Genomic DNA, 57,671 nt, shown 5'->3' with positions numbered 1-57,671 from the left:
GCTGTACTGGCGGAGCTCGGCGTGCAGTCGATAGTTCTCGGCTTCACTGCGGGCTTTACGGGCATAGCTATCGAGCGCGGGGTCTGCTCTATGGGCATTGAGGCGGACTTTGTAAGGCTCAAAAGCGGCAATTCCCGCATCAATGTCAAGATAAAGACGGACTCCGAGACCGAACTGAACGGGCAGGGTCCCGAGATAGACGAGCACGCCATTGACGAGCTCTTCGCGAAAACTGACCGATTCAAGGACGGCGACACGCTCATCCTCGCGGGCAGTATCCCGAGCAGCCTGCCCTCCGATATCTACGAGCGCATCCTCGGACGCATTGCGGACAGGGATATCCGCACCGTGGTCGACGCGACAGGCGAGCTGCTGATGAATGTGCTGAAATACCGCCCATTCCTCATCAAGCCCAACAATTTCGAGCTTGAAGAGATGTTCGGAGCTGAGCTCAAAAATGAGGATGACATCGCCGCTTATGCGAGAAAATTGCAGGATATGGGGGCTCGCAACGTTCTCGTGTCCATGGCTGAGAAAGGTGCGCTGCTCCTCGACGAGAACGGTGAGCTCCATAAACAGGGCGTATGCCGCGGCGAGGTCAGGAACTCCGTGGGAGCGGGAGATTCCATGCTCGCAGGTTTCGTGGCAGGACTTCCGCAGGGAAGCGAGTATGCTCTAAAGCTCGGTACTGCCTGCGGCGGAGCTACTGCCTTCTCCGACTGGCTCGCAAGAAAGCCGCTCATCGACGAGCTGATGGACCAACTGATGTCTGCCCGATAACTGCATACTATACGCAAAAAAGAGCTCCCGAAGGAGCTCTTTTGTTATACCTCAGCAAGGTAATTCTCGATAGGGTCGTCATAGGCAGGCATTCCGCGCTCGCCTATCATGAACGATACCGCACGCTGACAGTTGCAGATAACGTTTTCGACAGCGTTCCCGCCGTACTCGCCGTCGCGGGTCCACGTTATCTCCTCATCGCTGAGCGAGGTGAAGGTTATCTTGTTCGTGCGGAAGAACTTGATGTAGTCCTTGTCTATCTCCACGGAGATATTGAGCAGCGAGCGTACTATCTGCTGGAGCTGTATGAGATTCGCGGGCTTCTTTATCAGCGTGACCTCGAAAACACCGTCGTCAAGGTAGAAGTCGTTCATCGAGAGCAATCCCGCTACCGAAGCGGAATTCGTGACCATTCCAAAGATATAGTCGCCCTCCACAACGTTGCCGTCGTACTCGATACGCATTCTCTTTGAGCGCAGGGTCGAGAGCTGCATCATGCCATTCAGGACGTAGGATACGTGGCCGAGCACGTTCTTGACCTGCTGCGAGGTCTCATACGCGACGCTCGTAAATGCTCCGAAAGCGACGATGTACGAGAAGTAGTTGTCGTTGAAGCTGCCGATGTCGCACGGTGTTGCTGTTCCGCTCGTTATCCATTTCACGGCGTCCATGGTGTTCTTGGGTATACCGAGACTGCGCGCAAAATCGTTGGTCGAGCCCGCGGGCAGGTAGCCTATCGGGACGCGGCTGCGGCTCTTCATCATGCCCTGCAAACACTGGCTGAGCGTGCCGTCTCCGCCCGCACATACTATGAGGTCGAAGCCGTTCTCGCAGGCGTAATTCGCCGAATCTGCGGCATCGGTACCGCTCTGGGTGATATGCACCGTGACCTCGAAGTGCGCTTTGTTGAATTCGTCTATTATCTCGCCGAGCTTATCGCCGATCGTGGCTCTGCCCGCGAGCAAATTAACTATAAAATATAATTTCTGCATAATTCTGCTGCTCCAAAGATGATATTGAATCTATTATACCACATTTGTTTCAAAAATGCAATAAAAAATCCTAATATCTGCGCGATGTCATTCGGCTAAATATGTTCATTTGCGGCAGTTTTCGCCTCATGCTCACGGTATCGGGGCGTATTATGATCATAATATCATATTTCTTTCATTTTCTCTTGCGATATGTGTTTCCAAGTCAGCCAGACGTGTCGGGAGCGGGATATGGCTCTCCTTATCGGTCAGCTTCAATGCAAGAGCGCAGGCGGTGTCGAGCGATACGAAGTTCCCGATAGATATGAATATCGGCTTCACATCTTTGTGAGTCCTCAGCGCTCTGCCGTAGACCTCGCCGTCTATGACTATATCCGTGAAGCTGCCTGCTGCGTTTTCGGGTTCGGTATAATCCGTCTTTCTATCGACACGGAAATATGTCTTTGCGATGCCGATAGTAGGCTTGTTCAGATAAAAGCTCGCATGAGTTGCAATACCCATGTGCCTCGGGTGCAGATAACCATTGCCGTCAAATATGTAAATATCGGGGCTTGCTTCGAGCAGCTCCACTGTTTTCAGTATCAGCGGCAGCTCTCTGAACGCAAGGAATCCCGGCATATACGGAACTTCTATCTTGCCGCTGTAATGCTGCTTCTCAACGACTTCATGCGTATCCGAATCAATAACAACGATACAGCAGACCGCATACTCTTCGTCGTCCTTATTCCAGTACGCAAGGTCAACGCCTGCGATCAGCTTCACGCTGTCCATATCAAATTTGTCAACTGGCTCTATCTTGTCGCACAGCTCGTTCTGCTGCCGCAGGAATTCTTCCTGCATTGCTTTGGTATCCAATGTCATTCACGTCCTTTTGATTTGTCTCATAGTTATTTATTACTTCCGCTCAGCCTTCCTATACATATATCCTTCTTCATCAAATCGGATGAGCTGCTTACCGTTATTATAGCATTTTATCATTCCGTTTTCGTACCACTCATAATATATCTCAATGGTTTTTCTTTTATGATATATACTATAGCTTTTCAATTCGCCCGAAGGATAGAAATCAACTTCTACTCCCTCTTCTAATCCGTCTTGAATATACGCATAATACATCAGGCTACAGTCCTTATATAATTCATACATCAGACCGGTATAATTCATATCTTTCTCATTATCGTATATAAACCATCCGTCACAAGGATCCCACCAGAGCTCATATCCAAACTCTTTTCCGTGTTCAGTCACATATTTCCATGATAAGAATTCCAACTTTTTATGCTTGATCACATAGTCACGGGATAATTGATCCAGCCCGCTCTGAGCCATTTGCTTGGTTCTCACATATTCCGGATACTCCGGGTGAGGTTTGGTCATATTCTGCTTTGAGTGTTTCGGTTTAGGTTTTGATTGTTCTTTTTTGGGTTTTATAAAAATTTCTGCTCACCTCCAAAGGATTCTGAATCACACTTTGCCTTGCTTTACGATATTCCCTTGCTCATCAAACTCGATACGCTTATTATGGATACGATCAATAAACTTTTTAATCTTTCCATTTTCGTACCACTCATATAATTTACCTGTCAATCTTCCTTTATCATAGACACCGTATCCTTTTATCTTACCTGAAAGATAGAAGTTAACTGATACTCCGTCCAGCAAACCGTCTTTATAAAAATCATAATATCTCAGGCTAAGATTGCCATATCTTTCATATACCACGCCGCTGAACAGTCCGCTAAAACCACGTAGGTCATCTGGATATTCCATATCAGGATAGCACATATAATCTATACCTCTGGTGACCTGTTCGACTTCATCAAGGCCATAATTTTTTCCGTGTTCGATTACATAATCCCATGACAGGATCGTCAGATCTTCATGTTCGAGCACATAGTCCCGACATAATCTCTTCATCGCATCCGGGTTCAGGAATACTCTCAGTTTCTCATGCTTCATAGTTTCTCAAACCTCCTCCGAATTGTCATGAAATGCACTTGCGCACTTTGTGGTTCTTTTGTCCATCACTCATGAGATATGATCTATCCATACTGCCCCAAAATGACTTGTTTTGATGTTTCAATTATACATCAATGCGGCGGAAAATGCAAGACTGCACAGGTCCAACGATATAACAAAAAACCGTCTGTGAACCATTGCGTTCATAAACGGGCTTTTCTTAATTGACATATTAAAAAGCTCACGCAATTGCGTGAGCTTTAAATCTTGAATATGGAACGGTTTAGACCCGCTATGGAACGCGGAAAAGACTAACGCTCCACTATAAAGTGGAGCGCAAATCGGGAGCGGCAACACGCCGCATGTGTATGTGGAATGATTTAGATCCGCTATGGAACGCGGAAAAAAATTCGCGGCTCAGTAAAACTAAGCCGCGAAACTGCGTGCGCCCGCTCGGCGCTGTAAGGGTGGAGCAATCTGAACCCCATTTTATTCGCCTAAAAATAGGCAGTTTCAAAGCCGTATAATTATTCGTTATTTGATTTTGCTATGTACTTTTCAAGTACCGCTTCAAGTTTTTTGAAATTGCAGCAGCGGCGAACAAGGTCACGAGATTTATCAGGATACTTTGTAACAATATCATATGTACGATTGGCGTGAGAAAGAAGTTTATCTTCGTTTTTTTGACACCAGTCCAATTGTTTAACAAGAAGTTCCTTATATGCTTTGTTCTTTCCGTTATCACTTGTTTTTTTCTTAAATCAATGTGATAGATGACTTCCTTGTTTACAGGAAGCATATTGTTAAAATTTAATGCGCCGATTATTTTGCCCATTCCTTTTTCGTCAATAACAGTATTATCAATAATTCGCATGAAGTCAATAGTGTTTTTCTTTTTAACAAACTTAGGCTTAGGTGAGCTTAGAGGAACACAATATTCTTTACCATTTATTAATACTAAAATACCAACAAAAGGTCGCATATCTTTATTAATCTGAGGAGAAACTGACATTACATTGTCATCGACCTGAGCTAAATCTCTAACATATTTCATGTCAATTTCATATAGTTTAAGATGCTGTTTCATAAAAATAACCTCTCTATAAATAAAGGCTGTGACAAGCACAGCCTTTATCGTTCAAATAGTTCCCACTTCTACGGTAGGGTTCACCTCTTGTAAAGTTCCCACTTCTACGGTAGGGTTCACCTCTTGTAAAGTTCCCACTTACAGTAGGGTTCACTGCTTTTTACAGGAGCAAGCTCCCATATGATAAGCCGAAACTTATCTTCATATATATTATATCCTGCAAATCAGGATTTGTCAATAGCAATTTTTGAAATTGGTTCAAGTTCAGCTTTTACTTCATAACCGCCCTTAAAAGTGACGGATATTTCCTCTTTGCTGAGTATTTTAACACATTCAACGACCTTTCGCACCAAAACATCATCGTATTCTTCAAGTTCAAAAGAAGCGTTATTTATATCCGTTTCTATACTATCAACAAGCTCATTCTGCTCGGCTTCTCCCTGAGCTTTGAGTGAAAGGAGCTTCTGGCTCAACTTTTCTTCTTCGCTGTATAGACTTGCAAACTCATCGTCAAGGGAATCGGGAGCCGTAGCTCCTGTAGCTATAAGGTTTACGAAGTCATTGCGAGCTTGGTCTATGTCCTTGAGCCGCTGTTTGATCTGAGATATCTCATTGCCGATTGTTCCCGAAAGGACAGTTTCTGCTGCTGATTTCAATACCTTAGCCACATCATCGCCGCAGTTATAGAACTCATTTACAGCTCTTACAATAGCGTTATGTAGCGGCTGTTCGTCTATTGTGGGCGATTTACAGTATTTCGGACCATGTTCCAATCTTTTGATACAACGCCACACCGTCCTGTTCCTGTTATGAGAAGTCCAGCGGCAACGTCTACAAGCTGTACCGCACTCGCCGCAAATGAGAAGTTCGGTCAGGGCGTATTTACTGCTGTACTTGCTCTGTTCGGTAGGATTCTTTGTGCTTGCTGAACGCTTGGAATTACGCCGCGCGATTTCCTGCTGAACTCGGTTGAACGTGTCGCGGTCTATTATTGGAGGGTGGCAGTCGCTGACATAGTACATAGGTCTTTCGCCTTTATTCTTAGCTGTTTTATGAGTGATACAGTCAACCGTGTATGTCTTTTGGAGGAGACAATCGCCTATATACTTCTCGTTTTCAAGTATACGCTTGACCATTGAATTTACCCATAAGCCCGTTGAGCTTCTGTTAGGATAATTATGCTCATTCATATAATTGGCGATTGCCTTATGAGATTTCCCCTCAAGGAACAGTCTGAAAACTGTTTTGACCGCTTCAACTTCTTCGGAAACAATTTCGGGCTTGCCGTCCGCGCCTTTTCTGTATCCGAGCCAATGTGAGTATTGGTATCTAACCTTACCGTCCTTGAACGCCATTTGATTTCCGAGTGTTATATTTTTGCTTATGGATTCGCTCTCGGCTTGGGCGAAGCTACTGTACAAGGCGAGTATGAACTCGCTCTGTGCTGTCAGCGTATTTATATTCTCTTTCTCGAATATAACGCCTATACCGAGGCTTTTCAGAAGCCTTACATTGTCGAGGCAGTCAACAGTATTTCTTGAAAAGCGGCTTGTGGATTTACATAGGATAAGGTCTATCTTCTTCTTTTTGCACATTCTTATCATGCGGTTGAATTCCGTCCTGTTCTTGGTCTGAGTGCCGCTTATGCCCTCGTCAGCGAATATGCCTGCAAACGACCATTCAGGATTGGAGCTGATGTAGCTTGTGTAATACTCGATTTGGACCTGATAGCTGTTCTGCTGTTCCTCTTGCTCGGTACTGACGCGGCAGTACGCAGCAACATTCAGCCGCTTACACTGATTATTACTGTCAACAGCCTGCGGCTTCGCAGGGATTATCCTTACATTAGCTGCCTTTCTGAGCTATATCCGCTTTCGTGACCTTTATAACGTTTACAGCGTTCTCTTCACTTGAATTCGTAGAATTCACCGTGAACGGTACAGGAGTGCTGTCGAGTACATATCCCACGGGAGCCTGCACTTCAACAAGCGTATATTCGCCGTATCTGAGGCTGTCGGGTGTTATGAGGAAGCCTTCGCTGTTGGTGTAATATGTGTCCGTGCCGAGATTTACGAGCTCGCCCTTGCTGTCATATATCTGGAATCCTGCGCCCTCATAGGGTATTACCTTGCTCGTTTCGGCATCGATCTTTGTAACATGGATATAAGATTTGAAGGGCTTGTCGTTGAGCACGTATTCGTAGGTCTTGCCGTTTTCAGCTATATTTACGTCAAAATCTGCTACAGGCTCGGAATCGTCGACGCTCCTGAGCTGATGAACGGTATATATGCCGTAAGGCATATCTTTGGTCTGAGCGAAGCCGTTTTCATCAGTAGTGAGATAGTCACGCTCCGTTTCCTTTGCCTTGTCGTAGCTCCCTGCTGATTTGAGATATACCTCAAACTCAGCTCCTGCCTCAAGGTTTTCGACTGTATTATCCTCATCGTCGCTGTGCTTGATCATAGATGCCGTCAGAAACGGCTCACAAATCGCTGATAGGTTTTCTATCACTTGGTTTTCGAGGAAACAAAAAAGGACTCGATTCCAGTGTTTTCACATTTCGTGAAAACCACTAAAACCGAGTCCGAAACTTTGTATACTATTTTGGGGCAACAAAATCGAGATTTGCCTGTATTTCGACCTTTGGAGAGGGCTGAATTCTCACTTTTGAGAGTTCAAATCCTTACACATGGCTAAAACAGCTCAATGTCATCTATGAAAATCAAAGTAAATTTTTCGAGATTTGGGTAGCAAAAAAGCCCGATATTTCGGGCTTTTTTGACTATGTCATCAATTTAGTCATGACGATATGGTTGGGGTGGAAGGATTTGAACCCTCGAAATAACGGAGTCAGAGTCCGCTGCCTTACCACTTGGCGACACCCCAATGTACTGATTGATTCAGCTTTATTATTATACCACTCCGCTATTAAAAAGTCAAGCTTTTCTATTAATTTTTATATTTTAACTTGTGGTGGTATGGAGTGGTCTTCCGCAAATCCGCAAATAAAAGCCCGACATAAGCGCCTTACCCGTGCTGTCTACCTTAGCGGAAAGGCAGGCTGCCGAGCCATGAACTTACGTTCAAATTCGGTAACCTGCGAATCCGTCGGGGAAGCGCCCCTTATGCCGAGCCTTTCCTTATCCGTTCATTTTGCGGTAGCGTGCCATGAGTGACATCAGGTCATATTTGCACATTTCAGGTTTTGTCTCCATAAGCTTCTGCTGAGTCACTATGCAGGGATTGCGGCGGAATTTATCGCTGCGCTCGCCTGCCCGCCAGCCTATCGAAGCCATATAGCAGCACCAGCGCCTATGCTCGAGAGCCGCAAGCTCATACGCGAAACTATCTTGTTTAAGCGTGTCGAGCAGCTCCTCCTCAGAGCCGCGCATCTGCCACGCAGAGCCCGTATACCGCATGAGCGAGCCGTCTCTGCCGAGGAGTTCCTCGAGCTTGTCGGCAAGCTGTGTTCCGCTCTCCTCCGCGAGCTTGGGGATTATATCGTCCTTGACCTCGTCATGGTATGCAGCCGCTTTGCTCGACGAGCGTCGGAACAGCCGCAGACGGTTCCACTCCTGCTCGGGGTCGGCGTCGGAGTTGGTCTCCGCGCCCGCTTCATCGGCGGTCACGAGGGCGATATTGTTGTAGAAGTGGTTGTACTCCTTGGCGCTGCGGTCTATCGCGCGGTTGATTATCATATCAAGTGTGATGACAACGCTTCTGTCGTCGATGAGGCTTACGTCCGCGAGAGCACTGTTTTCCGCGGAGATATAGCCTGCAAGACGACGGTCGGTGTCCATTCTCATCAGTATCGGAGCCTTCAGGCTGCTCTCGGAAAAGAGCTCCTCGAGCTGCATCGCGCAGTTGACTGCAAGGTCGATATTCTCAAGTGCAATGACTGCATATGTATACGGGTCTGAGCCGAGTTTTCCGCGTATCATATCGTAGAAGGTGTTATGAGCGACGTTCAGCTCGTTGAAGTTTATCTCCAGCAAGCCGTCGGCTGCCTCACTTTTCAGCCTTGCCCTGTTGTCACTGATATCGAAGGTCTCGGGGCTGAACTGATTGAGGAACACCGCCTTCTTCGCACGTACATTGGTGTCGAAAACGTCGATTACTATGCTGTTGCTCTCGTGGACGATACCGAGGTTCATCGCCTGCAATACTGCCTGCTGTCCGAGCTGACCGAAGCCCGCAACGAGCAGGTGGACATTCCACTCGCCGAGGGGCTTGTCCGTGCCCTTGTACACCATGTGGAGCGGGTGGTCGGAGTACATCTTGTGTATCTGCATTTCGGGCAGTCCCACAAGCTCGAGGTCGAAGCAGGCGTCGGTCCCCGCGGCGCTGTTGTAATACTCCGCGATAAGGCGCCCTATGCCCTCCTCCTCGCATCTGCATGACACTTTTGCTCCCACCGCGAGACGTATCCTGTCAGGGTCATCATCCTCATTGAGGCGGAAGAGCTGGAGCAGCGAGAAATTGCGTATCGACGAGCTCTCGAAGAGTATGATGTTCGACGCTTCCTCGATGTGTGTCTTGGCAAGCAGCGCAGGAAGCTCCGTCTCCTTTGCCTTGAGCACGTCCGCATTGTGTATCACATAGCCCGACTTGTTCAGACGGTAGACCTCCTCGCTGTCTATGCTGTCGGCAGTCACGACGTGTACGCATACCTTCTTCGGGTCTGAGCTGTTGTTTTTGAGCATGGAGCGAACGTCTTCGTTATATCCGAAAACGACGATATGCTTGCATTTCCTGCTCCTGCGGAAGAAGATGATGAACCGCAGTATTCGCTCGAGGAACTTGTATATGAAGGATATCGTGCAGTACGGAGCTGTGAACACAGCTACACAGTAGGCGTAGCCTATACCCTTTTTGAGCGGGGCGGGGTCATTCCTGATGAAGGCGACCGTATCCTTTATCGTCACCGACGCCTTGAAGCCGAAAGCGTTGATACTGTTCTGGAGCACGAGCAGATACTTGAAGAACGGCTCATAATCATTGTAGTATATGAGCCCCTGCGCGGTCGCTATCAGGAACGACAGCACCGCAAGCAGGAATATCAGCCGCGTTGTTCTCTTGCGGCTCTTGTTATTGTTCATTTGTCCGTCCTTTCACCGAGTGCCGTGAGATATTCATTCGCGGCGTCAAGGAGCTGCTGAGTGGAGTATATGGGGAAACTGCCTATCTTGTTGCGGTCGCCGTCCGCGATGAAGACGATGTTTTTTTCGGCGGGAGCTCCCGCGAAGCCGTCTACTCTGTAGCGGACCGTGAATCTGCTCTTGTCGAGCAGCCAAGCCTCTGAGCCGTCCCATACGACGAATGCGCTCATATTGTCCGCTGAAGGCTTTATCTCGAGCTTTGCTGCCGCAGAGCTGTCGGACTCGCGAATATCGTTATCAAAGTCGTCAGCGAAATCGAGGCGGCAGCTCCTGCCTGTAAAGCCGTCAGCCGTCATCTCGTAAATGCTCGAATCACGGCAGAGCACCGCAAAACTGCCGTCGCCGAGCGGCACTGCGGAGACAGGCTCCTGACTTGTGCCGACAAGTGATATCGTGTTCAGTTCCTTGCCCGTACCGATATCAAACAGCGATACAGTGCGGTTGTTGAAGAATACGCCGACTGTGTTCTCGTCCTGCCAGAAGATACGCTGAACCTCGAGCCTCTCGTCTGCGGAGAAGTCGAAGTCGAGCAGCTTCTCGCTCCCGCTGTCAAAATCGAATACGACAAGCGCTTTCTTGTCCTCTTCCTTGAGCTGTGCATATATCACTGCCTTAGTGCCCATAGGCGCAAACGTGCTGTTTATAACTTCCCTGCCTGTTCCGACCGAATCTGCCTCGGTATTCCCCCATTCGACATACTTGCCATCAGCGGTCATATACACGAGGTTGCGCTCAGAGTCGGCGAGGTAGTACACTCCGTCATCCGATTCCGTAAACTTCATATTCGTGCGGTTAGACTTGGGTGCTTCGGGAACAGTTTGTGCCTGAAGACTGACTGCGTCTACGATGAGAGTCTCCTCGCCGTTGTAATTGCCGTCCTTATTGGCGTTGACGACGAGGGTGTCCTTGCCGATGAAGGCGGCGCTGTTGATATCGTAGCCTGACATTGCCGTTACTTCGCTGAGTTTGCCGCCCGATGTCTCGTAGATGAACAGGTGATTGGTGATACTGTCGGTGTTTCCGTCGTATGTGCCGTTCGGGAAGTAAGAAGCCGATACCGCTGCATATTCACCCGAGTCGGACACGGCAAGCACCTTGCGGTTGTACATATACTCGCCCGCGTCGATATCGGTGAAATGGCGGTTCTGCTTCACGTACTGGATATATGCAGTGTTGGAGTAGTTGTCCGCGGTGACATATCTGTCGCGGCTGTAGCTGCAAAGCGAGAGCGCCGTGTTCATGGTCTGGACCCTGTACGCAGCGTTGTCGGAGGGATTGCCCGTAGTGTAGTGACCGAGAGCTACCACGTACTCTGCGCCCTCCCTGACAGTGAACATGACCAGTCCGCTGCGGGTGAACGACACGTCGATGACCTCGCCGTCGAGGGGGATGTTGCTGATGATATCGCCGTTCTCATAGTCGATGAAGGAGAGCGTGCGCTTGGTCATCACGGCGAGGACGTCGTGCTTATAGCCCGAATCTTCGGCAGGCATGAGGAAAGATACTCCGCCGTTGTGGTAGTTTATCGGGAGCTCGGAGGTCCACTTCGCCTTTAAGTCCTTGTCACAGCGCGAAAATACGGTCGAGGTGTCGAACGCAAGGATACTGCACGAAGTCACGAGCGCGTCGCCGTCCACGAACTGCAAGTCCACATTCTGGATGCCGCCGTTGTACTGGTTGGCTATCTCGAGCTCCTCGCTGAGCTCTATATCGCTGCCGTCTATCTTGTACGCCCTCAACACGCTGTCGGTATCGCTGTATACGTAGACAACTCCGTCGCGCACGGTATATATCTGGGGTTTCATTAAAATACCAACGGTCGGATCCAGAGCTTCGTTCATCTTCACTTCATTGGTTATTGTGCCCGTTTCACGGTCTATCAGCTCAAGATATATATTGTTGCCTGGGAAGGACACGCCGCTCGGCATAACGTTCTTGTCCTGATACAGACGGAGAACGTACTTCTCGTCGTAGATGACATCGTAGTAGGTGTTCGCCTTCTCTGAGGCCGCCGCCTTCCACTTTATCTCGCCCGTTGCTCCATCTAAGCGCCATACGGTGTTGTCGGAGTTGCAGACGTAGACATCGCCGCCTGTACCCGGCTCGTCTTCATCTACACTGTGAACGTAGTCCGGATATATCCTGCCGAAAACAGAGCTGTTCTCGTAGCTTATACTGCTCGGAGAGGACGTTGAATCAAAATAAGTGCCTGTCTTGTCGCGGCTGACGTCGAAATATGCCGTGAGCTTGTTCGAGCTTCCGCCCGACTCGGAGGCAAATTCATTGTCGGAAGCCGATATCTTCTTTATCAGCGAGCCGTTTTCGGGGTCCCAGAAGTAAATGCCTGTAGCGTCCTGTGTGACTATTGACTTGCCGCCGCCCATGAAGGAGAGCTGCTCGACTGCGCTGTCGTGTCTGAGGGCGAGCTGCGGCACAAGACGGCTGTGCGTGAACATTCCGAGCTCGCGCGAAAGAGCGTACTCCGCCTCGGGAAGAATGGGCTTGTTCTCGCTGTCTGCGGGCAGGGCTTCGACTGCCTTCTTTATCGCGGGGATAAGTTCATTCTCCTTGAAGAGGTTCTCGGACTCGACTGCAAGGTGCCCCGCATTTTCGACAAGGAGCTCGCTGTTTTTGAGCTCTATCTGCTCGTTCTGCTCCTTGATGCGGCTGTTCTGCTTCTTTATCTGCACATTCTTGCCGCTTATCGTCACCGCTGAGGCAACGCTGATTATCGTGATGAGCGAGAGTATGCCCGATACTCCGCCGAATATGCGCCTCCTGCGGGCTGCCTCGCGGCGCTTCTCGCGCTGGAACAGGTCGTTGAAGTCGCAGCCGAGAAGCGGAGCGGCTATGCGGAGATACTCGGTGTTAAGCTTCTTCATCGACTCCTTTAGCGTGTCAGCCTTGATATTCGCCGCGAGAGGCTCTACCTCGACCTTTACCTTGACCTCCTCGCCCTTTTCGTTGGTGGTGGTCATCTCGGTGTAGGTGAGCTCCTCGGGGAAGGATTCCTGAGGCTCGCCGCTGACAAGCAGTGTGATGATGTTCTGATTCGTGTTGCCGTGAAGCTCGCGGAATCGAGTCAGCTCCTGCATACACCACTTGGATTCGGTGTATTTCGGCGAGCATATCACGATGAGATACTCAGAGGTCTCTATCGCGTTCTTGATGTCCTCGCTGAGGTCGCTGCTGGACTGGAGCTCCGACACATCTCGGAAAATGCGCCAGTTTTCCTTGGTCTTGCCGAGGTTTTTCGGCGGCTTATAGCCCTCGAGGAGCTTCTGTAGACGCTCCGCCGCCTGCATATCGGGTTCGAGGTGGCGGTAGCTGATAAAGGCTTTGTATTTGTATTCCATATCCTATCTCCTTGCATAATAAACATACACAGATATTTTACCATATTTCGCGTTGGAATGCAAGGGCTTGGGTCAGCGAAAAACTTCATAAAAAAAAAGGAACGCCGAAGCGTTCCTTTTAATTTGTATCAATTAGCCCTGAAGAGCATCGATCTTAGCCGATGTTGTCGGGAAGTCAGCCTGCTTGATGAGGCTTGCATCCATCATCTGGATAGCAAGAGCATCCTTAGCTGTTACGCCTTCGCCGTTGTCAACAACGTCTGCGTTGATCTTACCCTGCGGCTTGAGAGCGTACTTGTCGCCGTTAGCGATAGACTGGAGGATAGCTGTTGCGTCAGCAACTGTTACCTTACCGTCAACGTTAGCATCGCCCCAGAGTGTATCTGTTGTGCCTGTTGTTGTGCCTGTAGTTGTTGTGCTCGAAGAAACGGGCTCGTCACCGTTGATGGGTGTTACATCAGGATAGAGGAGAGCCATTGTACCTGTTGTCATAAGAGCATCGCCTGCGTGCCAGAATCTGTGGAGGGTGTAGTTATAGCCGTCCATCAGGTCTTCCTTGGTCTTGCCGGCAGCCTTGTTCTTATCGTAAACAGCCTTAGCATCCTTATACATATCAACGTTAGCGTAGGTCTCACGGATATCGGAGAATGTTACGCCGGGCTTGAGGGGTGAACCATCAGGCATCTTGCCGTCGAATCCGTCAGGAATGAATACTTCCTGCTCGAATACACGGTAGAGTGAACCGTTGTGCTCCTCATAAGCGATACCGATATCGTCACGAGCTGTGTTCCACTGAGCGCTCATGAGCTTGTTAGCAAGACGGAGACCCTGAGCAGCGAGCTCGGAGTTGTCGTCTGTCTGAGCAGCAGAAGCGGGAACCTTATTAGCAGCAGCGAAGTAGATGAGTGTATTACAGAGTGAGGATACGCATCCAACGTCGCTCTGGCCGTAGGATGTGATCGTACATGTAAGACCGTCGTTAGCCTTGGGATCGTATGTCTTGTTCCATGTAGCGGGCTTACCGTTCCAGTCGAGGTTGGAAGGAATAGCGTATGCCATGATGTTTCCGTCCTCGTCAGCCTTATCGAACTCTGTATGCTCAACGAACCAGCCAACCCATCTTGTGAGGAGAGTCTCGAGAGCCTCTTCAAGTGAGAGACCGCCGAACTTCTCGCCGCCTGTGAGGTCGCCGTTTGTCTTTACATAGTAGTAAAGCTCTGCGAGACGCTGAGTAGACCATACCTGGTTACCGATCCAGTGGTTTGAACCAGGGTCAGCATAAACAGGATGCTCAACGTAGCACATATCGTAGAAGAGCGGGTCGCTTGAATCGTACTTCTTGTACTGACCGCCCTTAGAGTTTGTACAACCGCCTGCGAAGGGGCCGTCCTTGGACTGGAGCCAGAGGTAGAATTCGATCTGTCTCTTGAAGGACTCCTTGTAGTCTTCAACAGCATAGTCAGCCTTCATTGCCTTGCTCATTACGGGATCGTAAGCGAGAGCGTAAGCAGCGAGAGGATTCTGATAGAACTGATGTGAGTGCGAGCAGCCGATCTGGAATGCCCAGTCGTAGTTTCCGCTCGGATTGTTCTCAGCATACCAGGGGAATGTTGATCCGCCCCAAGCTGTATACCAAGCCATGAGGAAGTGCTGAGACTTGATAGCTTCGTGTGAAGCTGTAGCCTCATCAGACTTAGCGTCGATGCTCTGGCAGCCGATAGCCTTATAGTACTTATCAAACATATCGTTACGGCACTGGTCACCCATCTTAGCTGCGAGGCCTGAGATCTCACCGCAGTCAAGGCCGTTCATGCTTGCGAAGTAGATAGCCTGGATAGCACGATCCTCGGCATCAGGAGCGTTTGTGAAGCTGTACTGAGGAGCGATAGCGCCTTCCTTCTGCCAGCCGTTAATAACTGCCTTGATACCTGTCATCTTGTAGTGGGGATCGCTTACGGACATACCGTACTTGAGCTCTTCGATACAGCCCTGAGGAACTGTCTCGAAGCAGGACTCCTGCTCACCACGCTGGAATGTATTGATGAATGTGAACTTACCGCTGCCGCCGCCGAAGCCATACCAGTCTTCAACGTCTGCGAGCCAGTGCATGAGGTAGTAACCTTCATCGCTGCCGTAAGCGGACTTGAAGTCCTTGAAGATCGGGTTGTATGCGTCAACGCCGTTCTGCTTTGCAGGATATCCCGAAGGCTCGGGCTCTTCTGTTGTTGTATCAGCCTTAACCTTCTCGAGCTTCCAGAGTGAGCCGTAGTCGATCTCGCCCTTTTCGCCCTGATATGCATTTTCGGACCAGCCGGGGATGAGAGCCTCGAGAGTCTTCCAGCCCTTCTGGAGGTCGCCGGTCGAGCCGTCTATGTAGCCCTTCTTAGCGAGTACATCGTGCATTGCTGTTACCCATGCCATGTAGGACATAGCCTCAGATGTTGTCTCGTGGCCGTAGTCAGGAGCCTCAACACAGAGCTTCTCTACAGCGTGGTAAGGAATGCCGAAGGAACCCGAACCGTTGTTGTTCTTGCTGAGATAGCCGTTCTTCTCACCGTTGGTGATAACGTCGTCATACATAGACTTGAACATCTTAGCATAGGACTCGTTAGCGCCGCCCTCAGATGCATACTCATTAGCAGCTGAAGAGATAGCAGGCACGATAGCTGAAGCGGACATTGCAGCAGCAAGTACGCCGGCACAGAGTGCCTTGTTCTTTTTGCTTATCATTGTTTTTTAACCCCTCTCATAAAATATTGGTTTAAAAATGGATAAAAGCCTTCCCTTTCCTCTCAGGAAGGGAACGTATACGAAAATACTTCGTACACTGTGTGCTGCTTCACGAAGCGTACACACAATTCTCAAACTATTTTCATAATAATTATATTCCACTTTTGGGGGCGTGTCAACAGTTTGAATTGTTTTCACATTTTGCCCTTCGCTTTTTTGTTGCAATGCACACATCGGCAAAGTCTTTTTTGTACATTTTGCCTACCCGTCCAAAACATCAAAAACCGCGTATATTAATCAATAATTAATAAAACAATTATTTTTATAATAAGCCGTATTTACTGGATTCTACGCCGAATCCCCCGTCCGCAGATGTGCCCGATTTAACGATTTGTTCATAAATTATTCACGTGCTTTACACACTATTCTGCAATAATAAGCAGGTATGATGTGACAGTGTGCCTTGCCACCTGCCGTGCCAAGGCGGGACGTCAGCCAAAAGCCTATCTTCCAAGGCTGACGGCTTATACTATATTATAGAAAGGAGCACCTCATGATAACTATCGAAAAACTTACAAAGTATTACGGTACCAACCGTGCCGTGAACAATATCAGCTTTACGATAAACGACAATGAGATACTCGGCTTCCTCGGCCCCAACGGCGCGGGAAAGTCCACGACCATGAATATGATAGCGGGATATCTGCCCATGTCTGCGGGCAGAGTCACCATTTACGGCAGCGATATCTCCAAGGAGCCCGTCGCCGCTAAGAAGAATATTGGCTACCTCCCCGAGATCCCGCCCGTATACCCCGATATGCGTGTCAGGGAATACCTCTCCTTCTGCGCGGGACTGAAGCGCATTCGCTCAGCCGAGCGCAAGGACGAGATAGCCCGCGTTATGAAACTGCTGAAGATAGAGGATGTACAGGACAAGCTCATCAAGAACCTGTCCAAGGGCTATAAGCAGCGTGTCGGCTTCGCGCAGGCTCTCCTCGGCGATCCCAAGTTCCTCATTTTCGACGAGCCTACCGTCGGTCTCGACCCGAATCAGGTCATCGAGGTCAGAAATATCATCAAGGGCCTCAAAAAAGACCACTCAGTCATATTCAGCTCGCATATACTCTCGGAGGTGAGCGCTGTCTGCGACAGGGTCGTCATCATCAACAAGGGCGACATCAAGGCTGTCGACACTATCGAGAACCTCGAAAAGAAGCTCGGCGGAAGCCTGACGCTCCGCATAAAGATAAAGGGCGACCGCACAAAGACTTCCAATATCATCGAGCTCACCGACGGCGTGCAGGAGATAGCCTCCATCGACGCCGAGGGCAATGACTTCTACGCCTTCGCTGTCAAGCTCAAAGAGGGCGCGGGCGACGATGTCAAAAACAACATCATGGCAGAGCTCATTAAGCACGGCATACAGATATCCGAGATATACACCGAAAAACCCGACCTCGAGGCTGTATTCGTCGATATGATAAACCGCTCGGCGAAGAACAACGGTCTGCTCGACCTGCTCGACGAGATAGAGCCCGTCGAAGCCCCCGAGACCGAAGACGATGAAGAGTCCGCCGCGGACGAGGAAAAGGAGGACAAGGAATAATGTTTTCTGTTTATAAAAAGGAGCTCCAGTCCTTCTTCTATACGCCGTTCGCCTACGTCATCACAGCGCTGTTCATATTCCTTTTCACCTATATGTTCAACGCGGCGCTCGGTGACCTCGGACAGCCCGTTCTCCAGTTCACTTTTCCCGACATCTTCTACAATGTCATCTTCTTCTTCATCTTCCTAATACCGATACTCACCATGAGAACATTCGCGGACGAGCGCAAGTTCGGCACAGAGGTGCTGCTCATGACCTCTCCCGTCAGCGTAATACAGATAATCCTCGGAAAGTACCTCGCCAACCTCACTGTCTTCCTCTTCATGATAGCGGGCTCGGCTCTCTTCCCGATATTCACCTACTTCCACGGCACACTCATAATGAATCAGCTCATATGCGCGTATATCGGCTTCTTTGCATGGGGCGCGATGTTCATCGCCATCGGTATGCTCATCTCGAGCTTTACCGAGAACTCCATTATCGCTGCCGTTATCGGTGAGATAATCATGTTCGCATTCATGTTCATCGACGACTTCTCGCGCACAGATTTCATCATGCAGTTCCCGAAGCTCCAGTCCGTGCTCTACGCATTTGCCGCCCAGCCGAGATTCGCTTACTTCTCGCAGGGCTTCATCAGGCTCTCGGATCTCGTATTCTTCGCCTCGGCAATAATCGTATGCCTCTCATGGAACTACATCGCCATTGAGAGAAGACGCTGGAAAAGGGGGTAAGCTGAAATGGAAAAGAAAAGATCCGACTTCTCGGGCGCGTTCGCTGTTGTGCTCGCGCTGCTCATTCTGCTCATATTCGTGCCCGTGAATATGATATTCTCATTCAAGGACAAGGTCTTCGATATGACACCTACGGGAAAGTATACGCTCAATCCGATAACAAGGCAGCTCCTTGACGATACTGCCGACAAGCAGATAGACGTTTACTTCCTCTCACAGCTCAACGACTTACAGGAAGTGCCTAAGTACCTCCCCCTGTACCACACGCTCACCGAGCTTGAAAAGCGCGACAACATCACGCTCACCTGCTTCGACCCCGACAAGGACGTCGAAATGGCAGAGAGTCTCGACCCGACAGGTACTCTCAGCGTCAATCCCGCCGATATCTTCATCAAGTGCGGCGACGTCACCAAGAAGGTCTCGTTCATACGCTGCTTCCCGACCGACTCCAACAACATACTGATGTATGAGGGAGAGGAGCTCATCGCGGGCGCTATCGCGCTCTGCACGAGCGGAAGCCTCCCGACCGTTTACTTCCTCAAGGGCTACAGCAGCAAGACCCTCGATGACTATTCCAACTACGCGGACGCTATAAAAACAGATAACTACAACGTGGACGAGCTCGACCTCGCCGCCGTTGACGCCGTTCCCGACAACACGGCTATACTCTACCTCGTTGCTCCCGAGAAAGACCTCACGGACGCAGACTACAAAAAGCTCAAAGCCTATGTTGACAACGGCGGTGCTATTTCCATGATACTCCCGCCCTGCGAGACAAGCGGCAGATTCAGGAACATCGAGCAGCTGCTCGCGGTATTCCAGCTCGGTATGCACTACAACACCGTCACAGAGAAGAGCACCGCTCTTCAGGCGAACGTTGCGCTCGTAAGCAATATCCTCCCCGACGAGATGCTCTACGCTACCACCGACCAGCCCAATATCATCGCAGAGCGCGAGAAGATACTCGAACACTACATCAAGGTATCCTACCCCTACCCCAGCTCCGAAGCTACAGAAGACCTCACCACCGACCTCAACACCAAGCTTCAGGACACGGATGCGGGTATCTATGACTACGTTTCAAATACAAGAAGCTTCTTCGAGCTGACCATGTCGGGCGAGCAGATAGAGAAGTTCTCGATAATCGAGAACCGCTCGCTCTCCTCCGACCAGAGCTCATTCACCACCGTCAGCACTCCAATGGGCGGCGATAACGACACAAAGGAGGTAGCGGAAGGCCTCACAGGTGAGCCGCTCGTATTCGGCTACTACTCCTACAACAAGCAGACGGGCGCGAAGCTCTACCTCATCGGCTCCGACGACGCTATCAGCAACGACCGCATGACCTATGCGACAACAGGTACGAGAATGCTCACGCTCTTCTCGAATACATGGCTCTACAACAGTGATATCGACATGGGTATCGGTGCTAAGTCCAACTCGTACGATACTCTCGAATTCGAGGACGCCAAGGACGCCTCGCGCGCGATAAAGCTGTTCTTCATCCTCCCTGCGGTATTCCTTGCCGCGGGTCTCGCAGTATGGCTGAAAAGGAGATATGCTTAATGAAAAAAGGTATCATCGCAGTCATAAGCCTCGCAGCAGCGGCGGCTGTCTCGGCAGGCGCGTTCTTCTACGTGCAGAACTCCGATAAAAAGAACAAGGAGAACAAGGCAAAAGAACTCGCCGAGAACCAGCTCTTCGATATCGACCCCGATGCTATCGGCACGATAGAGATACAGAGCGCCGAGGGCAGCTATAAGCTCAGGCTCGATGGCGGAAAATGGGTGAATGCTCCCGATTCGGACAACACCTTCGGCGTCGAGCAGTCAAAGGCAAAGCTGATCTGTACGACTATCTGCGACCTCGAAGCCGATACCAACTACGGTGACGCAGACAAGGAGAGCAAGGAGAAATACGGTCTCGACGAGCCGTATGTGCTCACTGTCAGCGACGGCGACCGCAATTACACCCTGAACATCGGCGACGCAAGCCCCACAGGCAGCTACTACTACGCTATGGTCGAGGGCAGGGACAAGATTTACGCGGTACAGTCCGCAGAGATAAACTCCCTCATCACGACCCGCTTTGACCTCATCGACAGTAAGCTGATCCCCTACTCTGCCGAGGAAATGTCGGGCATAAGCGTCAAGCGCGACGGCAAGACCGTCTATGAGCTCACGCTCGACCCTGCAACGGGACTGTGGACTCTGCCCGAAAAATACAAGCTCCTTACGGTGAACCAGACCCGTCCCTCGACTATGGTAACGGTGCTCACACGTCTCTCGGCAGAGCAGATCCTCGAGGAGAACTGCACCGATCTCGCAAAATACGGTCTTGACAAGCCGTATGCGGAACTCACGGTAAGCGGCACCGACGGCAAGTCCCATACACTCGTTATGAGCCGCTACGGCAGGGACGCCTCCAAGATGACGCATATCCTCATCAAGGATACGGGGCTGCTCGCTCTCTACTACACGAGCGACCTCGACTTCATCGACTATGACATCTTCGATATCATCATGCAGAATGTCGAGAGCGCCAATATGTTCAACATCAGCGAATTCAGCTTCGACTGCGCCGAAGCCTCCGATACCTTCACGGTCAGCGAAGGCGCTGTCGGGGCTGAGTGCCGCGGCACTGCCATCGACCTCTCAAAGGCGGAGATAAAGAACGTCTTCACCAGCTTCTACAACAGCTTCTCCTACATCAGCATAAACGCTGCCGACATCGAAGCGGCTCCTGTGCTCGCCGACCCCGTCCTCACTGCGAGGTACGTGCTGAACAGCGGCGAGGAATCTAAGGTCGACCTCGTTTCAACGGGCGAAGGTTCGGACTGCTACGTCTTCGTAAACGGCAAGTACACGGGTACGAAAACAAGCTCGGATTTCATCTCGGGCAATGATTCGATGATGTCCGCGTATAAGACGCTGTGCGAGCTCTCGGGGCTCGAACCGAATCTGAAATAACATATCTGCCGCAGTCCCTTTTATTTCGGGACTGCGGTATTTTTTTCAGCCGAAAGCTTAAAAATTAGTTTTTCTTCTTGATTTTTGACGCCTTTTGTTTTATAATAATAGATGTATTGTTTTTTATGGAGGGTAACACTATGTCCGATGTGAAAATTGGCTTCGACAACGAAAAATATCTGAAAATGCAGTCCGAGCATATCCGCCAGCGTATCGACCAGTTCGGCGATAAGCTCTACCTCGAATTCGGCGGCAAGCTCTTCGACGACTTCCACGCATCACGCGTGCTCCCAGGCTTCAAGCCCGACAGCAAGCTGCAAATGCTGCTCCAGCTCAAGGACGAGGCTGAGATAGTGATCGTCATCAACTCCGACGACATCGAGAAGAACAAAGTGCGCGGCGACCTCGGCATCACCTACGACGTCGACGTTATCCGCCTCTACAACGTGTTCACAAAGATCGGGCTCTATGTCAGCAGCGTCGTGCTCACACGCTATGACAACCAGCCCACAGCTATCGCTTTCCAAAGCAGACTCGAAGCTCTCGGCGTAAAGGTGTACCACCACTACAGCATAAAGGGCTATCCGTCGAATCTTCAGCAGATAATCAGCGACGACGGCTACGGCAGGAACGACTACATCGAGACCACACGCCGCCTCGTTGTCATAACTGCTCCAGGACCAGGAAGCGGAAAAATGGCGACCTGCCTCTCACAGCTCTATCATGAGCACAAACGCGGCAGAAACGCAGGCTATGCTAAGTTCGAGACCTTCCCGATATGGAACCTTCCCCTCCGTCACCCCGTGAATATAGCCTACGAGGCGGCTACTGCCGACCTCAACGACGTCAACATGATAGACCCCTTCCACCTCGAAGCTTACGGCAAGACCACCGTCAACTACAACCGCGACATCGAAATATTCCCCGTTCTGAACGCTATGTTCGAGAAGATACTCGGTCAGTCGCCGTATAAGTCGCCTACGGATATGGGCGTTAATATGGCGGGCAACTGTATCGTCGACGACGAGGTGACCTGCAAGGCAGCCTGTGACGAGGTCATCCGCCGCTACTACACCGCCCTCTGCGACAGACGTAAGGGTCTCATCTCGGAGGAGGAGGTAATGAAGCTCGAGCTTCTGATGAAGCAGGCTAACGTTACCCCCGAGGACAGAAAGTGCGTTGCGGCTGCTCTCGCGAAGGAGGAGGCAACAGGTGCTCCCGCGGCGGCTATGGAGCTCCCCGACGGCACTATCCTCACAGGCAGAACGTCCGAGCTTCTCGGCGCGGTATCGGGACTTCTGCTCAACGCTCTGAAACACTTCGCAGGTCTCGACGACGAGATACTCCTCATGTCGCCCCATGTTATCGAGCCTATCATGGACCTGAAGGTCAACCACCTCGGCAACAACAACCCGAGAATACATACAGACGAGACCCTCCTCGCGCTCTCCATTTGTGCTACCACCGACGAGAACGCAGAAAAGGCGATGCAGCAGATAGAAAAGCTGCGCGGCTGCGAGGTACACTCCACCGTTATCCTCTCGCCCGTCGATGAGCGTATCTTCAAGCGCCTCGGCATAAACCTCACCTGCGAGCCTAAGTACAGCAAATAAGCCCTTCCTTCCGCAACGGAGGTATCAACTATGTCACATAAGAAGAAGCCTAAGCAGAGCCCGAAGAAGAAGGTAATTCCGCCCAAGCCCGAACAGATAACGACGGTTGATGAGCTTATAGAACACTCCAATAAAACAGGGCACTCTTATGGTCTCTTTGACAACGAAGGCGGCTGGAATATATGGCAGAAGGGCGCCCATTTCTATGTGGCGTCCCTCAATAGAGATAAAGTAGGTCGCAGAAAGGTTTTCGACAGCGAGCAAGCCGCTGTCGACTACGTACGAAGTAAGTCGAAGGGCTGAATCCAATAAGCCCTTCCTTCCGCAACGGAGGTATCGACTATGTCACATAAGAAGAAGCCGAAGCAGAGCCCGAAGAAGAAGGTAATTCCGCCCAAGCCCGAACAGATAACGACGGTTGATGAGCTTATCAAACACTCCAATAAAACAGGACGCGATTACGACATATTTGACGGCGAATGCGGCTGGCAGATATGGCAGAAGGGCGACCGCTTCTATGCGGCATTCCGCGAAAGAGGAAATGTCAGGAACAGAAAAAGCTTCACCAGTGAGCAAGCCGCTGTCGACTACGTACGAAGTAAGTCAAAGGGCTGAATCCAATAGCAAAACGAAAAGCACTCCCGAGGGAGTGCTTTTCGTTTTTCACTTTATTGAAGCGAGCTTGGTAAGAATGATGTTCGCCGCGTCGAATTTGCTCATCAGTTCGAGCTCCTCGTCGCCGTCGGGTGTTATCATCGTTATGATATTGGTATCCGTGCCGAAACCCGCGCCCGCCTTCTTTATGGAGTTCGCGCAAATCATATCGCAGTTCTTCTTGGTGAGCTTCTTCCGCGAATTCTCGATGACGTTCTCGGTCTCCATAGAGAATCCGCAGACCACCTGTCCCGCACGCTTGTGCTCGCCGATATATTTGAGGATATCTGTGGTGCGCTTCAGCTCAATGACCATGTCGCCGTCGGACTTCTTTATCTTGTTGTCCGCGACTGTCACGGGCGTGTAGTCCGCAACTGCCGCCGCCTTGACGATGATGTCGCTCTCTTCGAGGTGCTCCTTCACCGCGTTGAACATATCCTCCGCGGACTGCACCTTCACCACATTCACGAACATCGGCGGCTCAACGTCGGTATGTGCCGCGACTACCGTTACATCTGCTCCGCGCAGCATTGCCGCACGCGCTATCGCAAAGCCCATTTTGCCGCTCGAATGGTTGGTGATGAAGCGGACGGGGTCGATGCTCTCGCGGGTAGCTCCCGCTGTGACGAGCACGCGCTTGCCCGCTAAGTCCTTGTCAAATGCCGCCTCGCGCACGATGTACTCGAGGAGGGTCTCCTCGTCAGGAAGCTTGCCGTCGCCGATATCGCGGTTCGCGAGCATACCCTTGACGGGCTCAATTATCTCATAGCCGTGGCAGCGGAGCTTCTCGATGTTCTCCTGCACTATCGGGTTGTGGAACATATTGTGATTCATCGCGGGAGCAATGATCTTCTTGCAGGTACACGCCATAACGGTCGTGGTGAGCATATCATCGGCAATGCCGTTCGCTATCTTGCCTATCACGTTTGCGGTCGCGGGGGCTATCATCACGACATCCGCCTTCTTCGCGATAGAAACGTGCTCGACGCTGTACTCGAAATTTCGGTCGAATGTGTCGATGAGACACTTGTGTTGTGTCAGGGTCTCGAATGTCAGCGGGTGGACGAAGTTCTGCGTATTCTCGGTCATCGCGACGTGAACGTCCGCACCGAGCTTCGTCAGCATACGTGCGAGATTGCATATCTTATAGGCTGCAATGGAGCTTGAAACTCCGAGCAGAACTGTTTTTCCTGTTAGCATATCTATCTCTCCTTTTCAAGTGCCATTTTCAGCAGCGGCACCCACTCGTCCTCTGTCATTTTCTCGCCCGTGAGCTCAAAGCCGTGTCTCTTGTAGAAGGCTTGTCCGCGAGTGTTGTACTCAAGCACCCAAAGCCACCTCGCGCCGAGCTCATCTGTCGCATATTCAAGAAGCTCCGCACCCACGCCCATACTCTGGAACTGCGGGTCGATATGGAGCTTGTTGAGCTCGTCGCCGATGACGGATATGAAGCCCTTGACTACGCCGTCGTCGTAGACATGGAAACATCCGAGGTCAGCCGCAAACTCCCGCACAGTGTCGAGGACATTGAGCTCACCGAAGTAGAACGGGTCATTTTTGAAGAACGGGTAGAAATTAATGCGGTAGTTGAAGACGAAGATCTCGGCGATACGCGAGAGGTCACGCTCCTCCGCAGGACGGATGTTCCCCATAGCAGCCTCCTTGAAGTTTGATATATCCATTATAACATAACAGCTTTTAAATATCAAGTCAAATCCTTGCAGCACGGAGAGCCGCAAAAAAAGAGCACCTGCGGTGCTCTTTTTTCAATTATTTTGTTGTTTCGGGAAGCTTATCTATCACTTTCGCATCAAGACGCTGTATAGCAAGTGCATCCTTGGCTGTCACGCCGTCGCCGACGTCGCAGCAATCCGCATTCGCCTTGCCCACGGGCTTCAAGCCGTACTTGTCTTCGTTTGCGATAGACTGGAGTATAGCTACCGCGTCTGCAACGGAGACCTTCTGGTCGAGGTTAGCGTCACCGATGAGGGTAGCCTTTACAGCCTCAGCAGAAGTTGTGACAGTAGTTGTAGCATTGGTCACAGTAGTGGAAGTCGTTGAGGAAACGGGGACAACATCAGTGATAACACTGAGGTCGGTTATCTCGCAGGGCTGGTCGATGCCCTTTTCAGCCGCAGCGTCCCACACATTCGACCACCATATCTGGAACTCGCCCGTGGTCATGCTGTCGGGTACTTCATCGAGCTTGATGGAGCCGATGAGCTCGCCGTCTGCGGAAGCGTCGCCCTTCCATTCGATGTTGGTCCAGTCGTCGGCTGATGTGCCGAATCCGAAAGCGCCGCCGAGAGAAGCCTTAGGAGCGCCCTTTATCGTGTACTCGAGAGTGCAGCCTTCCTTGCTGCCCTCGGGGAGCTCGACCTTCTGCTTCATGACCTTGAAAGTAAAAGCGTCGGAAGTGGTAGTAGTAGTCGCAGCAGTAGTACTGACTGTAGTTGTCGTAGCCTTTGTGGCTCTGGTCGTTGACGGGTCGGGATCGGTACCGTTCTTGTAGAGGTCCTCGGGGAGCTCGTCGAGAGTTATGCAGTAGTCGCTCTGATACATTTCGATAGTATCTTCCTTGGTGTTGAAGATAGGGTCAGAAAGGAAGTTTGTCTTTCCGCCGCCGTCGTACCATGTGCAGAAGTAGAGCCAGCCTGCCTTGTCCTCGGTGAGGTTGCCGACTGTCGAGAAGCTGTCATTCTCAGCCATTGATACCATTTTCTTGCTGTCGTACTTCTCCATGATGCTGTAGAAAGTCGAGGAGTACGAGCCGTCATCGTGTACATATGAAGCCTGCCAGTTGTTCTCGGCGAGGTACTTTACACAGCTGTACTTGTCGTATCCGATGATATCAACGTAGTCGTCGCCGGGGTACCAGTTGGCAGAGGTGTCGAAGTTGTAGCTGTTCCACTCCCAGATAAGGTTGTGGCAGTCGAAGTCCTCGGTCAGGGTCGTGTAGGTATACTTCCACAGCTCCTTGTACACGGCAGAGCCTTCCTTGCCCCACCAGAACCACGAACCTGTCTCTCCGCCGCCGCCTTCGGCTTCGTGGAGGGGGCGCCATATCACGGGAACTCCCTCAGCCTCGAGCTTCTTGAACTCAGCCGCAAGAGTCTCCAGTGACTGACGGTAGTAGTCGTATTCCTTCGTTCCCTTGGTGTAAGCCTTCTTGGGCGAGAAATCGTTATCCTTGGCGCTGTACGAAGTCTGAGCCCAGTCTATACGGTCGCCGATGGTGTAGCTTTCCATCTTGTTCGGCACGTTGATGTGGAAAGAAGCCGTAGCTATGCCGTTCTTTTCCTTTACCCAGTCGATGATGCGCTTTGTGGAGCCGTCGTCGCTGCCGTATGCGGGACAGCAGAAATTGCCGTAATCAAAGCCTCGGATAGCGGGATAGTGACCCGTTGTATCCTTGAGATACTCAAACTCGGTCTCAAGTCCGTGAGGACCGCCGCTGTATATCTCCTGCTGACCCGAGATTATGTTCTTTCCGTACACGCTGTTGAGGTAAGCCATAAGGCTCTGGGTCTCCTTGGTAGCGAGCGGGTCACACGGAGTGGTCTGCGAAGCCTTGATGTCGGGCAGAACAGTAGTGCCTACGGTGAAGTAGTCGAACATCGTCCAGCCCCACGAAGACTTGATCTTCAGCGTATTCTTGCCCGCATTGAGCTTGACTGCGGACTTGATAGGCTGGTAGGTATCGCCCTCGGGAATGGAGAGCGAGCCCTGTGAAGCGTCGTTGATGTAGAGGTCCTGCTGCTTGGAGCCGCCAACGCCGTGCGCGTAGATGACAAGGTCATACATACCTGCTGAGGCGACCTCGAATTCCATCTCGATGACGCCGTCGTCCTTCATGTAGAGGACACTTCCGCCGCTGGCAGCTGAGTCCGTTTCTGGAGCAGTCTTTCCTGTTACATCCGCATCCTCAAACTCGAACTTGGCATCATCGGCAGCGTCAGCGGTGAATCTGACAGCCGAGCCCGCGGCAGAGCCGTTGAGTGCAAGAGCCGCCGACATGGCAAGAGCGCTTGCTCTCTTCAAAAATACATTCTTCATCTTAATTATCCCTCCGAATCAGATTAACTTGTACTTTAATTATACTTCATTAAGGTTGGATAATCAATGCTTTTTGGAAAAATTTGCAAATTGGTCACAATCTTCGTATACTCAGACAACAAAAAAGCTGTACTTTTGGGTACAACTCACAAAGCACAGCTTAATTATCCACTTAAACAAATAATAGTTTAATCTTTATATCTGCGAGAACACCTCTCCGATGTTCTGACATATCAACAGGTCGGCACTGCTGTCGTACTGTGTGGGCGACTTGTTGATGATAACGAGCGAATTACCCCTGAAATAGCGGATAAGTCCCGCCGCGGGATACACGTTCAGCGACGTACCGCCGATTATGAGGGTATCACAGCTCGATATCGCGCTTATCGCACCGCTGACGGTCGCATCGTCGAGCCCTTCCTCGTACAGCACAACATCGGGCTTGATGATGCCCCCGCACTCGCACTTAGGCACGCCCTCGCCACCGAAGATGTACTCGGCGCCGTAGAACTTTCCGCATTTTGTGCAGTTGTTGCGGCGTATGCTCCCGTGCAGTTCGTATACACGCTTGCTGCCCGCCTCCTGATGAAGTCCGTCGATATTCTGCGTAACGACTGCTGTAAGCTTCCCCTGCTCCTCCAGCTCGGCAAGCTTGATATGGGCGGGATTCGGCTTAGCGTCAAGGGCGTTCATCTTCGCACGGTAGAAGCGGTAAAACTCCTCTGTCTTATGCATGAAAAAAGTGTGGCTGAGAATGGTCTCGGGCGGGTAGTCCCACTGCTGGCTGTAAAGCCCGTCCACGCTTCGGAAGTCGGGTATACCGCTCTCGGTCGAGACTCCCGCGCCGCCGAAGAATACGATGCTTTCCGAGCCGTCAACTATCTCTTTCAGTCTTTTTACCTCGTCCGTCATTTCCAGTCCCCCATTACCTTGACGTAGAATTTCCTGTTGCGCGGACCGTCAAATTCGCAGAAGTACACGCCCTGCCACGTACCGAGCAGCGGACGTCCCGCTGTTACGATGATAGTCTCGCTCGCGCCTACGACCGACGACTTTATATGCGCGTCGGAGTTGCCCTCCGCGTGGCGGAATGACTCAAAGTCGGGGAACACCTTGTCAAATCCCGCGATGAAATCGGTCTTGACGTCGGGGTCGGCATTCTCGTTAATGGTGATAGCCGCCGTCGTGTGCGGGCAGTACACCACGCATATACCCTCGTTGACGCCGCTCTCGGAGATAGCCTCCGTAACCTCGGCTGTAATGTCGACGAGCCCCTCCTTCGGGGTGCTGAGCTGAAAATTGAATAGCATAAGTTTTCCTCCTTAGATATTTTCTCAATTTATCCGTGTTATTTCCTCTTCTGTTTTTTCAGGTAACTCTCCGCTTTATTCAGGAAATCGAGCTTTTTCTGATATGCTTTCTTTTTATGCTGCGCAAGCCAACCTCCTGTCAGCGCGCACCGTCCATCCACGCGTCATACGCCTCGCGCTCAACGTCCTCACGACTCATGCCGCGAAACTCTCCGACCGCACCAAGTGTCCTGCAATAAGCGGAGCAGCCCATATAGGTATCGCCCTGCACCACGAAGTCAGAGCATATCATCACCGTGCTGCCCGAGCTGTACACGAAATATCTTATCGAGTGCGAGCTGAACTTGCTCGACGTTCCGCTCGACATGACGCAGGAGCGCGGTACCGAAAAGTCGTAGTGGCTGTCTTTAGCTTTCGGAGATGCTGCCGCAGCAGACGCAGCCTTGCTCCTCTTTGCAGTATGTGCCGCTTCCTGCTTTATCTGATTTTGGTGCTGTTTTTTCTTGTGTGACATAGCGTACCCCCTATTTCTTCTTCGCAAAGTCCCTGCAAAAATAATTCAGCGTACACTCGCCGCATTTCGGACTTCTCGCGCGGCAGATGTCACGCCCGAACAGCACCGTCTGATGACAGAATCGGTTCGACACGTCGGGAGGCAGCAGCTTGCGCAGGTCAGCCTCGACCTTTGCAGGTTCGGTATTCTTCGTGAGCCCGAGCCTGCCTGTGATGCGTATGCAGTGGGTATCGGTCACGACTGCGGGCTTGCCGTAGACGTCGCCGAGAATGAGGTTTGCGGTCTTGCGTCCGACTCCCGACAGCGAGAGGAGCTCCTCCATCGTATCGGGGACAACTCCGCCGAAGGTGCTGATGAGCGCCTGTGACATCTCGATGATGCTTTTCGCCTTTGTGCGGTAGAAACCGCAGGGCTTGACGTCCTGTTCAAGCTCCGCAAGGTCAGCCTCCGCGAATGCTTCAAGTGTCGGGTACTTCGCGAACAGGTCTTTCGTCACGATGTTGACACGCGCGTCGGTACACTGAGCCGCAAGCCTTGTCGCAATGAGCAGCTCATAGGGCTTGCCGTACTCAAGCGAGCACTCCGCATCGGGGTACAGCTTTTCAAGCTCCGCGACCGCGAGTGCCGCTATCTCCTTTTTAGTCACTTTACCTCCTCAGAAAGTGTTTCTTTCTTCGCGAGCATAGCGTCATAGACCTTATACATTTTCTGCACGGTGTTCTCAAGGAAGTAGTAGTGCTTTATGTAAAACGCGATGAGCACTATCATTATCGCGACGAGCACGAGTACAGCGAGATTCTGCGTAAACAACATAGTGCATACCAGTATCGTTAGTATCAGTGCAAACATCATCGTCACAAGGAAGTGGACGATGCGCTCGTGCTGCATGAAAGCTATCTTGTCCTTATGCTCGTCGAAGAGCTTCTGCCACTCCGAGAGCGAGGAGCACTTACCGAGCCGCTCCTCGGCGGACTTCATATAAGCGGTGAGATATTCAGTCATATTGCCCATCTCCAATCGGTTTTACTGTACTTAAATTATACAACATTACGCATTGAATGTCAAGCCAAACGTACCGCCCACGCACAAAACAGCATCATAAAAAAACCTCCCCCGATCGCTCGGGGGAGGGAGAATATCGCTTCATATCAGCGAGCTATTCAATTATTCCTCGTCCTCTCTCTTTCTGCGTACTGCGAAAGCTACACCTGCTGCTGTGATTATCACTGCGAGCGGGATGCCTGCGCCTGCAACACCAGTCTTAGGATTGGAGGTCTTAGAGCCCGTGGTCGTAGCTGTTGTAGTGGACGTTGCGGTAGTTGTTGTAGTTGTAGTTGTAGTCGATGTCGTTGTTATGGAGGTAGTAGTAACGACCATATCGTCTATCATCGTTATTGTTGTACCCTCAACGCCGACCTCGCCTGTTACCTTGCCGTTCTCAATTGTGAACGTGATGTCGGTAGCCACAACGTAGCCGCTCGGAGCTGCATCCTCATGGAGAGTATATGTACCGTCGGGAAGTCCCTTAACGAGTGTTGCGGTAGTACCCGATGTCCATGTGAGCTCTGTGCCGTTCTCGGTAGATACAAGCTTAGCGCCTGTGCCGAGCTCGACCTTCTCGATGTCGAATACCACGTCTTCGCCTCTGCTGTCCTTACCTGTGATAGTGAGCTGAGCGCCCTCTATCTCGTCGCCGACAGTATTCTTCTTGCTTATCGCGATATCCGTAACGACCATCTCGTCGATCATTGTAACAGTGCTGCTTGTAACTTCAGTGCCTGTTACGACGCCGTCCTCAATGGTGAATGTGATAGCTGTTGTTACCAGATAGCCATTAGGAGCTGCTTCCTCGGTGAGAGTATAAGTACCGTCGTTCAGACCCTTGATGAGCGTATCTGTTGTACCTGAGATGAATGTGATCTCCTTGCCGTTCTCGGTGGTTACAAGCTTAGCGCCTGTGCCGAGCTCGACATCCTCGATGTCAAAGATGACCTCTCTGCCTGTGAAGTCTGTACCTGTGAGTGTAAGTGTTGCTCCGGGGAGCTCCTCGTCGAATACATTCTTCTTGCTGATGTTTACAGAAGTCTCCTTCATGTCATCGATCATTGTAACGGTGTTGCCTGTTACGTTGGTCTCGCCTGTAACAACGCCGTCCTCGATAGTGAACTCAATGTCTGTCGTTACCACATATCCGCTCGGAGCAGCCTCTTCCTCGAGTACATATGTACCGCTCGGGAGGTTCTTGACGAGAGATGATGTTGTACCGGAAGTCCATGTGAGCTCAGTGCCGTTCTCGGTAGTTATGAGCTTAGCGCCTGTGCCGGGAACGAACTCTGTGATGTCGAATACGATCGCATTGCCCTTGGAATCCTTACCTGTGAGGGTAAGTGTAGCGCCGGGGATCTCTTCGCTGAACACGTTCTTCTTGCTTATTGCAACTTCGCCCTTCTTAGTATCTGTCATTACAACAGTACCGTCGCTGAGCGTGTCGCCGTAAACGATAGCGTCTTCGATCTCGAATCTGATATCCGTTGTTACCTCATATCCGTCGGGGGCTGCTTCCTCGTGGAGTATGTATTTGCCGTCCACAAGGTTCTTGAAGTTTGTGGGTGCTGTACCTGACTTGAACTTGATCTCAGTGCCGTTTGTCTCGGAAATGAGCTCTGCGCCCTCGCCAAGCTCAACATTCTCGAGGTCGAATACGATATCGTTGCCGTCCGCATCCTTACCTGTGAGAGTGAGCGTTGCGCCCGCTACTTCTGTGCCGTGTGTATCTCTCTTGCTGATGAGCACGTTTGTTACCAGAGTTACTGTCTGGATAGCAGTGCCGCCCTGAACAGAGGATACCACTGTAGTAGTTGTGCCTGTTGCTGTACCGGGAAGCTGTGTTGTCTGCTTCGAGGTAGTGGTTGTTTCTTCAGTCGATGTGGTGGTTGTCGTTGTAGTTGTGGTAGTTGATGTGGAAGTAGTGGTCTCTCTTTCGTCGACCATATTTACCTCTTCAACAGCCTTGCCGTCTACTGTGACCTTGCCGTCCTCGACTACGAATGTGATGTCGCTTGCTACGAGATAGCCATTGGGAGCTGCTTCCTCATGGAGGGTATAAGTACCGTCCTCAGCGAATACGATAGTTGCCTTCGTACCGCTTATCCATACGAGTGCTGTACCTGCGGCATTCTCGAGGATTCCGCCATCGCCTACCTGAATAGAATCCGCTGTGAACTCTATAGCAGTAGTGCCGTCAGACTTGACGCCTGTGAGCTTGAGGGTCGCGCCTTCGACCTCTGCGCCGCCGACGTCTACCTTGTTGATGCTTACATTATAAAGCGGGATAGTCGTCGTAGTGGTGGTCTCGGGCTGGGTCGTGGTTGTCGTAGTAGTTGTTGTTATCGTAGTAGTTGTTGTGGTTGTGGTTGTGGGCTGTGTTGTAGTTGTTGTAGTTGTTGTTGTAGTTGTAGTAGTTGTTGTAGTTGTAGTTGTTGTGGTGGTCGTTGTGGTTGTGGTGGTTGTCGTGGTTGTTGTTGTAGTTGTCGTGGTTGTTGTGGTGGTTGTCGTGGTTGTTGTTGTAGTTGTCGTGGTTGTTGTTGTAGTGGTTGATGTTGTTGTCGACGTAGATGTGGATGTGGATGTCGATGTCGACGTAGATGTTGTAGGAGCCGTTGTCACAGGCTTGGGTGCATCAAGAACCTCTATCTTGTTTGTTCCGTCAGCAGATATCGAGGACTCGCCTGTTGTAACTGCTGTAGGAGTTCCCTTGATGAGACCGTTCTCAACTTCAAATGTGAACGTACTCTCTACCTTTTCGTAGCCCTCGGGAGATACGACCTCTTCAAGAGTGTACTCGCCGTCGGGGAGGTTTGTTATCTTCTTGGAGCTGTCGCCCGATGTCCATGTTATGGACTTCTTATCGGTCGAGAGGTCCTTGTCGCCTGTCTGTGACAGGTCTGTTGTCGAGCCGTTGGGCTTTACGAGAGTGAGGGTCATCTGAGCGCCCTTGAGCTCTTCGCTGCCGCCAACAGCCTTCTTGCTTATCTCGATGACAGAGTTGTCAAGCATCTCGGTCTTGCCTGTTACCTTGCCGTTCTCGTCTATCGAGAATGTTATCTTCTCATTGCTCTTCTCATAGCCTGCGGGAGCTGTATTCTCTTCGAGAGTGTAATCACCTGCGGGGAGCTTGGAGAGTATCGACTCTGTCTCGCCCGATGTGAACTTGAATGTCTTCTCGTCCTGAGAGATGAGCTTACCGCCGCCTGTAAGAGTTACATTGAGGAGGTTATCGCCTGTGTTGAGAGGCTTTACAAGAGTGATGGTGAGCTCTGCGCCCTTCAGCTCGGCACCGTTTGCGGCAGCCTTCTTGCTGAACGGAACAGTGATAGCGTCATCTGTAAGAGTAACAGTTTCAAGTGCCTTTCCGTCGGCTGTCTTGATAGATGTTACCTTGCCGTCCTCAACTGTGAAGATTATATCTGTTGTTACCTTGAAACCGCTCGGAGCTGCTTCCTCGTGGAGGGTATATGTACCGTCCTCGGGATATACGAGCGTAGCGCTTGTACCGCTTATCCAAACGAGTGCATCGGACTCAGCGCTTACGAGCTTTGCGTCCTTGCCCACTACGATAGACTCCTTAGTGAATCCTACCGCGGTAGTACCGTCCTTCTTGACACCTGTGAGTGTAAGAACAGCACCTGCAAGCTCGGGAACACCGAGTGCAGACTTGCTTATCGGAACAGCGGGCTTTTCCTTGGGATTATCAGTTACCTGTATCTTGTTTGTGCCCTCTGCCTGGATAGTCGAACCGTTTGTCTGAGCGGGCTTGGAATCTGTGATAATGCCGCTTGTGATCGTGAACTCGAACTTGGTCTCAACCTTCTCGAATCCCTCGGGAGCAACTGTCTCTTCGAGAGTATACTTACCGTCGGGGAGGTTGGTTATCTTCTTGGAGTCCTTGCCCGATGTCCATGTTACCGACTTCTTGTCAGCCGAGAGGTCCTCGGGCTTGATGTCGGTCTTTGTCAGGTCTGTTACGGAGCCTGTAGCTTCAACGAGAGTGAGCGTCATCTCAGCGCCCTCGAGCTCGTCAGAGCCGCCGACTTCCTTCTTGCTTATCTCGACAACAGCATTGTCGAACATAGCAGTATCGCCTGAGACATTGCCTTCATCGTCGATAGTGAATGTTACGGATTCGTCCTTCTTCTCATAGCCTGCGGGAGCCTTATCCTCGGTGAGAGTATAAGTACCTGCGGGAAGCTTGGAGAGAACTGTCTCAACATCGCCCGATGTGAACGATATAGCCGACTTGTCCTCGCTTATCTCAAGCTCGACTTTCTTTCCGCCCTGTGCAGCAGTTACGCCGCTGAGGTCTGCGGGAGTTTCGCCGACAGACTTGACTGTGAGCTTAGCGCCCTTGAGCTCGGCACCGTTGGAAACAGCCTTCTTGCTGATAGAAGCAGTAATGACTTCATCATTAACTACGAGAGTGTTGTCAGTGATGCCTTCTGTCTTGATCTTACCGTCGTCGCCTATAGTGAAGGTTATCTTAGTGTCCTTGGTATAGCCGAGAGGAGCGGTATTCTCCTCAAGTGTATACTCACCTGCGGGAAGTCTTGAAATGATCGTCTCTGTTTCGCCTGATGTGAACTTGATAGTTGCAGCTGTCTTCTCAACAGCGGAAGCACCGCCGCTTACTGTAGCTGCGGAGAGATCCTCGCCCTCATTTGCAGGCTTTACAAGGGTGAATGTGAGCTCTGCGCCTGCAAGCTCAGCGCCGCCGTTTGTAGCGTCCTTCTTGCTTATCTTCGCAGAGATGACCTCATCCGAAAGGTCAACGGACTCAACGTCCTTTTCGCTTATCTGAGTCTTGCCGTCCTCGGTGATGACGAAGTCTACCTTTGTATCCTTCGTGTAGCCGAGAGGAGCGGTATTCTCAATGAGAGTGTATGAACCTGCGGGGAGCTTTGAAAGAACTGTTGACTGTTCACCCGATGTGAACGTTATTGCAGTCTTGTCATCGCTGAGCTTCAGTTCAACGTCCTTGACGCCCTGAACGCCCTTTACTCCGCCGAGCTTCTTGCCGTCATTCGACTGTACGGTGAGAGTAGCTCCTGCGAGCTCCTTGCCGCCGTTTGTGATATCCTTCTTGCTGATAGTCGCAGTGATGACGGAATCTGTCATATCAACGGAGGCAACAGCCTTTTCGTCAACAGTGACATTGCCCTTGTCATCGACCTTGAATGTGATATCCTGAGCCTTGGAATAGCCGAGAGGAGCAGTGTCCTCGTGGAGCGTATACTCGCCTGCGGGAAGCTGAGAAAGAACAGTCTTTTCAGTGCCCGATGTGAATGTTATCTGACCTGCAACGGACGTGTCGGGCGATACAGCTGTCTCGCCCTGCTTTGCAGTAACACCGCTGAGATCAACAGTGGAATCCTTAGCCTTGACTGTGAGCTTAGCTCCTGCGAGCTCCTTAGCCTCACCGCCGATTATCTCCTGCTTGCTGATAGTAGCCGTTATAGGCTTGTCGTTCATCTTGACAACGCCTGCAACGTCCTTCTCATCAACAGTGATCTTGCCGTTCTCGTCGATAACGAATTTAATCTCTGTAGCTTTAGTGTAGCCGAGAGGAGCAGTGTCCTCAATGAGAGTGTATGTGCCTGCGGGGAGCATCGAGAGGACTGTATCCTTCTCGCCCGATGTGAATGTGATCTTGCCTGCACTCTTGACGAGCTTGGCTGTGATATCGGTATCACCCTGCTTGGCAGTTACAGCTGTGAAATCTGCTGTAGTGTCTTCAGCCTGAATGGTGAGCTTAGCTCCGGGAAGCTCCTTTGCATCGTCGCCGAGGAGACCCGTCTTGCTGATAGTAGCTGTGATGATGTCGTCCTTGAGCTTGAGGTCAGTGCTGCCGACCACCTTGCCGTCCTCGACAACAAATGTGATGTCGGTAGTTACCTTATAGCCCTTGGGAGCTGCTGTCTCGTGGATAGTATATGTACCGTCCTCGGGAAGAACGATCTTCGCCTCGGAAGAACCGCTTATCCATACGAGAGTTTCGCTCTCATCAGAAGCTGTTACAAGTTTGCCGTCCGAGGGAACCGTAATGTTGCCCTTCGGGAACTTGACAGCCGTAACACCGTCCTTCTTGACACCTGAGAGCTCGATAGTCGCGCCCTTTATCTCCTTAGCACCCGAAGCGTCTGTCTTTGTTATTGAAACAGTAGGCTTTTCCTTGGGAGCATCGAGAACTACTATCCTGTTAGTTCCGTCTGCCGAGATAGAGGACTCACCTGTAGTTACCGCCGTAGGTGTACCCTTGATAAGTCCGTTCTCAATAGTGAATGTGAACGCTGACTCTACCTTGTTGTAGTCAGTGGGAGCACTTGTCTCTGTAAGAGTGTACTCACCGTCGGGAAGATTCTTTATCTTCTTGGAGGACGCGCCCGATGTCCAGCTGATGGACTTCTTGTCAGCAGAGAGACCTGTTTCGCTTGTTGCACCCGTCTGAGCAAGGTCTGTGCCTGCCTTCTTGGGAGTTGTAAGCGTAAGAGTCATCTCAGCTCCTGCGAGCTCGCCTGTAGCACCGAGTGCTTCCTTGCTTATCTCAACAAAGGAATCGTCGAGCATAACGATCTTGTTGTCTGTTGTATCTGCTATCTTACCGTCCTTGCCGATGGTAAATTTGATAGTCTCAGCCTTTTCATATCCATCGGGAGCCTTAGTCTCTGTGAGCTCATAATCTCCTGCGGGGAGCATTGAAAGCGTCGTGGGAGTGCTGCCTGATACGAATGAAATAGCTGTAGATTCCTTGGTGATGTCTGTTGCGCCGCCGCTGATCTTTACAGCGGAGAGGTCATAATCTGTCACCGCGGGTTTTAATAGTGTAAATGTAAGTTTTGCGCCTGCAAGCTCAGCGCTGTTGGCAGCAGCCTGCTTGCTGATAGTTGCTGTAATAACACTGTCGCTCAGAACGAGAGACTTATCATCCTTGATCTTTCCGTCCTCGGTGATCTCGAAAGTGATATTGGTATCAGTTGTGTAACCGAGAGGAGCGGTGTCCTCGATAAGCGTGTACTTACCTGCGGGAAGTCCCGAAAGAACTGTCTCCTCAGTACCCGACTCGAACTTGACCTGTCCGGAAGTGTCCGTGTTGAGAGTTACGTCTTTCTCGCCCTGCTTGCCCGTTACGCCTGAGAGGTCCTTACCTTCATCAGACTTTACAATGAGGGTAGCGCCTGCGAGCTCAGTGCTGCCGCCGCCTGTGATATCCCTCTTGCTGATGTGGGCTGTGATAACAGTGGTGGTAGTTGTTTCAGTAGTAGTCGAAGATGTTGTCGATGATGTTGATGTGGTAGTTGCAGTAGAAGTCGAAGTAGAAGATGAAGATGAAGATGAAGAAGTAGATGATGTAGTTGATGTAGTAGATGTGGTAGAAGTTGTAGATGGAGTTGTAGAAGTTGTCACAGGTGAGGGAGTGAACTCATCATTTTCGAGATCCTGATAATTGAAGTGCCATTCAGAGCCCTTATTCTCATAGTAGCCGTCTGTGATCAGCCAACCGTGAGAGGTCTGGTCGGTCTTCATATAAGAATCTGCATTGGGATTGAGGAAGATACCGCCCGCAGTATCGAGCCTTGCATTCTTTACAGTATTGAGATTGTAAACAATGTGTCTGCAATACTGGTCGCCTGTCGTATCATCTGCCTTATATTCCTCATCGCCAACCTTAAGAACAGCAGCCTGGATCTCAATGATATCAGTAGCCTTATAGTCATCGTCGTAATTAAAAACAATTGTCTGTCCCTTATTGAGATTAATAATTACGTGACCTGACTTTGCAAGATAACTGCTGATATCATCTGCGTCAACGTAAATCTCAACATTCTCGGGCAGTGAGGTAGCATCAATGTATGCTTTCCCGTCCCGAATAGCAGGCTTAATATTAGCAGGATGATCCTTGAGTTCCTTGGAAACCTCCTTCATATGAGCGATGATAGGTTCAATGACCGTATTCGTCATTTCAGCAGGGTTTTCCTTCTTTACCTCTGCGCCGTCGTCATTGCCGGGTCTTTTCACCAGATCCTTGGGGCCGACACTCTTAGGTTCGGAAACATGGACGACAGGAGCCTTGGCAGGATCCCAAGATCCAAGTTCAAATATACCTTTGGGCGCACTGTTGCTAAACTCAACAGGCTCTACGATATTCGACTCGTCAACAGTAGTCTTTTCTCCGCCATTAAAATCAGCATAATTTGCAATGTAAATATGTCCAGCCGAAGGTCCCGAGAGATTAGGCTGCATAACATTGGATGTCTGATAATAATTTGCAGCAAAATTTGTCTGTGCGTGACCATTCTGGAAATATCTGTCTGCTGTGATACCAAAATTCACGCCATTGCCAAGAATAGACTTAAAAGTATACTCATCATCAAAAGTCGACTTTTTAAAGTTAAGCGTCGCTGTATAGCTGGCAGTCTTCTGACCAGCTTCGTCGGTGGATACATTCTTAGTATCAAAGCTTGTATCAGCACTAACGAAATTATAACCTTCGATAGGATCGCCGATCTCTACCTCAGCCGCCTCACCATTTTTAATATTGTTGATCTTTGTATCATCTTTTCCCGCATAGATCTTTGCCGTTACAGACTGCTCGCCGCCTGAGAAGCGCGAAGGAATACCGTTATCGTACTTCCAGTTTGTCTCGTCCTTCGTCTGTATCGGAATGACATACTCATTGCTGCTTCCGTCAAGCTCAAGCTTACTGAAGTAATATGTATGGTCACCGCTCTGATGCAGGGTATCCAGAAGAATATAATAATTCTTTGCAGCCGATATTGATGCATTATCGTCAAATACCAGCTTAAGATCGTAGGCCACATGCTCCTTCTTTGCTGTGATAGTAGTAACATTGCCTACAGTATTATTGCTTACGAATATATAAGGAGCAATAACTTCCGACGTTGCCAGAGTGGGGTCAGAGAAGCCGGCATATTTTTCAATAGTCTTCTCCTTGGTCAACGTGTGATAAACACGGATCTTCTCGTCTCCGGTATCAATGGTATACTTTGTCGGATCATAGGCGATAGTGTTACCTGTTTCTACGCCTGACTCGTCGATCTCCTTGAATTCGTACAGATGCACCGTCGATGATGCGTTTTCTTCGGGGTTGATCTCGTTGCTCGAATAACCAACGACCTTGCCGTCGCCATCCTTGAGTTTGGCGAGAACATAGTATTTTGCAGATTCGTCGGTCTCCACTTTTTTAAGGGTAGTTCCGTCAAAGTCATAATAATTGACATCGACCCTGTGACCGCCCTCCGCCTTGATCTCAACGCAGTAATCTGCGGGATATGCTGAAATATTCGTGATTTTATTATTTGACGAAAGAGGCATACCGTTAATGTTATCGACTTCATCATACTTGCTTGTGTTGCCAATATCTGCTTTGGTAAGCTCCTCCGTTCCCTTGTTTTTTACAACCGTGAAATCAAGCGTTGCAATGTCGGGAGCGTATTTTGTTTCAGGTCCTCCCGGGTACGCAGGGGGGTCAGTGTGAATCGGCAGGAAGTCGGTTGCGAGGCTCTGCTTGAATTCATCAGCGTTATTAAGATTTATTTCATAAATCGCACTGAATTCACGCGAAGCGTCAGGATAATCAGTAAACGGATTCTCCGTTACATTTCCCCACCAATCCGACACCGAATACGTGTCCTTGGTCGTTGCGTGTACGATAAGGTAATACTCATTATCACCCGTAGATGCGGTGATATGATTTCCCTGAGTGTCCCTTATCTTTACCCTTGCAGAAACATCAGCAACATTGACAAGGGTAGACGTCATTCCAAACGGAACACTCATGTCATCGCCTGTCAGAGATGCCACAGGACCCGCAGCCTTAGCCGCAAGCTGTTTGCTCGCCATGTCGGTAATGCCATTAGGCATTGTGAGAGAAAGCGCTATCAAAGCGGAGGTAACGCCGCTTATCAAACGTTTGCCCAATGTTTTTCTCATGGTTTGATCCCATCCTTTCTATATCATATTTCTAAAAACGCGCATTGGTCAACCATATTTGTACATACGCGTTGACATGACATGCCCATTTTTAATAACTTCATTATAACATAATGTAAACCGAATTTCAAGTATCCTTGAAATAATACATTCAAGAAATTCCAATTCAAAAATTGTTTACATTGCACAAAGAGTTCACACGACCCTCTAAGCTACATTTTGACGGTATTTTTCGCACTTTCGACCATTCTTGGTTATCAGAGTAAATATATTTAATCGTCTTGTATTGTTATATCGCCTATATATGCGGATTATTTGACTTACATATGATTTTTTTATATCGCCTGTTAAATAATTCTCAAAGCCATTCGGAGTATTCCGCGATTTTTCATTATATTCACATGACTGAAGTTGTACGCATCCCTCAAGTTGTACAGACAATCCAAAAGCGTTACACACAATTTGCGGCTTGTCCGTCATCCAAGTGCCATTTTTGAGCGTCCGGAACTAATTGTACATTTTGCTGTATACAAATATTCCTTTTTGGAACCCGAAATATTACAACTTCATGTCATATATCACAAATCAGCATATAAAATCGCTCTGTAATTAATGCATAATGCCAAGTAACTTCTGCCGCGAGCTCACCCCTGTGATAGTCTGGCACCACATTGTACAAAAAAGCTGACCGACGCCCACTTTATTATTCAACTAATTGTATAATTGTTACAGACAATTACGTACAGAAAAGGCGGCACACGAACCTCATACGCAATGTCATTAAATCGGATAAGCCGCCGAATGCAAAAAGCCCGCTCCAAACGGAACGGGCTCTTCATATTTAGGGTAATTGATTATTCGTTGATCTTTGTAACAACGCCTGAACCAACTGTTCTGCCACCCTCACGGATAGCGAAACGGAGTCCCTCTTCGATAGCGATAGGAGTGATGAGCTCAACGTCCATAGCAACGTTATCGCCGGGCATACACATTTCCTTATCAGCAGGAAGAGTTACAACACCTGTAACATCGGTAGTTCTGAAGTAGAACTGAGGTCTGTAGTTGTTGAAGAAAGGAGTATGACGGCCGCCCTCTTCCTTCTTCAGAACGTAAACCTGACCGCTGAACTTTGTATGGGGGTGGATCGAGCCGGGCTTGCAGAGAACCTGTCCGCGCTCAACCTGATCTCTTGTGATACCACGGAGAAGAGCACCAACGTTATCACCGGCCTCACAGAAGTCAAGAGTCTTTCTGAACATCTCAAGACCTGTAACAACAGTGTTGAGCTTCTCGTCGGAGAGACCAACGATCTCTACAGGCTCGTTTACGTTGAGCTTTCCGCGCTCTACTCTACCTGTAACAACGGTACCACGACCGGAAATGGTCATTGTATCCTCGATAGGCATGAGGAAAGGCTTAGCATCGTCACGCTCAGGGCTGGGGATGTACTCATCAACAGCATCCATGAGGTCAAGGATCGGCTTGTAAGCGGGATCGCTGAGGTCATCGGGAGCGTTAAGAGCAGCAAGAGCAGAACCCTTGATGATAGGTGTATCATCGCCGGGGAAGTCATAGCTGGTGAGAAGGTCACGGATGTCCATCTCAACGAGCTCGAGGAGCTCCTCATCGTCAACCTGGTCAGCCTTGTTCATGAATACAACGATTGCAGGAACGCCAACCTGACGAGCGAGAAGGATGTGCTCTCTTGTCTGAGCCATAGGACCATCAGAAGCAGCAACAACGAGGATAGCACCATCCATCTGAGCAGCACCTGTGATCATGTTCTTAACGTAGTCAGCGTGACCAGGGCAGTCAACGTGAGCGTAGTGACGCTTGTCTGTCTCGTACTCAACGTGAGCTGTATTGATTGTGATACCACGCTCTCTCTCCTCGGGAGCCTTATCGATCATATCGTAAGCCTCGTACTGTGCCTGACCCTTCAAAGCGAGAGTCTTTGTGATAGCAGCTGTAAGAGTGGTCTTACCGTGGTCAACGTGTCCGATAGTACCAATGTTTACATGGGGTTTGGTTCTTTCAAATTTAGCCTTAGCCATTGGAAATTTCCTCCTTAATATAGAAAAATACAGAAATCTGTATATATATTATAACAGATTGTTCTGGTAAATTCAAGTGTTTTGGAGAAATTTCTTTCTCCGAAACACATGATTTTGTTGATAATTGCCTTTTTAAGCCATTATTCAGCAATATAAAGGACTTAGTTCTTGCTTCTGGAAGCCATGATCTTCTCGGCAATGCTCTTCGGTACTTCCTGGTAGCTGTGGGGCTCCATTGTGTACTGACCGCGTCCCTGTGTGTTGGAGCGGAGGTCTGAAGTATAGCCGAACATTTCAGAAAGCGGAACGAGAGCGTCGATCTGAACAGAGCCTGTTCTTGCTTCCTGACCCTGTATCTGACCGCGGCGTGAGCTGAGGTCACCGATAACAGTACCTGTGTAGTCATCGGGAACGATAACAGCGACCTTCATAACAGGCTCCATGAGGATAGCATTAGCCTGCTTGAGAGCTTCCTTGAACGCGATCGAACCTGCGATCTTGAATGCCATTTCCGAAGAGTCTACCTCGTGGTAAGAACCGTCATAAAGCTCTACCTTGACGTCAACAACTTCATAGCCTGCGAGTATACCGGACTTCATAGCGCCCTGGATACCTGCGTCAACAGCAGGGATGTACTCCTTCGGGATAGAACCGCCGACAACGGCGTTCTTGAACTCGTAACCCTTGCCCGACTCATTGGGCTCTACGCGGATCTTAACGTGACCGTACTGACCCGAACCACCGGACTGCTTCTTGTACTTGTAGTCGATGTCTGCTGTGCCCTTGATAGTTTCCTTGTATGCAACCTGAGGAGCTCCGACATTAGCCTCTACCTTGAACTCACGGAGGAGACGGTCAACGATAATGTCGAGGTGGAGCTCACCCATACCTGCGATGATGGTCTGACCTGTTTCCTCGTCAGTCCATGTCTTGAAAGTAGGATCCTCTTCAGCAAGCTTTGCGAGAGCGATGCCCATCTTCTCCTGACCTGCCTTTGTCTTGGGCTCGATAGCGAGCTGGATAACAGGCTCGGGGAATTCCATAGACTCGAGGATAATGGGGTGCTTTTCATCACAGAGAGTATCACCTGTTGTGGTGTTCTTGAGACCTACAGCCGCGGCGATATCGCCCGAGTAAACGGTCGTGAGGTCCTTTCTGTGGTTAGCGTGCATCTGAACGATACGGCCGAAGCGCTCCTTGCTGTCCTTGGTGGCATTCAGAACGGAGTCGCCCTGATTTATGATACCTGAGTAAACGCGGAAGAACGCGAGCTTACCAACGAACGGGTCTGTAGCGATCTTGAATGCGAGAGCTGCAAACGGCGCGTCATCGGAGGAAGGTCTCTCCTCCTCGGCATCTGTATCGGGATTAACGCCCTTGATAGCGGGAACGTCGAGCGGAGAAGGCATATAGTCGATGATAGCATCGAGGAGCTTCTGAACGCCCTTGTTCTTGTATGAAGTACCGCAGCATACAGGTACCATTTCGTTAGCGATAGTAGACTTTCTGATGCAGTGCTTTATCTCTTCCTGAGTGAGCTCTTCGCCGTCGAGGTACTTCATCATGAGCTCCTCGTCCTGCTCTGCAACGTGCTCTACCATATCGTCGTGGTACTTCTGAGCGAGTTCCTTCATATCCTCGGGGATATCCTCTACCTTGATATCTGTACCGAGGTCATTTGTGTAAATGTAAGCCTTCATCTCAACGAGGTCGATAAGTCCTCTGAATTCGTCCTCAGCACCGATGGGGAGCTGTATCGGAACGGCATTACACTTGAGTCTGTCCTTCATCATGTCAACGACACGGTAGAAGTCGGCACCCATGATATCCATCTTATTTACATAAGCCATACGGGGTACCTTATAGTTATCAGCCTGACGCCAAACGGTCTCAGACTGGGGCTCAACGCCTCCCTTAGCGCAGAGAACGGTAACAGAGCCGTCGAGTACGCGGAGCGAACGCTCGACCTCAACAGTGAAGTCAACGTGTCCGGGAGTGTCGATTATGTTAAGTCTGTGGCCTGCCCAGTAGCAAGTTGTAGCAGCAGAGGTGATCGTGATACCTCTCTCCTGCTCCTGCTCCATCCAGTCCATAGTAGCGGATCCTTCATGTGTCTCACCGATCTTGTGGTTTACACCGGTGTAGAAAAGGATACGCTCGGTAGTAGTGGTCTTACCGGCATCGATATGAGCCATGATACCGATATTTCTGGTGTTCTCCAGTGAACAATCTCTTGCCATAGTATCCTCCTTTGGCTCTTACCAGCGGTAGTGAGCAAACGCCTTGTTTGCCTCAGCCATCTTGTGAGTATCGTCACGCTTCTTGCAGGCACCGCCTGTTCCGTTGAGCGCGTCGAGGATCTCACCGGCAAGTCTTTCCTTCATAGTCTTCTCGTTTCTCTCTCTGGAGTACTTAGTGATCCAGCGGAGACCGAGTGTCTGACGTCTTTCGGGTCTAACTTCCATAGGTACCTGGTAAGTAGCACCGCCGAGACGGCGAGCCTTGACCTCGAGCTCGGGCATGATATTCTCCATAGCCTGCTCGAATACCTCCAGAGCGTCCTTGCCTGTCTTTTCAGCTACGATGTCAAAAGCACCGTAAACTATCTTCTGTGCAACACCCTTCTTACCATCGAGCATAATGTTGTTGATAAGGCGTGTTACGAGCTTTGAGTTGTATACAGGATCCTGTAATACATCACGCTTTGCGATATTACCTCTTCTTGGCATTTCGCTTCCCTCCTTCACATAGATTCATGAATTCATAGGTACTCGTACCGCTGCGGTTACTGCTCCTCGTGCGGAGCTCCGCTTCGCCGCAGGGTATGTTTGCAGCCAATGCAGAGGGAATATAGCGATCTATATATCATCTCCGCATTATTCTGCGGCAGTAGTTATCCTATTTTGTATGAGTGCGGCTTTTATACAGCATATCCGCGCGCTGTGCAGAGAGCATCTTACTTCTGCTTGGGCTTCTTTGCACCGTACTTGGAACGAGCCTGATTGCGGTTAGCAACACCCTGAGCGTCGAGAGCGCCTCTGATGATGTGGTAACGCACACCGGGGAGATCCTTAACACGTCCGCCTCTGATGAGAACGACGCTGTGCTCCTGAAGGTTATGTCCGATACCGGGGATGTAAGAAGTTACCTCGTAGCCGTTTGTGAGCTTAACTCTGGCGATCTTTCTCATAGCTGAGTTAGGCTTCTTAGGTGTAGCCGTTCTTACAGCAGTGCAGACGCCTCTCTTCTGAGGAGAGCTCTGATCGATCTGAGTCTTCTTCTTAGCATTGTAACCCTTCTGGAGAGCAGGAGCTGTGGACTTTGTCTCAAGATCCTTTCTTCCCTTACGTACGAGCTGGTTAAATGTAGGCATGATTTTCCTCCTTTTTTAAATATTGTATGCGCATATTACAGCACACTAAGATATTATATCCAAAAAAGGACGGCTTGTCAAGAGAAAATCTCAAAAAAGCCGTCCATTTCGTTATATTTGGTTATTTGCACAGTCCCGCCGACAATGCCGCCCGACATATAGGGCAAATTTGCGGGACACACATCGGGGCGCCATGCAAAGTGCATCAGTCCTTCTTCCTTGCAAAGAGGAGTATCAGCGGGTATATCTCCAGTCGTCCGAGGAGCATATCGAAGCAGAGCACGACTTTCGAGAAGGAATCAAGCCCGCCGAGGTTGCCCGAAGGGCTGAATCTGCCCACGCCGAAGCCGATGTTGTTCATACAGGTCGTTACCGCCGAGAGGTTCTCCTCAATGGAGAAGCGGTCGTGCGACAACAGCAGCACCGACATCGCGAACAGGAGCATAAAGAGAATGAAATAGTTCGTTGCGCCGCGCACTACGTCCTTTTCCACGGGCTTTCCGTCCATTTTTATGGCAGCGACAGCGCGGGGGCTGACGATGTATTTCAGCTCGCGGATACCCGTCTTGACGATTATCATTATTCTCGCGACCTTCATGCCGCCGCCCGTCGAGCCCGCACACGAGCCCACGAACATAAGCAGCAGGAGCAGAGTCTGCGCGAATACAGGCCACTGTCCCGTATCCGTCGTAGAGAAGCCTGCCGAAGTTATCGTAGAAGCCACCATAAAGAACGAGTGTCTCAGTGCATCGAGGACAGAGCCGTACTGTTTCATGACAGTGAGCGTGATAACGCCCGTCGCGAGTATGATTATACCGAAGTAAGTGCGCACCTCTTCATTCTTGTAAGCGAGCGAGAACTTCTTTATCAGTATGTAGTAGTAGAGGTTGAAATTGACACCGAAGAGTATGATGAATACCGCTATCACCATTTCGATGAAAGGGCTGTCGTAATGAGCGATACTGTTGTTCCATATCGAGAAACCGCCCGTACCTGCCGACGAGCAGGCGTGTATCACCGCATCATACAGCGGCATACCGCCGATCATGAGCAATCCTGTTTCCGAGAGTGTGAGCGCGATGTAGATACCGTAGAGTATTCGTGCCGAAAAGCTCGACTTTGATACAAGTCTGCCGACATTCGGCCCCGCGCACTCCGCACGCATCATATGCATGGTACGCGCATCGTTGCTCGACATTATCGCGAGCACGAACATCAGTACGCCCATACCGCCCAACCAGTGGGTGAACGCCCTCCAGAACAGGCAGCATCGCGACATAGCCTCGACATTTCCGAGTACAGTCGCACCCGTGGTAGTGAAGCCCGAGACCGTCTCGAACAGCGCGTCGAAATAGTTGGGTATCTCCTTGGAGATGACAAACGGCAGCGCTCCGATCGCAGACATAGCGATCCACGAAGCGGCGACGCTCACGAAGCCCTCCATTGAGTAGACGGTGTTGTCCTTTGGCTTTTTCAGTGTAAAGGCGAAGGCGATCGCCATCGTTATCGCAAACGGGATCAGAAAGGAAAGCAGTATATGGTGCTCATGGTAGATGACTCCCACAAGCACGGGAAGGAGCATACACAGTCCCACCACCTTCAGTATCTGACCCATTATATAGGTTATCATTCTGTAGTTCATGATTTTCCCGCAGTATCTCCCTTTAATCGAAAATTTCCTTCAGGTCCTCGAAGCCGCGATTTGTGGTGACAACGACAACGCTGTCGTTCACCATCAGGCAGTCATCGCCCTTCGGAATGATGAGTTCATTTCCGCGGACTATGCTCGCGATGAGGATACCGCTTCTGAGCTTGAGCTTCTTCAGCGGGACGCCCACATAGTCCTTATGCTCGCGGATAACGAACTCTATCGCCTCGAGCTTGTCGTTGACGAGCCTGTACAGCGTGGTAACGTTATTACCCGCAGAGTTCTGCTTTGCGCGGACATACTGGAGTATCTGATTTACGGTTATGCCCTTTGGCGAGATGATACTGTCGAGGTCGAGGGTATCGGTAAGCTGCATGAGCGTCATGCGGTTCACCTTGGTAACGACCTTCTCGACGCCGTTGTTCTTGGCGAGCAGTGAGAGGAGTATATTTTCCTCGTCGATGCCAGTGAGCGTGACTACCGCGTCCGCGTCATAGACTCTCTCCTCCTTGAGGATATCGTGGTCGGTGCCGTCGGCGTGGATGACGCTTACCTTGTTGAGGCGCTCGCTCAGCTCGAGGCAGCGATTCTCGTCGATCTCGATTATCTTTACCTTCACGCCCATTTCGCGGAGCTGCTGAGCGAGGTGATAGCCGACTCTTCCGCCGCCGATGAGCACAGCGGACTTCACGCGCTTCTCGCGGTAAGCAGCGCTTATGCTCTTGAAGAACTTGACCATATTGCTGTGCGAGGCAGTCATATGTATCTTGTCGCCTGCTTTGAGGATAAAGCTGCCGTTTGGTATAACGACGTCATCGCCGCGCTGAACGGCACAGATGAGGACGTCGAGCCTCAGTCTGCGCGAGAGCTGAGTGAGGGCAACGTTATCGAGGATACTGCCGCTTGTTATGCGTATCTCGGCGAGGTCTACCCTGCCCTTCGCGAAGGATTCGATATTGATGGCTTCGGGGTAGCGCAGCACCTTTGCTATCTCGTTAGCAGCGTTGTAGTCTGGGTTGACCATCATGCTGATACCGAGCTCCTCACGCATGAAAACGAGCTGCTTGTCGAATTCGGGACTTCTCACGCGCGCGATACAGTGGCGCGCCTTCATTTTCTTTGCGATGAGGCACGAGAGGATGTTGACCTCGTCCGAGCTCGTCACAGCGATAAAAATATTGCATTTGTCAGCGCCCGCCTCGTCGAGGACATCGGTCTGCAAGCAGTTCCCGACAATGCCCTTGACGTCGTAATCGTTGACTATAGAGTTTATCTTTACTTCACTTTTGTCGATGACAGTGACATTGTGTTCGTCGCAGAGCACCTCTGCGAGTGCGCTGCCGACCTTGCCGCCGCCGACTATGATAATTTCCATAATTCCTCCAGAAATACGAAAAAAAGTAGTAAGGCTATACCGCCTCACAATAATTATACAACCGATTAAATGATTTGTCAAGAAGATTTGTAACGTCCTCTGTAGGGGCGGGCGTCCCGCCGCCCGCCAATATACCGTCAAACCACCTGCAACCAAATGTAGGGGCGGGCGTCCTCGACCGCCCGTAGGTAACCGACAAATTTACGGGACGTCGAGGACGCCGTCCCCTACGATTCATCGCCGCAGGCGATACCATAATTACGCATTACGAATTACGAATCAAAAAGGACGGTCGCCCGTCCTTTTTCTCATATCTTTTCCATAAGTGCCACAGCGTGCGCGGAGATACCGAGCTTTTCGCCCGTGAATCCGAGCTTCTCCTCGGTCGTAGCCTTAACGCTTATCTGCGAAACATCGCAGCCGCACACCCTCGCGATATTCTCCCTCATCGACACGATGAACGGAGCGAGCTTCGGAGCCTGCGCGATGACAGTCGCGTCGATATTGCCTATTTTGTAGCCGTTCTCGCGGCAGACTCTCACGACCTCCGCCATGAGCTTCATGCTGTCCGCGCCCTCGAACTCGTCAGCCGTATCGGGAAAGAGGTGACCTATATCACCGAGCGCAAGAGCTCCGAGCATAGCGTCCATCACCGCGTGTGCGAGCACATCGGCGTCGGAGTGCCCGAGAAGCCCCACCGTATGCGGAACATCGACTCCGCCGAGAATGAGCTTCCTCCCCTCGACGAGCCTGTGAACATCATATCCGTGACCTATCCTGAACATATGCGTCCTCCTCAGCAGTTAAGCAGTACCTCCGCGAGCTTTATGTCCTCGGGAGTCGTTATCTTGATGTTTGTATAGTCGCCGACAGTCATCGCGACCTTTCCGCCTATAGCCTCGACGAGCTGACAGTCGTCGGTGAAATCGAGCCCGTGCTCGAGAGCGAAGTCGATGCCCTCGAAGTAGAGGTCGCGCTTGAATATCTGCGGAGTCTGCGTGATGTAGAGCATCTTCCGCGGCGGAGTATCGACGATGAGCCCGCCGTCCACGGTCTTTATGGTGTCCTTGACGGGAACGCCGAGAGTAGCGCCGCCGAAGACCGAGGCGTCCTTAATGACCTTTTCGATGTGCTCGGGCTTGACGAGCGGACGCGCTCCGTCGTGTACCGCAACGAGCTTCGTATCCTTGGATATCTGCTTCACGCCGTTTATCACGCTCTCCTGACGGGTAGCGCCGCCCGTAGTACAGGCGCGGAGCTTTGATATCCCCGCGGCTTCCGCCTCAGCCTTTATCGCGGGAATATCAGCCTCTCTCGCGACAATGACTATCTCCCTGACGCTCTCGCATCTCTCGAAAGCGAGCATAGTCACGCCGATGACGAGCCTGTCCCCGAGCGGGAGCAGTATCTTGTTCACGCCGCCCATGCGCGTGGAATTTCCCGCACAAACTATCACTACAGATGTATCCATATCCTACCTCCGAATCACTGCGCGGGCTTGAACTCATAAACGCAGGTATTGACCTTCTTTTTGGCGTCATTTCCGTCTGACTCGCTCACGACAGCATACTTGCCGAAGTATTTCACCGAGCCGCTTACCTTGTCGGTTATCTCCGCGTGCTCCTTTTCGCTGGACTTCATCGCCTCGCCGTACTTCTCAACTGTCTCGGCATTTGTCGAATCGAGGCTTGCAAGGCAGTTGCCGCCCATATTGAAGAAGTTATAAGTGCTGTTGTTTCCCTCGACGTGCCACGTAGCGATATAGCCCTTGTCCGTGAAGTGTACCTCGCGGTTGTCGCAGGTTATGATCACCCTGCCCTGAAGGTCAACGACACCGAGATCAGCATCGGGTACATCACCGCCGTGAAAGCGGTTTACGTCCTCAAGGATGACCTTGCCGTTGTTCACGTCCTTGACCCACCAGTAGGTCGAGAGCTTGCGGGTATAAGTGCCGCCATCAGCGGCGAGGGTCTCGGGGAAAGCGGGCTCCTCGCACAGGAGCGGCTGATTTTCCTGTTTTTTCTTTCCGCAGCTCGTAAAAAACGTTATGCAGCCGACTATTATCAGCAGCAGTGCCATTACCGCTGCGCCGACAATAATAACTCTTTTCTTGTTAAGTTTTCTTTCCATGTCAGGTAATCGCCTTTCTTATCAGTCCTTGCTCGGCTCCACGGGAGCAGTCAGAATGCGTATCTTCGGGAGCTTTTCGAGCGTGTAGAAGTAGTTGAGCAGTCCGTCCTCCGCAGAGAGGTCATTCTCGCCGCTTGCGGGCGGAGCAAAAATTTTCAGCGTCATATCGGCACTTCCGCCGAGCCTGTTCTCATAGAAGGCAGGCATGAGGTCTATCGTCCTTGCCTTCGGCGACTTATAGAACCAGCGTCCGTTCAGCTCTATCATAAGGTTCGAGTCGTCATCGAACACAAGCTCGCAGAAGTGCGGGTCGCCGTCGAAATGCAGGGGAACAGCAATGCCGTCGGCGTCCTCCGAGCTTCCCCAGCGGAGCCTGACGGGGAGCTTTGCCTCGCCCTTCTCGGTCATTGATGGCAGGAAGCGCTCACGGTTTATCAGCTCCCTGTAGGTCTTGAGCACAGGCTGCTCTATGCCGACCTCGGAGTTGTTCGGGTCCTCAATTTCGAGCCCGAGCCTGCCTCTGTCGCGGAACTGATAGAAGGTGAAACCCGAGAACCAGTCAGCCTTGTCCTCGTCGAGGATATCGCAGAAGAGCCTCACCATTTCCGCCTGCTCGTATGCGCCCGTGACGTCGCCGTCAGCGTTGAACTCCGACATCACCATAGGCTTCTCCGCGCCTCCGCATATGTACTTGTAGCGCTCATAGCTCGCCTTAGTCAGGGCGTATATGTCGCGGACAGCGCTTCTGCCGTGGGAATTTCCGCCCGTCTCCGCGACGTCGAACGGCCAGCCCCAATGGAGTGCCATATACTTGTCAACTGACCATATATCTGTCTCGCGTACAGCCTGAGCGAACTCCTTCTCCATAACTATCTCCTCGGAGCTGAGGTCCTCGATACCGCCGATGCACAGCACCGTCTGCACATTCGGAGCGTGCTCCTTGATGACACGGCACGCACGGCAGTAAAAGTCTGCGACCTCCTGATAGGTCGCTCTTTTGTTGAACGAGAACCAGCTGCCCGTAGCCTCGTGATTGATACGCAGGAAGAGCCTTCCGAACGAGCGGAGGTCATCGCCTATCGCAGCGAGCTGCTCGTCGGTGACACGGGGGTCCATAGTAATAGTCAGCGTAACGTCCTGCCCGTGTCTGCGGACGTCTCTCATCTGCTCGAACGGCTGACCGTCGCGGCTGCCTCCGAGACCGCCGAGGTACGGGAAGTAATCGTCATAAGGATAGTCCCACTGAAAGGAGACGTTCGCATCCTTCATCGCCTCGGAAATACGTGCAGGCCAGTGCTTGTCGAAAGGGTAATAGCAGTACATGAGGCTGATGCTGCGGTGCGGGCGTCCGAGTCTGCTGAGTATATAGTCCTGCGAAACATACTCGCCGCGTTCGCTGCCGTCACCGAGGTCGACAGCGCATTTTGCGCTGCCCATATGTATCTTCAAAAACTTATCCATATAGCTCCTCCGTGTGAGTTATCGTAAATACATTATAATATAGGACAGGTTTTATGTCAATGAAAACTTGTAGGGACCGCCTTTGGCGGTCCGATAATTTCCTGTAAACTGCGGACGCCCAAAGGGCGCCCCTACAAGGATATTCTGTAGGGGCGAGTTCCGCTCGCCCGTCAGTTTTGAAATTGTTTGCGGGCGCACGGAATGCGCCCCTACAAAACGCGCTCAATTAAGCGTAACAGGCAGCCCGTTTATCTCGATAGTCGGGTCGTCGATGTCGATGAGGAGGCAGCGTCTGCCGTCGATGACGCTGGTGCGCACCTTATCGGCAGCATCGGGCTTGATGTTGACAGTGATGCCCGCAGAAGAAAGCACGGTCTTCTTCTCAATGAGGTTGGACACGGTCAGCGGAGTATTGCCGCACACGCGCTCGAAGACGGGGTCTGTCATCTCGACGCGCTCCTGAGGAACGCCTATATCCGTGAGGATACCTTTAAGCTTGGTGTTGTCGATGACAGCGGTATCGGTCTCGTCCTTGCTCTCCTCCGCGACCTCCTGAAGCTTCTCGTTGACGGTCTTTATCACCATATAGTCGAGGTCATCGCCGACAACGGTTTTAAGAATGCTCTGGAAACTCGACTTCTCGCTGTCCGCAGACATAACAAAGCTGCACCCGAGCACGTCCTCGACAATGGAAGTATTTGGCTTGCTTGCGGACTTCGCGTAATACATAACGTGGTTGATGTCGGAGCTCCTGTTGCTGAAAACGGGGTAGAGGAAGCCGTCCGACGGTGCCTTGCTGATGATGAGCTCGGTGTTGACCTTTTTGGTTATCTCGTTGTTGAAGCTGTCAAACACGAATCCGTCGCTGCTCGTATTCACGGGGCAGACAGCCGTGAGCAGATAGCGGTAGACCTCGTCGTCGCCCTCAGCGAACTCATCATTCTTGTCCTTTTTGCGTATCGTGTAGACGCAGTAGGCTGTGATGACGGCAAAGGGACCCGTATATGTAATGTTATTGGCGATATGGTTGAGGAAGTTCTCGCATACGACCTCGTCCTTGAGCTCGGATTTAAGGAGCGAGTAAAGTATCTCCTGCGGCTTGCCCTCCTCGTAGGCTTCATTCGGGAACTCATACTCGCAGAAGTTCCTGCCGACGTTGGTATTGAGGACTTTCTTGAGCGTCTCGTCGTAGACGTCGTGCTCCTCGACCGACATCGTCACGCAGGCGTTAGCCTTAGAGTAGCGGACATTCTTCTCCGCATCGACAAAGCCCGTAAGTACGCGCTCCATGATGAAGAAGCCGCTCTTATCCGAAAAATTCTTTTTGATCTCCTGAGTTTCTTTCTTGTTCATGATAGTATCCTTTCCTTTTTAAGAGGACTGCGCCCTGTGCGGTTCACAGCCTGCACAGCATTATGTATTCCTCGTCGTTTTCGTCTATGGTAACGAATCCGATTTTGCGGTAGAGCCTCACCGCACGATTCGTCTTCTGCACCGAGAGCGACACCTGTCCGAATCCGACGCTTTTCAGTTCGCCGAGCAGAGCCCGCATAAGCTCCGTACCGATACCGATGCCGCGGTATTCCTTAGGCAATACCGCACAAAGCTTGTGCTGGAGATGCGCCGACAGATTTTTCGTCAGATTGTATAGAAATTCCGCAGGCATACTGACGTATGTCAAGGAATTTCTGTGCAAGATGACGGAAAATATGCAAGCATATACAGTACAAAGCCTTCTGGCGGGCTTTGTGCGGTGTTGCCCTTATACAGCGATATCGCCAGCGAAGGCGTATCGTCGTTTATATGACCGTAGTCGTTCATTATGCGGCTCCACGCCGCACCGACCACTTTTCCGCCCGATTCCGCAGCAAAGGCGACGTCACCGCGGCGCGTGCCGAAATCCCTGACATACACCTGCAATTCGGGCTGAAACAATATCTTCCTCGTCGGCGGAGACACTCCCTCGGGAACGAATATCGCCTCATACAGGAAGTTATCGAGCTCGCCGAACTCATCTTTGCGGAGCAGTCTTATCCTGTGCTCCATGCTAACCGTTATTCTCCTTTTTCAACATAATTCGCTCCTGATGCAATTATACATATATTATACCATAAATGGAAAGATTAAGCAACGGAAAACTAATTCACAAAAAGCTATGGACATTTACATCTCAATATGTTATAATTACATAAAAAGTATTAGGAGGCTTAACCATGAAAATGATGTTCATAGGCGCTACCCACGAGGTCACGGGCAGCTGCACATATATCGAGGCTTGCGGCAAGAAATTCCTTGTCGATTTCGGAATGGAACAGGGCGAGGACGTCCTCAAAAACGTCCAGATACCCGTAGCTCCCGCCGATATAGATTTTGTGCTCCTCACCCACGCCCACATCGACCACTCGGGACTGCTCCCCCTGCTCTTTGCGGGCGGATTCAGCGGCGAGATACACTCCACCACTGCCACAGCCAACCTTTGCAGCGTCATGCTTCGCGACGCCGCACACATACAGGAATTTGAAGCCGAATGGCGCAGCAGAAAGGCACAGCGCCGCGGCGAGGACGACTACGAGCCGCTCTACACGATGGACGACGCCATAGGTGCAATAGAGCTGTTTGTACCGCACGAATACGAGACCGATACGGAAGTCGCAGAGGGCATAAGCATACGTTTCCGCGACGCGGGACACCTCCTCGGCTCATCGAGCATAATCCTCACCATGACCGAGGACGGCGAAACACGTACTATCGTCTTTTCGGGCGATATCGGCAACATTCACCAGCCGCTCATACGCAATCCTCAGTACATCGACGCCGCCGACTACGTAGTTATGGAGTCCACCTACGGCAACCGCGTTCACGACCGCCCCACCGACTACGTCACAGCACTGACGAAGGTGCTCCAGACGACCTTCGACCGCGGCGGAAGCGTCATCATACCGTCGTTTGCAGTCGGCAGAACGCAGGAGATGCTCTACTTCCTGCGCCAGATAAAGCACGACGGGCTCGTCAGGGGACACGACGAATTCCCCGTGTATGTAGACAGTCCGCTCGCCAACGAAGCGACCGACATCTTCATAAACAACCGCGAGAGCTGCTACGACGAGGAAGCACTTTCCTACGTGCGCAAGGGAGTAAATCCCATCACATTCGAGGGACTGATACGCACGCTCACAAGCGACGATTCCCGCGCTATAAACGATGATACGCGCCCGAAGGTCATCATCTCCGCGAGCGGTATGTGCGAGGCAGGCCGTATCAAGCATCACCTCAAGCACAACCTCTGGAAGCCCGAAAACACGATACTTTTCGTAGGCTATCAGGCATCGAATACTCTCGGACGCGCGCTCATTGAGGGCGCAAAAAGGGTAAAGCTCTTCGGCGAGACGGTCAAGGTCGCAGCCGAGATAAAGCAGCTCCCTGGCGTAAGCGGTCACGCGGACGTGAACGGACTTACCGAATGGGCAAAGGCGATAAGCGGCGTGAAGAAATTCTTCATCAATCACGGCGAGATGACATCAGCGGACAGCTTTGCCCAGCACCTTCGCGACGAGCTCGGCGCGGACGTCTACGCCCCGTACAGCGGAGCGGAATTCGACCTGATATCTGGCGAAGTTACAGTTGATGCTGAGGCGGTATTCCTCCCGAAGAAGGAACACCAGAGCAACATCAGCGTCACCTACAGCGACCTGCTTTCCGCATCCGACAGGCTCTCGCGCCTAATAAAGCTCTCGGACGGACGAGCAAACGCCGATATGCGCAAGCTGACAGAAGCAATAAACAAGCTCTGCGACGACTGGGAGCTCTGAAAAAACGCGGCTTGACAGGCGGTGATGACAGTGCCGTACAAGAGAGGCAAAGAAGCAGCACTAATAATAACCACAGGGATGATCCTCGCAGGCTCGGCAGCATGGCACATCACCGACAGCAGGGAAAAGCGAGAGGACATCGCTGTTATTACGCGCTCCGTAGTGACGACAGCGGCTGCATCCGTACAGGTCACCACAGCGCGGGAAACCGCTCCCGCACCGACAAGTCAAACCGCAACAACATTTCTTATGCTCGATATCAACTCCGCGACAGCCGAGGAACTGACACAGCTCAACGGGATCGGCGAGCATCTCGCAGCCGTGATAGTTGACTATCGCACGCAGCATGGCGGTTTTCTCAACATTGAGGAGCTGATGCAGGTGTCGGGCATAGGCGAGGCGACATTCGCGGATATACGCGGGCACGTCTTTGTTGCCGACCCGATATACACGACGGCGGCACAGACCGAGAAGCCGACAATTCCCGATATAGAGCCGACGGAGGAGGTCGAGACGACCGAGCCGCCGCTCACGCTCGAAGACGTCGCTCCCATAGACATAAACACTGCAAATGCGGAGACGCTGATGCTGCTACCGCACGTAGATGAAGAAACGGCGGAGGAGATAGTGGAGCTCCGTGAGAAGCTCGGCCATTTCAGCAATACATATGAACTGCTGTACGTCAAGTCTTTGGTGCAGTCGGATGTTGCGGACATACTCGAATACGTTGTAGCAGAATAACACAAACGCCGTTCCCGCGGCAGTGCGGGGACGGCGTTTTTTCGGCAAAAAAAATTCGCGGTCCAGAAGAACTGAACCGCGAACTGCGCGCGCCCGCTTGGCGCTGGTGGGCCAACAGGGACTCGAACCCCGGACCGTCCGGTTATGAGCCGGATGCTCTAACCAACTGAGCTATTGGCCCTGATACAATTAAACGGAAGTCTTTGACTTCCGTTTAACCTTTGTGTTGGCACAGATCTACTTTCCCGGGCCGTCACCAGCCGAGTATCATCGACGCGGATGAGCTTAACTTCCGTGTTCGGAATGGGAACGGGTGTGACCTCATCGCAATATGCACCAACTCTTAAAAACTGAACAAAGCTCAATGCTGAGGGAGAACCTCATGTGAATGAAGTAAAAGGAAAAGCCCTCGACCGATTAGTATGCGCTGGCTGAACGTGTCACCACGCTTACACCTTGCACCTATCAACCTCATAGTCTTTGAGGGGTCTTACTCTTACGATGGGATATCTTATCTTGAGGTCGGCTTCACGCTTAGATGCCTTCAGCGTTTATCCGTT

The 57,671-nt window shown here is 51.0% G+C and carries 41 protein-coding genes, 2 tRNA genes, 2 rRNA genes and 1 pseudogene (1 of these 46 running past the window's edge); 10 read left to right on the top strand and 36 right to left on the bottom strand.

Annotated features, from left to right (window positions below):
- Nucleotides 1-780, top strand: partial view of a 1-phosphofructokinase gene (pfkB, locus tag BMX22_RS11875; RefSeq protein ID WP_074742652.1) — the 3' portion only. Its footprint begins 129 nt before the window's first position; 780 of the gene's 909 nt are visible here — the last part of the coding sequence; the start codon falls outside the window, past its left edge; the stop codon is at nt 778-780.
- 44 nt (nt 781-824) lie between these two features.
- On the opposite strand, the gene BMX22_RS11870 is transcribed toward pfkB, so the two are convergent.
- The 11 genes and pseudogenes from BMX22_RS11870 to BMX22_RS11820 all read right to left on the bottom strand — a co-directional run bounded on the left by BMX22_RS11870 (nt 825) and on the right by BMX22_RS11820 (nt 16,063).
- A complete protein-coding gene (locus BMX22_RS11870; protein WP_074742651.1) occupies nt 825-1,772 on the bottom strand; it encodes a diacylglycerol/lipid kinase family protein in 948 nt (315 codons plus the stop codon).
- A 156-nt stretch (nt 1,773-1,928) separates the two neighbouring features.
- Nucleotides 1,929-2,612, bottom strand: coding sequence for an endonuclease V (locus tag BMX22_RS11865; protein WP_318259738.1), 684 nt, complete (start codon nt 2,610-2,612; stop codon nt 1,929-1,931).
- Nucleotides 2,613-2,666: 54 nt separating this feature from the next.
- Nucleotides 2,667-3,116: a hypothetical protein gene (locus BMX22_RS11860; RefSeq protein WP_143055527.1), complete on the bottom strand. Its 450-nt coding sequence runs from the start codon at nt 3,114-3,116 to the stop codon at nt 2,667-2,669.
- A 120-nt stretch (nt 3,117-3,236) separates the two neighbouring features.
- Complete coding sequence (locus BMX22_RS11855; protein WP_074742648.1) at nt 3,237-3,731, bottom strand: toxin-antitoxin system YwqK family antitoxin; 495 nt, start codon at nt 3,729-3,731, stop codon at nt 3,237-3,239.
- 527 nt (nt 3,732-4,258) lie between these two features.
- Nucleotides 4,259-4,785 (bottom strand): annotated as a pseudogene (locus BMX22_RS11850) (type III toxin-antitoxin system ToxN/AbiQ family toxin).
- Between the two features lie 257 nt (nt 4,786-5,042).
- Nucleotides 5,043-6,605 (bottom strand): recombinase family protein, encoded by a 1,563-nt coding sequence (locus tag BMX22_RS11845; RefSeq protein WP_318259737.1) that lies wholly within the window; start codon nt 6,603-6,605, stop codon nt 5,043-5,045.
- A gap of 58 nt (nt 6,606-6,663) precedes the next feature.
- Nucleotides 6,664-7,281, bottom strand: a complete 618-nt coding sequence (locus BMX22_RS11840; RefSeq protein ID WP_074742646.1) for an MSCRAMM family protein — start codon at nt 7,279-7,281, stop codon at nt 6,664-6,666.
- A gap of 347 nt (nt 7,282-7,628) precedes the next feature.
- Nucleotides 7,629-7,704: transfer RNA gene (locus tag BMX22_RS11835), tRNA-Gln, on the bottom strand.
- A 254-nt stretch (nt 7,705-7,958) separates the two neighbouring features.
- Nucleotides 7,959-9,917 (bottom strand): hypothetical protein, encoded by a 1,959-nt coding sequence (locus BMX22_RS11830; protein WP_074742645.1) that lies wholly within the window; start codon nt 9,915-9,917, stop codon nt 7,959-7,961.
- Complete coding sequence (locus BMX22_RS11825; RefSeq protein ID WP_074742644.1) at nt 9,914-13,333, bottom strand: toll/interleukin-1 receptor domain-containing protein; 3,420 nt, start codon at nt 13,331-13,333, stop codon at nt 9,914-9,916. Before BMX22_RS11825 ends, BMX22_RS11830 begins: the two co-directional genes overlap by 4 nt.
- 132 nt (nt 13,334-13,465) lie before the next feature.
- A complete protein-coding gene (locus tag BMX22_RS11820) occupies nt 13,466-16,063 on the bottom strand; it encodes a glycoside hydrolase family 48 protein (RefSeq protein ID WP_074742643.1) in 2,598 nt (865 codons plus the stop codon).
- 553 nt (nt 16,064-16,616) lie between these two features.
- On the opposite strand from BMX22_RS11820, the gene BMX22_RS11815 reads away from it, so the two are divergent.
- The 7 genes from BMX22_RS11815 (at nt 16,617) to BMX22_RS11785 (ending at nt 23,597) form a co-directional block, all read left to right on the top strand.
- Nucleotides 16,617-17,669, top strand: a complete 1,053-nt coding sequence (locus tag BMX22_RS11815; RefSeq protein ID WP_074742642.1) for an ABC transporter ATP-binding protein — start codon at nt 16,617-16,619, stop codon at nt 17,667-17,669.
- The gene (locus tag BMX22_RS11810; protein WP_074742641.1) at nt 17,669-18,400 is read left to right on the top strand and encodes an ABC transporter permease; all 732 of its coding nucleotides are present in this window, start codon (nt 17,669-17,671) and stop codon (nt 18,398-18,400) included. The genes BMX22_RS11815 and BMX22_RS11810 overlap by 1 nt, the downstream gene beginning before the upstream one ends.
- Nucleotides 18,401-18,406: 6 nt before the next feature.
- Nucleotides 18,407-19,966 (top strand): Gldg family protein, encoded by a 1,560-nt coding sequence (locus BMX22_RS11805; RefSeq protein ID WP_074742640.1) that lies wholly within the window; start codon nt 18,407-18,409, stop codon nt 19,964-19,966.
- On the top strand, nt 19,966-21,369 hold the full coding sequence (locus tag BMX22_RS11800; protein WP_074742639.1) for a DUF4340 domain-containing protein: 1,404 nt from the start codon (nt 19,966-19,968) through the stop codon (nt 21,367-21,369). The genes BMX22_RS11805 and BMX22_RS11800 overlap by 1 nt, the downstream gene beginning before the upstream one ends.
- 140 nt (nt 21,370-21,509) lie before the next feature.
- Nucleotides 21,510-22,982 (top strand): DUF1846 domain-containing protein, encoded by a 1,473-nt coding sequence (locus BMX22_RS11795; protein WP_074742638.1) that lies wholly within the window; start codon nt 21,510-21,512, stop codon nt 22,980-22,982.
- A 30-nt stretch (nt 22,983-23,012) separates the two neighbouring features.
- Nucleotides 23,013-23,285 carry a hypothetical protein gene (locus tag BMX22_RS11790; RefSeq protein WP_074742637.1) on the top strand — a complete coding sequence of 91 codons (273 nt, stop codon included), beginning with the start codon at nt 23,013-23,015 and terminating at the stop codon, nt 23,283-23,285.
- 39 nt (nt 23,286-23,324) lie between these two features.
- On the top strand, nt 23,325-23,597 hold the full coding sequence (locus BMX22_RS11785; protein WP_031560771.1) for a hypothetical protein: 273 nt from the start codon (nt 23,325-23,327) through the stop codon (nt 23,595-23,597).
- A gap of 48 nt (nt 23,598-23,645) precedes the next feature.
- Here BMX22_RS11785 and coaBC read toward each other — a convergent pair whose 3' ends face one another.
- The 22 genes from coaBC to BMX22_RS11675 form a co-directional block, all read right to left on the bottom strand.
- Nucleotides 23,646-24,836: a bifunctional phosphopantothenoylcysteine decarboxylase/phosphopantothenate--cysteine ligase CoaBC gene (gene coaBC / locus BMX22_RS11780; protein ID WP_074742636.1), complete on the bottom strand. Its 1,191-nt coding sequence runs from the start codon at nt 24,834-24,836 to the stop codon at nt 23,646-23,648.
- A gap of 2 nt (nt 24,837-24,838) precedes the next feature.
- The gene (locus tag BMX22_RS11775; protein ID WP_074742635.1) at nt 24,839-25,288 is read right to left on the bottom strand and encodes a GNAT family N-acetyltransferase; all 450 of its coding nucleotides are present in this window, start codon (nt 25,286-25,288) and stop codon (nt 24,839-24,841) included.
- Nucleotides 25,289-25,406: 118 nt separating this feature from the next.
- A complete protein-coding gene (locus tag BMX22_RS11770; protein WP_074742634.1) occupies nt 25,407-27,692 on the bottom strand; it encodes a glycosyl hydrolase in 2,286 nt (761 codons plus the stop codon).
- 195 nt (nt 27,693-27,887) lie between these two features.
- A complete protein-coding gene (locus BMX22_RS11765; protein ID WP_074742633.1) occupies nt 27,888-28,604 on the bottom strand; it encodes an NAD-dependent protein deacylase in 717 nt (238 codons plus the stop codon).
- On the bottom strand, nt 28,601-29,002 hold the full coding sequence (locus BMX22_RS11760) for a secondary thiamine-phosphate synthase enzyme YjbQ (RefSeq protein WP_074742632.1): 402 nt from the start codon (nt 29,000-29,002) through the stop codon (nt 28,601-28,603). The genes BMX22_RS11765 and BMX22_RS11760 overlap by 4 nt, the downstream gene beginning before the upstream one ends.
- 139 nt (nt 29,003-29,141) lie before the next feature.
- Nucleotides 29,142-29,516 carry a hypothetical protein gene (locus tag BMX22_RS11755; protein ID WP_074742631.1) on the bottom strand — a complete coding sequence of 125 codons (375 nt, stop codon included), beginning with the start codon at nt 29,514-29,516 and terminating at the stop codon, nt 29,142-29,144.
- A gap of 10 nt (nt 29,517-29,526) precedes the next feature.
- Nucleotides 29,527-30,162, bottom strand: coding sequence for an endonuclease III (gene nth / locus BMX22_RS11750; RefSeq protein WP_074742630.1), 636 nt, complete (start codon nt 30,160-30,162; stop codon nt 29,527-29,529).
- A complete protein-coding gene (locus tag BMX22_RS11745) occupies nt 30,159-30,518 on the bottom strand; it encodes a hypothetical protein (RefSeq protein WP_074742629.1) in 360 nt (119 codons plus the stop codon). The genes nth and BMX22_RS11745 overlap by 4 nt, the downstream gene beginning before the upstream one ends.
- A gap of 162 nt (nt 30,519-30,680) precedes the next feature.
- Complete coding sequence (locus tag BMX22_RS11740; protein ID WP_074742628.1) at nt 30,681-40,520, bottom strand: MSCRAMM family protein; 9,840 nt, start codon at nt 40,518-40,520, stop codon at nt 30,681-30,683.
- Between the two features lie 854 nt (nt 40,521-41,374).
- Nucleotides 41,375-42,574 carry an elongation factor Tu gene (tuf, locus tag BMX22_RS11735; protein WP_028519684.1) on the bottom strand — a complete coding sequence of 400 codons (1,200 nt, stop codon included), beginning with the start codon at nt 42,572-42,574 and terminating at the stop codon, nt 41,375-41,377.
- A 161-nt stretch (nt 42,575-42,735) separates the two neighbouring features.
- A complete protein-coding gene (fusA, locus tag BMX22_RS11730) occupies nt 42,736-44,814 on the bottom strand; it encodes an elongation factor G (protein ID WP_074742627.1) in 2,079 nt (692 codons plus the stop codon).
- An 18-nt stretch (nt 44,815-44,832) separates the two neighbouring features.
- Nucleotides 44,833-45,303, bottom strand: coding sequence for a 30S ribosomal protein S7 (rpsG, locus tag BMX22_RS11725; RefSeq protein ID WP_031559491.1), 471 nt, complete (start codon nt 45,301-45,303; stop codon nt 44,833-44,835).
- 227 nt (nt 45,304-45,530) lie between these two features.
- Nucleotides 45,531-45,947 carry a 30S ribosomal protein S12 gene (gene rpsL / locus BMX22_RS11720; protein ID WP_031559492.1) on the bottom strand — a complete coding sequence of 139 codons (417 nt, stop codon included), beginning with the start codon at nt 45,945-45,947 and terminating at the stop codon, nt 45,531-45,533.
- Nucleotides 45,948-46,152: 205 nt separating this feature from the next.
- Nucleotides 46,153-47,589: a TrkH family potassium uptake protein gene (locus tag BMX22_RS11715; protein ID WP_074742626.1), complete on the bottom strand. Its 1,437-nt coding sequence runs from the start codon at nt 47,587-47,589 to the stop codon at nt 46,153-46,155.
- A 22-nt stretch (nt 47,590-47,611) separates the two neighbouring features.
- On the bottom strand, nt 47,612-48,970 hold the full coding sequence (gene trkA, locus BMX22_RS11710) for a Trk system potassium transporter TrkA (RefSeq protein ID WP_074742625.1): 1,359 nt from the start codon (nt 48,968-48,970) through the stop codon (nt 47,612-47,614).
- 308 nt (nt 48,971-49,278) lie between these two features.
- Entirely contained in the window at nt 49,279-49,755 is a 477-nt protein-coding gene (gene ispF, locus BMX22_RS11705; RefSeq protein ID WP_074742624.1) for a 2-C-methyl-D-erythritol 2,4-cyclodiphosphate synthase, read from the bottom strand.
- 11 nt (nt 49,756-49,766) lie between these two features.
- The gene (ispD, locus tag BMX22_RS11700; protein ID WP_074742623.1) at nt 49,767-50,441 is read right to left on the bottom strand and encodes a 2-C-methyl-D-erythritol 4-phosphate cytidylyltransferase; all 675 of its coding nucleotides are present in this window, start codon (nt 50,439-50,441) and stop codon (nt 49,767-49,769) included.
- A 14-nt stretch (nt 50,442-50,455) separates the two neighbouring features.
- Nucleotides 50,456-51,100, bottom strand: a complete 645-nt coding sequence (locus BMX22_RS11695) for a hypothetical protein (protein WP_074742622.1) — start codon at nt 51,098-51,100, stop codon at nt 50,456-50,458.
- A gap of 21 nt (nt 51,101-51,121) precedes the next feature.
- The gene (locus BMX22_RS11690; RefSeq protein WP_074742621.1) at nt 51,122-52,561 is read right to left on the bottom strand and encodes a hypothetical protein; all 1,440 of its coding nucleotides are present in this window, start codon (nt 52,559-52,561) and stop codon (nt 51,122-51,124) included.
- A gap of 222 nt (nt 52,562-52,783) precedes the next feature.
- Nucleotides 52,784-53,914 (bottom strand): DUF4317 domain-containing protein, encoded by a 1,131-nt coding sequence (locus BMX22_RS11685; RefSeq protein ID WP_074742620.1) that lies wholly within the window; start codon nt 53,912-53,914, stop codon nt 52,784-52,786.
- Between the two features lie 43 nt (nt 53,915-53,957).
- The gene (locus BMX22_RS11680; protein ID WP_081349199.1) at nt 53,958-54,227 is read right to left on the bottom strand and encodes a GNAT family N-acetyltransferase; all 270 of its coding nucleotides are present in this window, start codon (nt 54,225-54,227) and stop codon (nt 53,958-53,960) included.
- Nucleotides 54,228-54,238: 11 nt separating this feature from the next.
- The gene (locus BMX22_RS11675; protein WP_074742618.1) at nt 54,239-54,607 is read right to left on the bottom strand and encodes a hypothetical protein; all 369 of its coding nucleotides are present in this window, start codon (nt 54,605-54,607) and stop codon (nt 54,239-54,241) included.
- A 167-nt stretch (nt 54,608-54,774) separates the two neighbouring features.
- Between BMX22_RS11675 and BMX22_RS11670 the strand changes: the two genes are divergently transcribed.
- Nucleotides 54,775-56,370 carry an MBL fold metallo-hydrolase RNA specificity domain-containing protein gene (locus BMX22_RS11670; protein ID WP_074742617.1) on the top strand — a complete coding sequence of 532 codons (1,596 nt, stop codon included), beginning with the start codon at nt 54,775-54,777 and terminating at the stop codon, nt 56,368-56,370.
- A 30-nt stretch (nt 56,371-56,400) separates the two neighbouring features.
- Nucleotides 56,401-57,111 (top strand): helix-hairpin-helix domain-containing protein, encoded by a 711-nt coding sequence (locus BMX22_RS11665; protein ID WP_207645883.1) that lies wholly within the window; start codon nt 56,401-56,403, stop codon nt 57,109-57,111.
- Between the two features lie 104 nt (nt 57,112-57,215).
- On the opposite strand, the gene BMX22_RS11660 is transcribed toward BMX22_RS11665, so the two are convergent.
- From BMX22_RS11660 to BMX22_RS11650, 3 genes are all read right to left on the bottom strand, one after another.
- Nucleotides 57,216-57,292 (bottom strand) — tRNA-Ile (locus tag BMX22_RS11660).
- A 43-nt stretch (nt 57,293-57,335) separates the two neighbouring features.
- Nucleotides 57,336-57,452, bottom strand: a 5S ribosomal RNA gene (rrf, locus tag BMX22_RS11655).
- Between the two features lie 55 nt (nt 57,453-57,507).
- Nucleotides 57,508-57,671 (bottom strand): 23S ribosomal RNA (locus tag BMX22_RS11650); the annotation flags it as partial.

It is taken from the genome of Ruminococcus sp. YRD2003 (genome assembly GCA_900109435.1).
Taxonomy (GTDB): Bacteria; Bacillota; Clostridia; order Oscillospirales; family Ruminococcaceae; genus Ruminococcus; species Ruminococcus flavefaciens_G.
The sequence above is the reverse complement of the archived record's forward strand: the minus strand, read 5'-3'. Positions and strand labels throughout refer to the sequence as shown.

What these genes read in the sequence shown, in the direction of transcription:
- BMX22_RS11870 (WP_074742651.1), bottom strand. Translation starts at nt 1,772, where the DNA reads ATGCAGAAATTATATTTTATAGTTAATTTGCTCGCGGGCAGAGCCACG.
- BMX22_RS11865 (WP_318259738.1), bottom strand. Translation starts at nt 2,612, where the DNA reads ATGCAGGAAGAATTCCTGCGGCAGCAGAACGAGCTGTGCGACAAGATA.
- BMX22_RS11855 (WP_074742648.1), bottom strand. Translation starts at nt 3,731, where the DNA reads ATGAAGCATGAGAAACTGAGAGTATTCCTGAACCCGGATGCGATGAAG.
- BMX22_RS11840 (WP_074742646.1), bottom strand. Translation starts at nt 7,281, where the DNA reads ATGATCAAGCACAGCGACGATGAGGATAATACAGTCGAAAACCTTGAG.
- BMX22_RS11830 (WP_074742645.1), bottom strand. Translation starts at nt 9,917, where the DNA reads ATGAACAATAACAAGAGCCGCAAGAGAACAACGCGGCTGATATTCCTG.
- BMX22_RS11825 (WP_074742644.1), bottom strand. Translation starts at nt 13,333, where the DNA reads ATGGAATACAAATACAAAGCCTTTATCAGCTACCGCCACCTCGAACCC.
- BMX22_RS11820 (WP_074742643.1), bottom strand. Translation starts at nt 16,063, where the DNA reads ATGATAAGCAAAAAGAACAAGGCACTCTGTGCCGGCGTACTTGCTGCT.
- BMX22_RS11815 (WP_074742642.1), top strand. Translation starts at nt 16,617, where the DNA reads ATGATAACTATCGAAAAACTTACAAAGTATTACGGTACCAACCGTGCC.
- BMX22_RS11810 (WP_074742641.1), top strand. Translation starts at nt 17,669, where the DNA reads ATGTTTTCTGTTTATAAAAAGGAGCTCCAGTCCTTCTTCTATACGCCG.
- BMX22_RS11805 (WP_074742640.1), top strand. Translation starts at nt 18,407, where the DNA reads ATGGAAAAGAAAAGATCCGACTTCTCGGGCGCGTTCGCTGTTGTGCTC.
- BMX22_RS11800 (WP_074742639.1), top strand. Translation starts at nt 19,966, where the DNA reads ATGAAAAAAGGTATCATCGCAGTCATAAGCCTCGCAGCAGCGGCGGCT.
- BMX22_RS11795 (WP_074742638.1), top strand. Translation starts at nt 21,510, where the DNA reads ATGTCCGATGTGAAAATTGGCTTCGACAACGAAAAATATCTGAAAATG.
- BMX22_RS11790 (WP_074742637.1), top strand. Translation starts at nt 23,013, where the DNA reads ATGTCACATAAGAAGAAGCCTAAGCAGAGCCCGAAGAAGAAGGTAATT.
- BMX22_RS11785 (WP_031560771.1), top strand. Translation starts at nt 23,325, where the DNA reads ATGTCACATAAGAAGAAGCCGAAGCAGAGCCCGAAGAAGAAGGTAATT.
- coaBC (WP_074742636.1), bottom strand. Translation starts at nt 24,836, where the DNA reads ATGCTAACAGGAAAAACAGTTCTGCTCGGAGTTTCAAGCTCCATTGCA.
- BMX22_RS11775 (WP_074742635.1), bottom strand. Translation starts at nt 25,288, where the DNA reads ATGGGGAACATCCGTCCTGCGGAGGAGCGTGACCTCTCGCGTATCGCC.
- BMX22_RS11770 (WP_074742634.1), bottom strand. Translation starts at nt 27,692, where the DNA reads ATGAAGAATGTATTTTTGAAGAGAGCAAGCGCTCTTGCCATGTCGGCG.
- BMX22_RS11765 (WP_074742633.1), bottom strand. Translation starts at nt 28,604, where the DNA reads ATGACGGACGAGGTAAAAAGACTGAAAGAGATAGTTGACGGCTCGGAA.
- BMX22_RS11760 (WP_074742632.1), bottom strand. Translation starts at nt 29,002, where the DNA reads ATGCTATTCAATTTTCAGCTCAGCACCCCGAAGGAGGGGCTCGTCGAC.
- BMX22_RS11755 (WP_074742631.1), bottom strand. Translation starts at nt 29,516, where the DNA reads ATGTCACACAAGAAAAAACAGCACCAAAATCAGATAAAGCAGGAAGCG.
- BMX22_RS11745 (WP_074742629.1), bottom strand. Translation starts at nt 30,518, where the DNA reads ATGACTGAATATCTCACCGCTTATATGAAGTCCGCCGAGGAGCGGCTC.
- BMX22_RS11740 (WP_074742628.1), bottom strand. Translation starts at nt 40,520, where the DNA reads ATGAGAAAAACATTGGGCAAACGTTTGATAAGCGGCGTTACCTCCGCT.
- tuf (WP_028519684.1), bottom strand. Translation starts at nt 42,574, where the DNA reads ATGGCTAAGGCTAAATTTGAAAGAACCAAACCCCATGTAAACATTGGT.
- fusA (WP_074742627.1), bottom strand. Translation starts at nt 44,814, where the DNA reads ATGGCAAGAGATTGTTCACTGGAGAACACCAGAAATATCGGTATCATG.
- rpsG (WP_031559491.1), bottom strand. Translation starts at nt 45,303, where the DNA reads ATGCCAAGAAGAGGTAATATCGCAAAGCGTGATGTATTACAGGATCCT.
- rpsL (WP_031559492.1), bottom strand. Translation starts at nt 45,947, where the DNA reads ATGCCTACATTTAACCAGCTCGTACGTAAGGGAAGAAAGGATCTTGAG.
- BMX22_RS11715 (WP_074742626.1), bottom strand. Translation starts at nt 47,589, where the DNA reads ATGAACTACAGAATGATAACCTATATAATGGGTCAGATACTGAAGGTG.
- trkA (WP_074742625.1), bottom strand. Translation starts at nt 48,970, where the DNA reads ATGGAAATTATCATAGTCGGCGGCGGCAAGGTCGGCAGCGCACTCGCA.
- ispF (WP_074742624.1), bottom strand. Translation starts at nt 49,755, where the DNA reads ATGTTCAGGATAGGTCACGGATATGATGTTCACAGGCTCGTCGAGGGG.
- ispD (WP_074742623.1), bottom strand. Translation starts at nt 50,441, where the DNA reads ATGGATACATCTGTAGTGATAGTTTGTGCGGGAAATTCCACGCGCATG.
- BMX22_RS11695 (WP_074742622.1), bottom strand. Translation starts at nt 51,100, where the DNA reads ATGGAAAGAAAACTTAACAAGAAAAGAGTTATTATTGTCGGCGCAGCG.
- BMX22_RS11690 (WP_074742621.1), bottom strand. Translation starts at nt 52,561, where the DNA reads ATGGATAAGTTTTTGAAGATACATATGGGCAGCGCAAAATGCGCTGTC.
- BMX22_RS11685 (WP_074742620.1), bottom strand. Translation starts at nt 53,914, where the DNA reads ATGAACAAGAAAGAAACTCAGGAGATCAAAAAGAATTTTTCGGATAAG.
- BMX22_RS11680 (WP_081349199.1), bottom strand. Translation starts at nt 54,227, where the DNA reads ATGCCTGCGGAATTTCTATACAATCTGACGAAAAATCTGTCGGCGCAT.
- BMX22_RS11675 (WP_074742618.1), bottom strand. Translation starts at nt 54,607, where the DNA reads ATGGAGCACAGGATAAGACTGCTCCGCAAAGATGAGTTCGGCGAGCTC.
- BMX22_RS11670 (WP_074742617.1), top strand. Translation starts at nt 54,775, where the DNA reads ATGAAAATGATGTTCATAGGCGCTACCCACGAGGTCACGGGCAGCTGC.